The organism is Bradyrhizobium sp. AC87j1, from assembly GCF_002936975.1.
GTDB classification, from domain to species: Bacteria; Pseudomonadota; Alphaproteobacteria; order Rhizobiales; family Xanthobacteraceae; genus Bradyrhizobium; species Bradyrhizobium shewense.
This window is the reverse complement of sequence record NZ_PTFE01000055.1, coordinates 1-53998: the sequence shown is the minus strand read 5'-3', so window position 1 is coordinate 53998 and position 53998 is coordinate 1. Positions and strand designations below refer to the sequence as shown.

42 protein-coding genes, 1 tRNA gene and 1 pseudogene are annotated in these 53998 nt (G+C 62.2%); 20 read left to right on the top strand and 24 right to left on the bottom strand.

Annotated features, from left to right (window positions below; genetic code table 11):
- Positions 1 to 1262 (top strand): fumarylacetoacetase (gene fahA / locus CV770_RS25355; protein WP_201760031.1); only part of this gene is annotated, 1262 nt, incomplete at its 5' end.
- 163 nt (positions 1263 to 1425) lie between these two features.
- On the opposite strand, the gene CV770_RS25350 is transcribed toward fahA, so the two are convergent.
- Positions 1426 to 1737, bottom strand: coding sequence for a DUF1272 domain-containing protein (locus tag CV770_RS25350; RefSeq protein WP_104464296.1), 312 nt, complete (start codon positions 1735 to 1737; stop codon positions 1426 to 1428).
- 72 nt (positions 1738 to 1809) lie between these two features.
- Positions 1810 to 2289, bottom strand: coding sequence for an Lrp/AsnC family transcriptional regulator (locus tag CV770_RS25345; RefSeq protein WP_201760030.1), 480 nt, complete (start codon positions 2287 to 2289; stop codon positions 1810 to 1812).
- A 121-nt stretch (positions 2290 to 2410) separates the two neighbouring features.
- Here CV770_RS25345 and hppD point away from each other — a divergent pair, with 121 nt between their 5' ends.
- Positions 2411 to 3526, top strand: a complete 1116-nt coding sequence (hppD, locus tag CV770_RS25340) for a 4-hydroxyphenylpyruvate dioxygenase (protein ID WP_104464294.1) — start codon at positions 2411 to 2413, stop codon at positions 3524 to 3526.
- Positions 3527 to 3746: 220 nt separating this feature from the next.
- Here the strand turns inward: hppD and CV770_RS25335 are convergent, their stop codons facing one another.
- The 4 genes from CV770_RS25335 to CV770_RS25320 all read right to left on the bottom strand — a co-directional run bounded on the left by CV770_RS25335 (position 3747) and on the right by CV770_RS25320 (position 8781).
- The gene (locus tag CV770_RS25335; RefSeq protein WP_104464300.1) at positions 3747 to 4853 is read right to left on the bottom strand and encodes a CaiB/BaiF CoA transferase family protein; all 1107 of its coding nucleotides are present in this window, start codon (positions 4851 to 4853) and stop codon (positions 3747 to 3749) included.
- Positions 4854 to 5051: 198 nt separating this feature from the next.
- Positions 5052 to 5852, bottom strand: coding sequence for an FAD binding domain-containing protein (locus tag CV770_RS25330; RefSeq protein ID WP_104464293.1), 801 nt, complete (start codon positions 5850 to 5852; stop codon positions 5052 to 5054).
- A gap of 14 nt (positions 5853 to 5866) precedes the next feature.
- Positions 5867 to 8209 carry a xanthine dehydrogenase family protein molybdopterin-binding subunit gene (locus CV770_RS25325; protein WP_104464292.1) on the bottom strand — a complete coding sequence of 781 codons (2343 nt, stop codon included), beginning with the start codon at positions 8207 to 8209 and terminating at the stop codon, positions 5867 to 5869.
- Between the two features lie 86 nt (positions 8210 to 8295).
- Positions 8296 to 8781 carry a (2Fe-2S)-binding protein gene (locus CV770_RS25320; protein WP_018321562.1) on the bottom strand — a complete coding sequence of 162 codons (486 nt, stop codon included), beginning with the start codon at positions 8779 to 8781 and terminating at the stop codon, positions 8296 to 8298.
- A gap of 920 nt (positions 8782 to 9701) precedes the next feature.
- Between CV770_RS25320 and CV770_RS25315 the strand changes: the two genes are divergently transcribed.
- The 4 genes from CV770_RS25315 (at position 9702) to CV770_RS25300 (ending at position 14329) form a co-directional block, all read left to right on the top strand.
- Positions 9702 to 11417, top strand: a complete 1716-nt coding sequence (locus CV770_RS25315; RefSeq protein ID WP_091966452.1) for a PQQ-dependent methanol/ethanol family dehydrogenase — start codon at positions 9702 to 9704, stop codon at positions 11415 to 11417.
- A 130-nt stretch (positions 11418 to 11547) separates the two neighbouring features.
- The gene (locus CV770_RS25310; protein ID WP_245453859.1) at positions 11548 to 12729 is read left to right on the top strand and encodes a c-type cytochrome; all 1182 of its coding nucleotides are present in this window, start codon (positions 11548 to 11550) and stop codon (positions 12727 to 12729) included.
- Positions 12730 to 12837: 108 nt separating this feature from the next.
- On the top strand, positions 12838 to 13524 hold the full coding sequence (locus CV770_RS25305; RefSeq protein WP_091966513.1) for a response regulator: 687 nt from the start codon (positions 12838 to 12840) through the stop codon (positions 13522 to 13524).
- Positions 13525 to 13630: 106 nt separating this feature from the next.
- The gene (locus CV770_RS25300) at positions 13631 to 14329 is read left to right on the top strand and encodes a response regulator (protein WP_201760029.1); all 699 of its coding nucleotides are present in this window, start codon (positions 13631 to 13633) and stop codon (positions 14327 to 14329) included.
- A gap of 41 nt (positions 14330 to 14370) precedes the next feature.
- Here CV770_RS25300 and CV770_RS25295 read toward each other — a convergent pair whose 3' ends face one another.
- Both CV770_RS25295 and CV770_RS25290 read right to left on the bottom strand, forming a co-directional pair.
- A complete protein-coding gene (locus CV770_RS25295; protein ID WP_091966448.1) occupies positions 14371 to 15729 on the bottom strand; it encodes a hybrid sensor histidine kinase/response regulator in 1359 nt (452 codons plus the stop codon).
- 10 nt (positions 15730 to 15739) lie between these two features.
- Positions 15740 to 16906, bottom strand: coding sequence for an FIST N-terminal domain-containing protein (locus CV770_RS25290; protein WP_104464290.1), 1167 nt, complete (start codon positions 16904 to 16906; stop codon positions 15740 to 15742).
- Between the two features lie 268 nt (positions 16907 to 17174).
- On the opposite strand from CV770_RS25290, the gene CV770_RS25285 reads away from it, so the two are divergent.
- Both CV770_RS25285 and CV770_RS25280 read left to right on the top strand, forming a co-directional pair.
- A complete protein-coding gene (locus tag CV770_RS25285) occupies positions 17175 to 19214 on the top strand; it encodes a methyl-accepting chemotaxis protein (protein WP_104464289.1) in 2040 nt (679 codons plus the stop codon).
- 361 nt (positions 19215 to 19575) lie between these two features.
- Entirely contained in the window at positions 19576 to 21621 is a 2046-nt protein-coding gene (locus CV770_RS25280; RefSeq protein ID WP_201760028.1) for a methyl-accepting chemotaxis protein, read from the top strand.
- A gap of 180 nt (positions 21622 to 21801) precedes the next feature.
- On the opposite strand, the gene CV770_RS25275 is transcribed toward CV770_RS25280, so the two are convergent.
- Positions 21802 to 22173 (bottom strand): DUF3175 domain-containing protein, encoded by a 372-nt coding sequence (locus tag CV770_RS25275; RefSeq protein ID WP_104464288.1) that lies wholly within the window; start codon positions 22171 to 22173, stop codon positions 21802 to 21804.
- Positions 22174 to 22354: 181 nt separating this feature from the next.
- On the opposite strand from CV770_RS25275, the gene CV770_RS25270 reads away from it, so the two are divergent.
- The 3 genes from CV770_RS25270 to CV770_RS25260 all read left to right on the top strand — a co-directional run bounded on the left by CV770_RS25270 (position 22355) and on the right by CV770_RS25260 (position 26367).
- A complete protein-coding gene (locus CV770_RS25270) occupies positions 22355 to 23839 on the top strand; it encodes an MFS transporter (protein ID WP_201760032.1) in 1485 nt (494 codons plus the stop codon).
- 4 nt (positions 23840 to 23843) lie between these two features.
- Positions 23844 to 24662 carry a trehalose-phosphatase gene (gene otsB, locus CV770_RS25265; RefSeq protein ID WP_091966438.1) on the top strand — a complete coding sequence of 273 codons (819 nt, stop codon included), beginning with the start codon at positions 23844 to 23846 and terminating at the stop codon, positions 24660 to 24662.
- Between the two features lie 241 nt (positions 24663 to 24903).
- Complete coding sequence (locus CV770_RS25260; RefSeq protein WP_091966436.1) at positions 24904 to 26367, top strand: trehalose-6-phosphate synthase; 1464 nt, start codon at positions 24904 to 24906, stop codon at positions 26365 to 26367.
- Positions 26368 to 26553: 186 nt separating this feature from the next.
- Here CV770_RS25260 and CV770_RS25255 read toward each other — a convergent pair whose 3' ends face one another.
- A complete protein-coding gene (locus CV770_RS25255; protein ID WP_104464286.1) occupies positions 26554 to 26895 on the bottom strand; it encodes a hypothetical protein in 342 nt (113 codons plus the stop codon).
- A gap of 193 nt (positions 26896 to 27088) precedes the next feature.
- On the opposite strand from CV770_RS25255, the gene CV770_RS25250 reads away from it, so the two are divergent.
- From CV770_RS25250 to CV770_RS25240, 3 genes are all read left to right on the top strand, one after another.
- Positions 27089 to 27178: transfer RNA gene (locus CV770_RS25250), tRNA-Ser, on the top strand.
- A gap of 663 nt (positions 27179 to 27841) precedes the next feature.
- Entirely contained in the window at positions 27842 to 28858 is a 1017-nt protein-coding gene (locus CV770_RS25245; protein WP_161500027.1) for a hypothetical protein, read from the top strand.
- Entirely contained in the window at positions 28855 to 30303 is a 1449-nt protein-coding gene (locus tag CV770_RS25240; protein WP_104464284.1) for an SMODS domain-containing nucleotidyltransferase, read from the top strand. The genes CV770_RS25245 and CV770_RS25240 overlap by 4 nt, the downstream gene beginning before the upstream one ends.
- Positions 30304 to 30689: 386 nt before the next feature.
- Here the strand turns inward: CV770_RS25240 and CV770_RS25235 are convergent, their stop codons facing one another.
- The 10 genes from CV770_RS25235 to CV770_RS25195 form a co-directional block, all read right to left on the bottom strand.
- Complete coding sequence (locus CV770_RS25235; protein WP_104464283.1) at positions 30690 to 31043, bottom strand: P27 family phage terminase small subunit; 354 nt, start codon at positions 31041 to 31043, stop codon at positions 30690 to 30692.
- A gap of 227 nt (positions 31044 to 31270) precedes the next feature.
- Positions 31271 to 31486, bottom strand: a complete 216-nt coding sequence (locus CV770_RS25230) for a hypothetical protein (RefSeq protein ID WP_146101347.1) — start codon at positions 31484 to 31486, stop codon at positions 31271 to 31273.
- Entirely contained in the window at positions 31470 to 31829 is a 360-nt protein-coding gene (locus CV770_RS25225) for a hypothetical protein (protein WP_104464281.1), read from the bottom strand. Before CV770_RS25225 ends, CV770_RS25230 begins: the two co-directional genes overlap by 17 nt.
- Entirely contained in the window at positions 31826 to 32899 is a 1074-nt protein-coding gene (locus CV770_RS25220; protein WP_104464280.1) for a phage major capsid protein, read from the bottom strand. The genes CV770_RS25225 and CV770_RS25220 overlap by 4 nt, the downstream gene beginning before the upstream one ends.
- A gap of 447 nt (positions 32900 to 33346) precedes the next feature.
- Positions 33347 to 34756 carry a phage/plasmid primase, P4 family gene (locus CV770_RS25215; protein ID WP_104464279.1) on the bottom strand — a complete coding sequence of 470 codons (1410 nt, stop codon included), beginning with the start codon at positions 34754 to 34756 and terminating at the stop codon, positions 33347 to 33349.
- Positions 34746 to 35642, bottom strand: a complete 897-nt coding sequence (locus CV770_RS25210) for a DUF7146 domain-containing protein (protein WP_104464278.1) — start codon at positions 35640 to 35642, stop codon at positions 34746 to 34748. Before CV770_RS25210 ends, CV770_RS25215 begins: the two co-directional genes overlap by 11 nt.
- A 9-nt stretch (positions 35643 to 35651) precedes the next feature.
- Positions 35652 to 35930: a hypothetical protein gene (locus CV770_RS41740; protein ID WP_146101346.1), complete on the bottom strand. Its 279-nt coding sequence runs from the start codon at positions 35928 to 35930 to the stop codon at positions 35652 to 35654.
- Positions 35931 to 36011: 81 nt separating this feature from the next.
- On the bottom strand, positions 36012 to 36497 hold the full coding sequence (locus CV770_RS25205) for a hypothetical protein (RefSeq protein WP_146101345.1): 486 nt from the start codon (positions 36495 to 36497) through the stop codon (positions 36012 to 36014).
- The gene (locus tag CV770_RS25200) at positions 36494 to 37774 is read right to left on the bottom strand and encodes a tyrosine-type recombinase/integrase (protein WP_104464276.1); all 1281 of its coding nucleotides are present in this window, start codon (positions 37772 to 37774) and stop codon (positions 36494 to 36496) included. The genes CV770_RS25205 and CV770_RS25200 overlap by 4 nt, the downstream gene beginning before the upstream one ends.
- Positions 37775 to 38509: 735 nt before the next feature.
- Positions 38510 to 40288, bottom strand: coding sequence for a tetratricopeptide repeat protein (locus CV770_RS25195; protein ID WP_245453858.1), 1779 nt, complete (start codon positions 40286 to 40288; stop codon positions 38510 to 38512).
- A gap of 652 nt (positions 40289 to 40940) precedes the next feature.
- On the opposite strand from CV770_RS25195, the gene CV770_RS25185 reads away from it, so the two are divergent.
- The 4 genes from CV770_RS25185 to CV770_RS25170 all read left to right on the top strand — a co-directional run bounded on the left by CV770_RS25185 (position 40941) and on the right by CV770_RS25170 (position 46907).
- Positions 40941 to 41891 (top strand): formylglycine-generating enzyme family protein, encoded by a 951-nt coding sequence (locus tag CV770_RS25185; protein WP_283811364.1) that lies wholly within the window; start codon positions 40941 to 40943, stop codon positions 41889 to 41891.
- Positions 41884 to 43593, top strand: a complete 1710-nt coding sequence (locus CV770_RS25180; RefSeq protein WP_104464273.1) for an arylsulfatase — start codon at positions 41884 to 41886, stop codon at positions 43591 to 43593. Before CV770_RS25185 ends, CV770_RS25180 begins: the two co-directional genes overlap by 8 nt.
- Before the next feature lie 78 nt (positions 43594 to 43671).
- Positions 43672 to 44682, top strand: a complete 1011-nt coding sequence (locus CV770_RS25175) for an HAD family hydrolase (RefSeq protein ID WP_104464272.1) — start codon at positions 43672 to 43674, stop codon at positions 44680 to 44682.
- A 296-nt stretch (positions 44683 to 44978) separates the two neighbouring features.
- Complete coding sequence (locus CV770_RS25170; protein WP_161500026.1) at positions 44979 to 46907, top strand: adenylate/guanylate cyclase domain-containing protein; 1929 nt, start codon at positions 44979 to 44981, stop codon at positions 46905 to 46907.
- Between the two features lie 460 nt (positions 46908 to 47367).
- On the opposite strand, the pseudogene CV770_RS25165 reads toward CV770_RS25170, so the two are convergent.
- The 4 genes and pseudogenes from CV770_RS25165 to CV770_RS25150 all read right to left on the bottom strand — a co-directional run.
- Positions 47368 to 47628, bottom strand: a pseudogene (locus CV770_RS25165) (IS481 family transposase); the annotation flags it as partial.
- A gap of 199 nt (positions 47629 to 47827) precedes the next feature.
- On the bottom strand, positions 47828 to 48943 hold the full coding sequence (locus CV770_RS25160) for a L,D-transpeptidase family protein (RefSeq protein ID WP_245453857.1): 1116 nt from the start codon (positions 48941 to 48943) through the stop codon (positions 47828 to 47830).
- A gap of 33 nt (positions 48944 to 48976) precedes the next feature.
- Positions 48977 to 49654 carry a nitroreductase gene (locus CV770_RS25155; protein WP_104464269.1) on the bottom strand — a complete coding sequence of 226 codons (678 nt, stop codon included), beginning with the start codon at positions 49652 to 49654 and terminating at the stop codon, positions 48977 to 48979.
- Between the two features lie 156 nt (positions 49655 to 49810).
- A complete protein-coding gene (locus tag CV770_RS25150; RefSeq protein ID WP_104464268.1) occupies positions 49811 to 50764 on the bottom strand; it encodes a LysR family transcriptional regulator in 954 nt (317 codons plus the stop codon).
- Between the two features lie 99 nt (positions 50765 to 50863).
- On the opposite strand from CV770_RS25150, the gene CV770_RS25145 reads away from it, so the two are divergent.
- Together CV770_RS25145 and CV770_RS25140 are read left to right on the top strand one after the other, a co-directional pair.
- Entirely contained in the window at positions 50864 to 52045 is a 1182-nt protein-coding gene (locus tag CV770_RS25145) for an MFS transporter (protein ID WP_104464267.1), read from the top strand.
- 120 nt (positions 52046 to 52165) lie between these two features.
- A complete protein-coding gene (locus CV770_RS25140) occupies positions 52166 to 53785 on the top strand; it encodes an amidase family protein (RefSeq protein WP_104464266.1) in 1620 nt (539 codons plus the stop codon).
- The last annotated feature ends 213 nt before the right edge of the window (positions 53786 to 53998 follow it).

Genomic DNA, 53998 nt, shown 5'->3' with positions numbered 1-53998 from the left:
CCAACGACCCCAGCCTCCGCTCCTTCATCGAGATCGATCCTTCCTCCGACTTCCCGATCCAGAATCTGCCCTATGGCGTGTTCTCGACCGCGGCGAATCCGACGCCGCGCGTCGGTGTCGCGATCGGTGATTATGTGCTCGATCTCTGGGAGCTCGAGCAGGATTCCCGGCTCGATGTCGGTCCGCTCGGGGTGTTCTCCGGGCCCTCGCTCAATCCTTTCATGGCGCTTGGACCAAAGGTCTGGGCCAAGACGCGGGCGCGGATCAGCGAGCTCCTGCGGGCCGATCACCCGGAGCTGCGCGACAATGAGGAGCTGCGCAAGCAGGCGTTGGTGCCGATGCGCGATGCAAGACTGCATCTGCCGTTCGCGGTCTCCGGCTATACCGATTTCTATTCGTCGAAGGAGCACGCCACCAATGTCGGCGTGATGTTTCGCGGCAAGGACAATGCGTTGCAGCCGAACTGGCTGCATATGCCGATCGCTTACAACGGTCGCGCCTCCACCGTCGTCGTGTCAGGCACCAAGGTGAAGCGCCCGCGCGGGCAGCTGAAGCCGCCGAATGTCGAGGTGCCGAGCTTCGGCCCCTGCAAGCGGCTCGATTTCGAGCTGGAGATGGGCGTCGTGATCGGGCAGCCGTCGCCGATGGGCGGCATGCTGAGCGAGCAACAGGCCGAGGAGATGATCTTCGGTTTCGTGCTGCTCAACGACTGGAGCGCGCGCGACATCCAGCAATGGGAATATGTGCCGCTCGGCCCGTTCCTCGCAAAAGCCTTCGCGACCTCGATCAGCCCGTGGGTGGTGACGCGCGAGGCGCTGGAGCCGTTCCGCCTGAACGGACCGGAGCAGCAGCCGGTGCCCCTCGACTATCTCAGGCAGGGCAAGCCGCAGAATTACGATGTCGAGCTCGACGTCTCCTTGCGCGCCACCGGCGCCAACGCGTCCGCCAGCATCAGCCGCACCAATTTCAAATACATGTACTGGTCCTCGGTGCAGCAGCTGATGCACCATGCCTCCAGCGGCTGCGCGATGAATGTCGGCGATCTCCTGGGGAGCGGTACCATCTCCGGTCCGGCGAAGAACCAGCGCGGCAGCTTGCTCGAGATCAGCTGGAACGGCACCGAGCCGGTTGAATTGCCCGGCGGCGCCAAGCGCTCCTTCCTGGAGGACGGCGACAGTCTCGTCATGCGCGGTTGGTGCCAGGGCAATGGCTATCGCGTGGGGTTCGGCGAGGTCGAGGGGACGATTTTGGCGGCGGAGTGATTGCCGCACGCTCGGTCTCGTAGGGTGGGCAAAGCGACTTGTCCGCCATAGCTCGAAGAGCGACGGCGGAAGCGCGCCCACCATCGCTCGGCGTATCGAAAGATCGTGGGCACGGCGCAAGAGCGCCTTTGCCCACCCTACGGCATCAACGGTGTGGAAAGACCTAGCGCCTCTCCGGCGGCACGTCCCGTATCCGCGCGCAATGCGCCGCGACGTCCTCCACGCTGTATTTCAGATGCACCCGCTTGTCCGACGCCGCCTGTTTGCTCGTGCAGACGCCCGGCCGCCATTCCTGCGTCGGCCTGATCGGGCGCGGCGCGAAACCGCCGCCACAGTTCGGGCAGACGTTGGAGAGTTTCGTCTCGACGCAATCCGCACAGAACGTGCATTCGTAGGAGCAGATCCGCGCATCAATTGCATCGGGCGGCAGGTCGCGGTCGCAATATTCGCAGTTCGGTCGAAGCTGGAGGGCCATGGCTGAATCTCCGGATTGGCTGGGATCATCGCAGATCGCGCGGGAAGCGCGAATGACGTAGTTCCCTCGATTTCAGCCGGCCTTGATCTCCTTGAGTGGCAATCGCGAGCTTTCCTTCAGCCTGTCGAGCACGATGGAAGAGCGGACATGCGCCACGCTCTGATGCGGCATCAAGACGTCGTTGACGAGGTTGGAGAGACCCTTGAGATCGCGCAGCACCGCCTTCAGCACGTAGTCGGCGTCACCGGTGAGCGAATAGGCCTCCTGGATCTCGTCGATGCGGCCAACCAATGCGCGAAACCGCTTCGAATTATCCGGCGAGTGGGTCGCGAGCGTCACCTGGATGAAGGCGATCACGCCGAAGCCGAGCGCCTCGCTGGAGAGATCGGCATGATAGCCCGCGATCACCTTCTCCTCCTCCAGCCGCATCCGCCGGCGCGAGCATTGCGAGGCCGAAAGTCCCGCGAGGTCGGCGAGCTCCTGGTTGGTGAGGCGGCCGTCGTCCTGGAGCGCGCTGAGGATCTTGAGGTCGAAGGCGTCAACTGGAATCATGCGTCGTTTGTCCATTTCATGCACGGATCGTGCATATCATAGTCAAAACGCGTCCCGTTTGCACGCTCCTTGCGCGTCCTATGAAGGATAGTTCCTTCCAGCAACCTTTCGGGAGAACACCATGGGACCGTTTCCGCACGATGCACCGCCGGCCACTGTCAGTGCCGACAATCCGATGGGCACCGACGGGTTCGAATTCGTTGAATATGCGCATCCCAATCCGGAAGAGCTGCACGCGCTGTTCAAGCTGATGGGCTATGCGCCCGTCGCGCGCCACAAGACCAAGACAATCACAGTCTACCGCCAGGGCGACATCAACTATCTCGTCAACGAGGAGCCCGGCAGCCACGGTTACGAGTTCGTTGCCACGCACGGGCCCTGCGCCCCCTCGATGGCGTTCCGCGTCGTCGATGCGAAGGCGGCCTATGACCGCGCGATTTCGCTCGGTGCGGAGCCTGCCGATGTGTCATCGGCGCAGAAGACGCTCGACGTGCCCGCGATCAAGGGCATCGGCGGCAGTCTGCTCTATCTCGTCGATCGCTACGGCGCCAAGGGCTCGGCCTATGATGCCGAGTTCGAATGGCTCGGCGCGCGCGATCCGCGGCCTGCCGGCGCCGGCCTGTTCTATCTCGACCATCTCACCCACAACGTCCATCGCGGCCGCATGGATGTCTGGGCCGGCTTCTACGAGAAGCTGTTCAACTTCCGCCAGATCCGCTTCTTCGACATCGAGGGCCGCGCCTCCGGCCTGTTCTCGCGGGCGTTGACCAGCCCGGACGGCAAGATCCGGATTCCGATCAACGAGGATGCCGGCGATTCCGGCCAGATCGAAGAATATCTGAAGACCTATCGCGGCGAGGGCATCCAGCACATCGCCTGCGGCTGCCGCGACATCTACCGCACCATCGAAGACCTGCGCGACGCCGGCCTGCCCTTCATGCCGTCGCCGCCCGAGACCTATTTCGAGCGGATCGACGCGCGCCTGCCCAAGCATGGCGAGGACCTCGCGCGTCTCCGGAAGAACGGCATCCTGATCGACGGCGAAGGCGTGGTGGAGGGCGGCCAGACCAAGGTGCTGCTCCAGATCTTCTCGGCCAACGCGATCGGCCCGATCTTCTTCGAGTTCATCCAGCGCAAGGGCGACGACGGGTTCGGCGAGGGCAACTTCAAGGCCCTGTTCGAATCGATCGAGGAGGATCAGATCCGGCGCGGGGTGTTGAAGGTGGATGCGGCGTAAGCACCTGCGTTAGACGCGGGGTGCACCCTCAATGTCGGTGTCGTCCCCGCCGCAATCGCGCACGGGGGCGGGGACCCATAACCACAGGGAGTAGTTGCGGCGCGAGCAGATAACTCCGAGTCTTCGCCAAACCGCTTCCTGTGGTTATGGGTCCCGGATCTGCACTCGCTACGCTCGCTTGTCCGGGACGACGGGGGAATTTGAGGCGGCAGCGGAGAGTCTACCTCTTCCACGCCTGCATCACCGCCCCGATCTCCGCCGCCTCCGGCTCACGCACAGCCGACGGCGTCCGCGAGAACCGCGGCGCCGGCGCGGGCTGCTTCACGCCGTGGCGCTCGACGAACACGTTGCGGGCGACCATGTGCGGATGCTGGGTTGCTTCCGACATTGTCAGCACCGGCGCGAAGCAGATATCGGTGCCTTCCATGATCTTGCACCAGTCCTCGCGCGTCTTGCTCTTGAACACGGCCTTCAGCTTCTCCTTCAGCGCCGGCCAGGCCTTGGGATTCATCTGGGCGTCGAAGTCGGCATCTAGCAGACCCGCATGCTCGCGCAGCAGCGCGTAGAACTGCGGCTCGATCGAGCCGATCGAGACGAAATGGCCGCAGGCGCATTCATAGACGCCGTAGAAGTGCGCGCCGCCGTCGAGGAAGTTCTGGTTGCGCCCCTCGGTCCAGCGTCCCAGCGTCGTCATGTCGAAGAAGAACGACATCAGCGAGGCCGCCCCGTCGCACATCGCGGCGTCCACCACCTGGCCCTTGCCGGACCGCGAGGCCTCCAGCAGCGCTGCGAGCACGCCGACGACGAGATAGAGCGCGCCGCCGCCGAAATCGCCGACCAGATTGAGCGGCGGCACCGGTGCTTCCTTCGTGCCGATGGCGGCGAGCGCGCCGGTGATGGAGATGTAATTGATGTCGTGGCCCGCGGCATTGGCGAGCGGGCCTTCCTGGCCCCAGCCGGTCATGCGGCCATAGACCAGCTTGGGATTGCGTGCGAGCACGACGTCCGGCCCGAGCCCGAGCCGCTCCATCACGCCGGGACGAAAGCCCTCGACCAGCGCATCGGCGCTGGCAAGCAGGTCGAGCACCTCTGCGATCGCCGCCTTGTCCTTCAGGTCGAGCTCGATCACCTTGCGGCCGCGCCCCGCCACCGACTTCATGCTCTTCTTCGCGCCGATCCGGTCGAGGGTGACGACGTCGGCACCCATGTCGGCCAGCATCATGCAGGCGAACGGGCCGGGGCCGATGCCGGCGAATTCGACGATGCGGAAGCCCGAAAGCGGGCCGGAGGCGCGGACGGTCGAGGTGGGCGCTGATTTATCGAGCACGTTGTTGTTTCCTCGGGTCGCGGGCGGATGCCGATGGTTCGGCAATCGCCGCTGACATTCTTCTTTGGAGCGAGTTAATCGGCTGATTAACTTTTCTCGCCTTCATGCCAGCGAGGCAAGCGCTTTTGATGCCGCACCGCCAAAATAAAACGGCGCGCACCGAAGTGCGCGCCGCGGAAAATTTGTGTCGAGGCGCTATCAGCGCGCCGCGGCCACCGCGCGCTGCGCCATTACCTTGATGAGGTTGGCGCGGTACTCGGCAGTGCCGTGGATGTCGGCCAGCAATCCGTTCGCCGAAATCGTCACGCCGTCGATCGCCGCCGGCGACCAGTTCGCCTTCAGTGCGGCTTCAATCGCAGGAACCCGCATCACACCGGATTGCGAGGCACCAGTCGCGGCGACGCGGACCTCGCCCGATTTGGTCTGCGCGACGAACACGCCGGTCAGCGCAAAGCGCGAGGCCGGATGCCGCATCTTCTCGTAGCCTGCTTTCGCCGGAACCGGGAACGACACGGCGGTGATGATCTCGCCGTCTTCGAGCGCCGTGGTGAACAGGCCTTGGAAGAAGTCCTCGGCCGAGATCGTCCGCTTGTTGGTCTTCACGGTGGCGCCGAGTGCGAGCAGTGCGGCGGGAAAATCCGCCGCAGGATCGTTGTTGGCGATCGAGCCGCCGATCGTGCCGCGGTAACGCACGGCGGGATCGCCGAGCACCGAGGTGAGATAGGCGATCGCGGGAATCGCCTTCTTCACATCGGCATTGGTCATGATGTCGTAATAGATCGTGGCGGCTTTGATAATCAGCGTGTCGCCCGACAATTCGACGCCCTGCAGCTCCTTGATCTTGCCGAGGTCGATGACGTCGGATGGGCTGGCGAGGCGCTGCTTCATGACTGGAAGCAGCGTCTGGCCGCCGGCAAGGAACTTTGACTCGCTGCCCTTGGCGAACAGGCTGGCGGCCTCGTCGACCGAGGAAGCGCGATGATAGGTGGTCTGGTACATCTTCGTTCCTCCTCTTAAGCCGCGTGGATCGTGCGCCACACCCGGTCAGGGGTTGCGGGCATTTCCAGATTGTTCTTGCCTATCGCATCCGTGATCGCGTTGATCACGGCCGCAGAGGCGCCGATCGCGCCGGCCTCACCGCAACCCTTGATGCCCAGGGGATTGCCCGGGCACAGGGTCGTGGTGTGGGAGAGATTGAAGGAGGGCACATCGTCGGCCCGCGGCATGGCGTAGTCCATGAACGAGGCCGTGACCGGCTGGCCGTTGGCATCGTAGATCGCGTGCTCGAGCAGCGCCTGCCCGATGCCTTGAACAAGGCCGCCATGGACCTGGCCCTCGACGATCATCGGGTTGATCAGCCGCCCGAAATCGTCGGCCGCGACGAAGTCGACGAAGGAGGTCTTGCCGGTGCCGGGATCGACCTCGAGCTCGCAGATATAGGTGCCGGCCGGGAAGGTGAAGTTGGTCGGATCGTAGAAGGCGCTTTCCTTCAGACCCGGCTCCATCCCGTCAGGCAGATTGTGCGCGGTATAGGCTGCAAGGGCGACCATCGGCAGGGCAATCGCCTTATCGGTGCCGGTCACCTTGAACTCGCCGTTCTCGATGACGATGTCGGCCTCGGAAGCTTCCAGCGCATGCGCCGCAATCTTCTTGGCCTTGGATTCCATCTTCTCCATCGCCTTCAGGATCGCGGTGAGGCCGACGGCCGCCGAGCGCGAGCCGTAGGTGCCCATGCCGAACTGCACCTTGTCGGTGTCGCCATGGACGATCGAGACCTGGCTGATGGGAACGCCGAGGCGCTCCGCGACGAGCTGGCAGAACGTGGTCTCGTGACCCTGGCCGTGGCTGTGCGATCCCGTGAGGATCTCGATGGTGCCGACCGGGTTGACGCGCACCTCGGCCGATTCCCACAGGCCGACGCCGGCGCCCAGGCTACCGACCGCCTTCGACGGCGCGATGCCGCAGGCCTCGATGTAGCAGGAGACGCCGATGCCGCGCAGCTTGCCGTCGGCTTTCGCCTTGGCCTTGCGGGCGGGGAAGCCGGCATAGTCGATCGCCTTCATGGCGGCGTCGAGAGAGGCGTTAAAGTCCCCGGTGTCGTAGGCCATGATGACAGGCGTCTGATGCGGGAACTGGGTGATGAAGTTGGTCCGGCGCAGCTGGGCCGGATCGACCTTCAACTGCCGCGCCGCCGTTTCCATCAGCCGCTCGATCAGATAGCTCGCCTCGGGGCGGCCCGCGCCGCGATAGGCGTCGACCGGCGTGGTGTTGGTGTAGACCCCGACTACCTCGGCATGGATCGCCGGGATGTTGTACTGGCCCGACAGCAGCGTCGCGTAGAGATAGGTCGGCACCGAGGACGAGAACAGCGACATGTAGGCGCCGAAATTGGCGTAGGTCTTCACCTTGAGGCCGGTGATCTTGTTGTTGGCGTCGAACGCCATCTCGGCATGGGTCACATGGTCACGGCCATGCGCGTCGGTGAGGAAGGCCTCGGTGCGGTCGCCGGTCCATTTCACGGGACGGCCGATCTTCTTGGAGGCCCACAGCGCCACCATCTCTTCGGGATAGATGAAGATCTTGGAGCCGAAGCCGCCGCCGACGTCGGGCGCGATCACGCGCAGCTTGTGCTCGGGGGCGATGTTGTAGAACGCCGAGAGCACGAGGCGGGCGACATGCGGGTTCTGCGAGGTCATATAGAGCGTGAAATGCTCTTCCGCCGCGTCGTAATCGGCAATCGCCGCGCGCGGCTCCATCGCGTTCGGCGCGAGGCGGTTGTTGGTGACGTCGAGCTTGACCACATTGGCGGCCTTGGCGAAGGCTGCATCGGTGGCGCCCTCGTCGCCGATCACCCAGTCATAGACCTGGTTGCCGGGAGCCTCGGGATGAAGCTGCGGCGCGCCGGCCTTGATGGCGGCTTGCATGTCGGCGACGGCCGGGAGTTCTTCATAATTCACGACGACGGCCTCGGCCGCGTCGCGCGCCAGATTCTTGCTGTCCGCGATCACGACCGCGACGGCCTGACCGACGAAGCGCACCGTCTCCGGCGCCATCGCCGGCCAAGCGCCCATCTTCATCGGGCTGCCGTCCTTGGAGGTGATGGCCCAGCCGCAGATGAGGTTGCCGACCTTGTCGTCGACGATTTGTTGGCCCGTGAGCACCGCGACCACGCCCGGCATCTTCAGCGCGGCGGAGGAATCGATCCCCTTCACCTTCGCGTGTGCGTGCGGGCTGCGGATGAAATGGGCATGGGTCATGCCCAGCAATTTGATGTCGTCCACGTACCGGCCCTTGCCGGTAATGAAACGCTTGTCTTCCTTGCGAACGACTCGCGCGCCGATGCCTTCAACACCCATGTCTGGTCCTCCCGACCGGAAATTTTATGGCTGCGCCTTCCTTCGAGAGCGGCAGCGGTGATTTTGTTCGTTCGAGGCGTGCCGCTCTACTCGGCCGCCTGCGAGACCTTCATGCGTCCGGCTGCATCCAGCACGGCTTTGACGATGTTGTGGTAACCGGTGCAGCGGCAGATATTGCCTTCGAGCTCGGTGCGGACGGTCGCCTCGTCGAGCTGACCACCATGGCGGTGCACGATGTCGATCGCCGACATGATCATGCCCGGCGTGCAATAGCCGCATTGCAGGCCGTGATTGTCGCGGAAGGCGGCCTGCATCGGGTGCAGCTCGTCGCCCTTGGCGATGCCTTCGATGGTGGTGATGCTGGCGCCGTCGGCCTGGCCCGCCAGCATGGTGCAGGATTTCACCGCGCGACCGTCCATGTGCACGACACAGGCGCCGCACTGGCTGGTGTCGCAGCCGACATGGGTCCCCGTGAGATTGAGGTGATCGCGCAGCAGTTGGACCAGCAGCGTGCGGTCCTCGACGTCGACAGCAACGGCCTTGCCGTTCACTGTCAGTTTGACTGTAGACACGGTGTCGTCCTCCCAGAATGTTTGTAGTTATTCCAATTAGAAACAGCGCGATGAAACTTTGCAACTGGGATTTTGGGGCGCCGGGCGTCACGAAACGGTCGTCGAGGCGCCGCGATCAGACAGCAGCGATCCGTGCCGCAGCCAGTGCATGGCGCGACCTGTCCGAAACCTGCGGGCAGATGGTCTCTCGTCTTCCGCGGCGTCCTCCTCTGCCATCGCGCGAAGGCTGCTCGCCCGCGGATGTCGGTCCAGCGCCGCCGATTGTCTCTCCCTTGGGACCTCTGTCGTCGTTCCGCAAATAGGAGCACGGCCGAGCAACTTTGTAATCGCGATCTTGGTAGTAGGATTTTGCGCGATAAGCCATTGATATTATTGAAGCGTTGATCGATTCATGAGGGGCCGGGCCGGCTCGGCGGGGCTGCCGAGAGGCGGACTGCCCAAGTCCGCCTCTACTCCCTGGCGATCAGTGGATGCGAAGAGCCAACCGAACTCTCGAAATGGCTTCGCGAACCGAGTGCCACCGTCGTGCTGAAGGCCTGCCGGTCACAGCGGGCGACAACCACACGGCGACATTGACGGATATCGTAACGCCCAGCGGTCATCCGCCGCGGTTGAACCGCCGTCGTGATTTGCGGTCGTGGCTGACGCCGACTTTCGACGGAACGCGCGGATGGCTACACGATGTTGCCGCAATCCGATCGCCGGTTTCGAGCTGCCAACGAGCGACAAGAAGCGAGTGCCGACAACGAGATGAGTGGTCAAGCCTGACAGTGATTTGCACTACTACCTTCCGCCTATACTAAGCGCGAAAAGGCGATGCTGTAATTTCCGTGATGGTTCGCAGGTGAACTGCGTATCGAAATGCGCAAAGCGCATCGGCGCCCAACGTGGCGCGCAAAGCAACATCACGGAGGGAATAAATGACCTTTGGAACGAGGGGCTTCTTGGCCGGCATTTCGATGATCGCGATGCTGGGCACGGGCACGGTTGGCGTTCGCGCCAACGATTCACTGCTCAAAGCGCAATCCGATTCCAATCAATGGGCGGTCGCGGGCCACGACTACGCCAACACGCGATTCAGCCCGCTCAACCAGATCAACGCCGAGAACGCCGGCAAGCTGTCGCTTGCCTATTCGTTCTCGCTTGCATCGCTGCGCTCGAACGAATCCTCGCCGATCGTCATCGGCAACACGTTGTACGTCTCGACCTCATGGGGGCCGAAATACGTCTATGCGCTCGACGCTGCGACCGGCGCGCGCAAGTGGACCTACGAGCCGGAGATTCCAGACGACGTGCTGCAATACGCCTGCTGCGACGTGAACAATCGCGGCGTCTCCTATGCCGACGGCAAGATCTTCGTCGGCCGGCTCGACGGCAAGCTGACCGCGCTCGACGCGGCGACGGGCAAGGCGCTGTGGACGGCGAAGGTGGTCGATTACAAGCAGGGCTCGGTCATCACTTCACCGCCACTGGTCGTGCGCGACAAGGTCATCACCGGCTTCGGCGGTGGTGAGTACGGCGTGCGCGGCGCGCTTCAGGCCTTCGACATCAACACCGGCAAGCTCGCTTGGCAGACCTATACCGTTCCCACGCCGGAGGAGCCCGGCGGCGATACCTGGAAGGGCGATTCCGCGCAGCATGGCGGCGGCGCGGCATGGCTGGTCGGCTCTTACGATCCCAAGACCGATACCGTGTATTGGGGCACCAGCAATCCCGGGCCGTGGAACACTGCCGTGCGCTCGACCGGCAACGGCGATTTCGGCAAGCTGACCAACCTCTACACGGCCTCGACGCTCGCGCTCGACCCCAACACCGGCAAGATCAAGTGGCATATCCAGACCACACCCGCCGACGCCTGGGACTATGACGGCGTGAACGAGGCCGTGCTCGCCGACCTCAACATCGGCGGCAGCAACGTTCCGGCGCTGATGAAGGCCGATCGCAACGGGTTCTTCTTCGTCGCCAACCGCGAGACCGGCAAGGTTCTTTCGGCGGAGAAGTATGTCTTCTCGAACTGGGCGCAGAAATTCGATCTCGCCACCATGCGCGCGGTCGAGGATCCCGACAAGCGTCCGGGCCCCGGTCATCCCGCCAAGGACATCTGCCCCAATTTGATCGGCGGCAAGAACTGGCAGCCGATGTCGTTCAACCCGCAGACCGGCCTCGTCTACATTCCCTCCAACAATGTCTGCATGGATTGGTCGGTCAGTGACGTCGCCTACAAGCGCGGCGTGTTCTATCTCGGCGCCGAATTCCCGACCAAGGAAGGCCCCGGCGGCTTCCTCGGCGAACTCGTGGCCTGGGATCCCGTCAACCAGAAGAAAGTCTGGTCTATCAAGGAAGACCTGCCTTTCAATGGCGGTACGCTGACCACTGGCGGGGGCCTGGTGTTCGCCGGCAACATCCATGGCGATTTCCGCGCCATCGATGCGAAATCCGGCAAAATGCTCTGGAGCAAGAATCTCGGCTCCGGCATCGGTGCGGGTCCTGTGACCTACATGGTCGACGGCAAGCAATACGTCGCCATCGTCGTCGGCCGTACGGCAGCGCTGCCCGCGTTCCTGGGCGAGGTTGGCAAGAAGATGACGGCTGCAGCTCCCGAGGGCGGCTCGCTCTTCGTGTTCTCCGTCCAGTGACCACTGGCGCGTGTATCCCGAGGTGACGGGATACACGCGCTCTTTTCCCAAAGTGTGATCGCGTCGTTGCGGCCGAGGCCAGGCCTTGTCGCAACGTCACGCCAACGATGCCCAACCACGGGAGGTGAAGATGCGCCCAATTCGTTCTGGCCTTGGCCACAGCAGACGTCGCGCCATCGCAGCTTTACTTGCATGCATTGCCGGCTCCGCGCTCATCGTGCCGGCCGCCATAGGCCGAGCGGACGAAGTGCAGCCGTTCCGGCTCTGTGCCGATCCGACCAATCTTCCGTTCTCGAGCAACAGCCCCTCGCAACCCGGCTTCTATGTCGAGATCGGGCAGGCGTTGGCGCGGGCACTCGGCCGGCCGATCGCCTACGATTGGTACAAGTCGTATTTCGGCAAGCGCACCGTCCGCGTCACTCTGCTCGGCAAGCAGTGCGACGCCATGATCGGCCTGCCGCGCTCCGAGGATTTCATGGGGCCAGCCGTCATTTTCTCGAGCACGGTTGCGCGTGAAGGTTACGCCCTCGTGACCGCAAAGGACCGGACGATCTCGGGGGTCGACGATCTCCGGGGCAAGCGGGTCGCCGTGCAGTTCGCCAGCACACCGCAAAACCTCCTGGCGACGCGTGACGACATCCAGAAGGTGACGGTGCTGTCGCCAGAGGAAGGCATGCAGGTACTCGATCGGGGCAAGGCCGACGTCGCCTTTATCTGGGGGCCCGTGGCCGGCTGGCTGAACAAGTCCGTCTACCAGGATCGCTATCGCGTTCAGCTCACCGAAGGCGAAGGTTTGTCGTGGGACGCGGCGATCGGCTTCGCGAAGGCCTCGACAGAGCTGCGCGACCAGATCGATGCGGTTTTGCCGGACCTCGAGCGGACCATCGCCGACCTCAAGGTGAAGTATGGCCTGCCGACCGGTCAGCCTCTCCGCCTCAGCGCCGTGCAGACGCCGGCGGGAACCACGACCGGCGCCGGCACCGGCGTGGCGCAAGTGGCCAACGTCGTCGCGACCGAGACCAGGGGCGACGCGCTGGCATCAAATGCCGAAGCTGTCGGTCAGGGCAAGGAGATCTTCAACGGCACCTGTGCGCATTGCCATGGTCCCGACGCGATCCAGAGCGAGCGGAAGATCGATCTGAGGCTGCTGCGTCACCGCTACGGCGACGAGATGCGAGAGAAATTCTTGACCACGGTTCATGAGGGGCGTCCAGCCAAGGGCATGCCGTCCTGGAAAGAGGTCTTCACCGACGGCCAGTTCGACAGCATCTACGCCTTTCTGTTGACGGTTCAGACCGAATCGAACGACTGAATGGTCTTGACCGGACGGCATCGCGGAGATGTTCTAGGGGCCGTTTCGCATCCATCGGCACCAACGTCCGATGGATGCGCCCGCGCGATGGACCCCGGGGAAGGTGCCATGACCAGCTTCCTGATCATCGATGATCATCCGCTGTTTCGCGAGGCGCTCGGCAATGCCGTGCGGTTGGCGCTGCCGGAGGCCCGCATTCTGGAGGCGATGTCGATCGAGGACGCCTTGCGGGTTCTTTCGGTCGAGCGGGGGATCGACCTTGCGCTGCTCGATCTCTCGCTTCCCGACGCAACCGGTTTCTCCGGTTTTCTCAGGCTGCGCGAGACCTATCCGCGCCTGCCCGTCGCCATCGTCTCGAGCGAGGAGGATCAGCATGTGGTCCGCGAGGCGCTGGCGCTGGGTGCTGCCGGCTATCTGCCAAAATCCACGTCCAAGCGCGAGCTCGCGCAATCGATCGAAGGCGTCCTCGGCGGATCGGTGTCGGTGCCGAAGGATTTCGTGGCGCAGCCGCAGCGGAAGCGCGCCGACAGCAGCAAGGCACTGAGGGTCAAGCTTCGCGAACTGACGCCGCAGCAGCTTCGGGTGCTCGATCTGCTTCGCCGCGGCTATCCGAACCGGCAGATCGCGCAGGAGCTTCAACTCGCCGAATCGACCGTGAAGGCGCACATCACCGAGATCCTGCGCAAGCTCGGACTGTTCAGCCGCAACAAGGCGATCGTCGAGATCGGCAAGGTCGATTTGCCGGATCCGCGGCAGCGGCCCCATGCGAGGATCGATCGCGGGAGGCCGCAATGAGCTGCTGGCCCGACTTGATCTGGATCAAGCAGGATTGCTCCGGCAACGGCATGCTCGCCGCTCTGATCGCTGACTTCGGTGACGAGCTGGGAACGGCCCAAATCTGATGCGGTTTCTGATTGTCGAGGATCATCCGCTGTTTCGCGAGGCGCTCGAGGGGGCGCTGCAAATGGCGACGCCGGATGCCGATATGCTTCAGGCCGCCTCGATCGACGGTGCGCTCGAGCTGTTGGCGTCGAGACCCGATGTCGACCTCATTCTTCTCGACCTGTCGATACCCGGGACGACCGGACTGTCCGGTATCATCCGCATCCGCAAGGCGTTTCCGCGCATTCCCGTCGTCATCGTGTCGGGGCACCAGGACGCGCAGATCATCTCGGGCGCATTGTCGCTCGGCGTATCCGGCTACATCCTGAAATCCTCGTCCAAGCAGGAGCTGGCGCATTCGATCAGCGAAGTCGTCCGCGGCGCGGTATGTCTGCCGGCCGCTTTTCGCGCGCTGGCCCGCCCGCAGCGTTCGCCGATCGCGGCCCAGGAACTCCTGAAGCGCCTTCACGATCTGACGCCGCAGCAATTGCGCGTTCTTGAAATGCTCAAGCGCGGCCTGCAGAACAAGCAGATCGCCTTCGAGCTGAAGATCTCCGAGACCACCGTGAAGGTTCACGTCTCGGATATCCTGCGCAAGCTGAACGTGCTGAGCCGCACCAAGGCGATCGTCGAAATGTCGAAGATCGATTTCGCGACGCTGGCGGGCTCGGGAGCGGCCGCGAAGCGCGACCGCGCCCGGACCGATCCGCAAGCATGATGCAGCCCTCTTTCGCCGTCGATGCGGCGCGAGGGGATGAACTAGCTCAGCAGGAACGACAACAGTGCGCGCATTTCCGCCGGCCTGATCGGCTTCTTCAGCACTTCCAGCCCATAGCGGCTGGCTTCCGCCGCAGCCTTTTCGGAATAATCCGCGGTGATGATCATCGCCGGCACGTCCGAGTTCAACTGGCGCCGGATTCCCTCGACGGCCGACAATCCGCTTTCGCCGTGATCGAGATGGAGATCGGCGATGATGGCGTCCGGCGTGCCGCCTAGCTCACTCAAACGCTGGGCGGCGTCCGCGGCGGATCTTGTGGTCGCGACATCGCAGCCCCATCCTTCCAGCAAGGCGGCCAGCGCCTCCGCGCCCGAGGCGTCGTTCTCGATGAGCAGGATCTTGGCCCCTCCCAGAGCGCCATAGTGCAGATCGGCGGGCTTCATTTCCTGGAGATCGTCGCTGACATCAGCGCGATCGGCCTGCTCCAGGTCGAGTACGAAGGTCGATCCCCGGCCGAGATGCGAGGACAGCCGCACCTCGTGCCCGAGCGCCGTCGCGAAGCGGCGCACGATCGAAAGACCGAGACCGAAGCCGGCCTGGTCGGTCGCGCTCGCGTCGCCGCGCTGGAACTCCCGGAAGATCGCCTCCTGCTGCGCCTGCGCAATTCCGGGTCCGGTATCGGAGATCTGGATTGCGATGCGATCGCCACGACGTCTGCATCCCATGATGACGCCGCCGCTGCGAGTATAGCGGATCGCGTTCGCAAGCAGGTTTTGCAGGATCCTCCGGAGCATCATCGGGTCGGACAGGACCGCGAGCGGCGAGGTGCGGACGCGCAGGGACAGTCCCTGCCTCCAGGCGATAGGCTCGAACTCGTCGCGGAGCTGGTCGAGCAGCGGCCCAAGCGCAGTCGGCCGCACGTCGGGCCGGAGCGCGCCCGCATCGAGCTTCGCGATCTCCAGAAGCGAGCGCAGCAGGTCTTCCAGCGTGACCAGGGACCGGTCGACCTGGTCGATGAGCAGGCCCGCTTCCTGCGACTCCATCATCTCAGTGAGTGCCGACAGGGTCAGGCGCGCCGCGTTCAGCGGCTGGAGGAGATCGTGGGTGACCGAGATCAGCACGGACGATTTCAGCGAGCTTGCAGCTTCCGCCTGCTGCTTGGCGCGGTACAGGCCTTCATTGGCCCGTTCGACCGAACGCAGAGCATCCCGCAACTGATGCGTCCGGTCGCGAATCTGATGGTCGAGCGCAATTGCGGTTTCGAACAGCGAGAACGCATTGAGCTGCTGATCCATCGACCGCTCGACGCGGGACATCAGCGCCGCGTTGATCTTCTTCAGCTTGACGGACTCCCGCCGAAGCTGCTCGATCGTTTCGGCATCCTGCCAGGTCTCTGCCACGTCGGCTCCGTTACGTCGGCCGCCTGCCGATGGCGACGCCGGTGAAGGTCTGGTTCACGTGCATCGAGCCGAACTGTTCGCCGTAGGTATGGAATCCGACGACGCGGTTCTGCCGGTACAGCTCGGACATTTCGCGGGAAAGCTGATGCTGCTCGGCATCCAGCCGGCGTAGCAGGCATTCGAAGCCAATATAGAGAGAGACGTCACCGATCTGGTCACGGGTCTCCGCAAAGGCGTCGCGAGTGGCTCCGACCAGGCTGCACGAAGTTGCCGTCGTCAGAACCATGCCCTCATCGATCGCGCAGAAGAAGCGCAGCGAGCCGTCGGGATCGACGCGCTGGATCGACCGCGCATAATAGGAGCCGCCGACCCGGACCAGCACCGGATGAGATGCGAAAGAGAACGGGTCGAGCTTGGCGTCGATGATTCCGACTGCACGGGAATATTCCACGGCGGCAGGCTCCGCGTTCAATTCCTTGACGACGCGCTGCTCGATATCGGCCTCGGTGACCACCAACTTCTGTGCGGTCGGCTCGAAATTGTCGCATTTGAACACGCGGAACGGCAGCGACGTGTTGAGGAGAATGAGGAGAGCCGCGTCGGTGTGGGCCTTGCCGTCGAAGAACACCCAGGTCCTTTCGAAGCGCAGGCCGTCGCCGGCCGACCCGCCGACGATCGGGATATTGTCGAGCGAGGCATAGAGGGCGGACATCACAGCTTCTTCGCGGCGGCACATGCCGTCGATCAGCACCAGGCCGAACGGGTTGCGGCCGCCGACCTCCGAGGTCGTCCGCAACAGCTCGTGGCGAAGCTCGCTGCCGATCCGGCGGCCGTCCTCGACGTGGAAATTGGCGAGATTCAGGATCGGCCGGACCACGGCGTTGAAGTCGGCCTGGCTGAACGTCATCGCGACAACGCTGTTCTCGTCCCAGCCGTCCGGCGCCAGCTCGCCTGCCGTCGTGCAACCGCAGACCGGCGTGTCCGCAAAGTGTGTCGTGATCTCGGCGATGAACCGATGAGGATCGTAGCGGGGGGAGAGGAAGACCAGGACCAGGGCCAGCTCGTCCGACGGAAGCTGGGCGACCAGCTCGGCAACGGCCTCGTCGACGGTCGGAGCTTTCGATTTCGCGACCGCAACGCCGGACGAACCGCCAAACCGAAGATCGGCCTGCCCCACTTCGTTTCTCTCCTCAAGGACCGGCTTGGTCTGTCGCCAAGATCTGTCGCCAAGTGCCGAAAACAGTAGGGCTTTTTCAATCTAGCCGCAACAAGTCGCGCGGTGTCCGGTCCGGACTGGAAGTTGCCGGTCTGGCTCGCGCAGCCCGGGATTGCGGGCCGGAGGAGTTTACCGCCCCTTGACGATTCTGCCTTAGTTTTGCGCATGCGGTCGGGGAGGCGGGGCGCCTTCGGATCGCGGCTGTTTGGAATAAATAATGGGGGTGGGAATGTCCGGGCGTATCGCGTCGCCGTCAAAGCGCACAATATTTCCCACCCTGAGGTTCCGCGCCAAGATCATCCTGGGTTTCGCGGTCGTGCTGGCGATCTCCGCCGGCAGCATGGCCTTCTCCTATTTCGGCTTCGAGCGAGTCTCGGCCGGGGTCGGGTCCTACCGCAGCAGCGTGTCGGAGGCGGACCTCGCCCGCAACATCGACCGCGAGCTGCTCGGCTACCGTTCGGCCGTCAGATATTTCGTTGTGACCGGCAAGGAAGATGACGCCAAGGCGGCGCTCGAGGCCGAGGCCAGCCTGAAGAATGCCATCGACCAGGCCGTCAAGAGCGCCAAGACTCCGGCGCGGAAGGAGAGTCTCGACAAGCTCGCCAAGGAGTTCGCGAATTTCTCCGCAACCTTCGGCAAGGTTCTGCAGGCCAAGCGTGACAGCACGTTGCTGGTGCAGAACCAGTTGCAGCGCCAAGCCAATCTCCTGAAGTACAAGCTCGACGACGTCGGCAACAACGCGTCCGATTCCGAGGCGCAGGCGATCGAGTTCGGCACCAAGCAGGTCAACGCTCAGTTCCAAACCGCCAGTGCTGCAGCCACCAATTTCGTGCTGACGTCCGATCAGGCAATCGCGACCAGCGCGCTGGCGCGGCTGAAGTTCGTCGAGAACTCGCTCGGCGCGGTCTATTCCATGGACGACAAGATCGTCGCCGGCCTGAAGGAGGCCAAGACCATCCTCGGCGCCTATCGCGAGGCGCTGGAGAAACTGATCGCCAACGCCAAGTTGGTCGACGGGCTCGTCACCGAGATGGGCGGTTCGGCCGGTGCGATCCTGCAAGGCGCGACCGCCATGAAGGCGGACCTCGTCGCCGAACAGCAGCGGTTGGACACGGAGTCGGAAGCGACCATCGGGCAGACCGAGCAACTGGTTCTGATGCTCGCCATCGGCGGTACGCTGCTTGGTGCGTTCCTCGCCTTCCTGCTCGGCACCGGCATCTCGCGTCCGATGATCGCGATGTGCAAGGCGATGCGTGAGCTCGCCTCGGGCAATTTCGGCGTGGTGCTGCCGGGTCTCGGCCGCAAGGATGAGATCGGCGAGATGGCCGGTGCGGTCGAGGAGTTCAAGGTTCAAGCCGTGGCAAAAGCCGAGCGCGACGCCGCTGCCAGCGAAGCCCAGAACAGGGAGGCGAGCGCTGCCCGCCGCTCCGAGCTGATCCGCTTCGCCGATGATTTCGAAAGCGCGGTCGGCGCCATCGTCTCCAACGTTTCGGCCTCGGCCGTGCAGCTGGAATCGGCGGCCTCCACGCTGACCCGCACTGCCGAGACCACCCAGAGCCTGTCGAGCCAGGTCGCCGGCGTCTCCGAGCAGGCGTCCTCCAACATGCAGTCGGTCGCCACCGCGACGGAAGAGCTCTCCGCCTCCGTCGAGGAGATCGGCCGTCAGGTTCGCGACTCCAGCCGGATTGCAGAGGCCGCGGTCGTGCAGGCCAAGGAAACCGACGGTCGCATCGGCAAGCTGTCGCATGCCGCCCAGCAGATCGGTGAAGTTGTGAAGCTGATCACCGCGATTGCCGAGCAGACCAACCTTCTGGCGCTCAATGCCACCATCGAGGCGGCGCGCGCCGGTGAAGCCGGCCGCGGCTTTGCCGTGGTTGCCAGCGAAGTGAAGTCACTGGCGAGCCAGACCGCGAAGGCGACGGACGAGATTTCCTCGCACATCATGGGCATGCAGGGCGCCACCGCCGAATCGGTTGCCGCGATCAAGGAGATCGGCGCGACCATCGGCCAGATCTCGTCGATCTCGACCTCGATCGCGAGCGCGGTCGAGCAGCAGGGCGCCGCGACGCAGGAGATCGCGCGCAGCGTCCAGACCGTCGCGCAGGGCACCCAGACCGCGGCCACCGACATCGGCGAGGTCAACCGCGGCGCCGCCGAGACCGGCTCGGCTTCCGAGGAGGTGCTGCATTCGGCCAAGACGCTGTCATCCGAAAGCACCCGCCTGCGCGCCGAGCTCGATCGCTTCATGGGGAATATCAGGGCGGCGTAAGTTGCTTGGCTTCGTTGCGAGTCAGACGCTCAGCTATCACCCCACTCTCCGCTGTTGTCCCCGCGAAAGCGGGGACCCATAGCCACGGGGAGTGGTTATGGAGCGAGCAGGTAACTCCGAGTCTTCGCCAAATCACTCCCTGTGGCTATGGGCGGAGATTGGCGCCGGCACTCAATTTATGACGGCATTTGTAACGGCGCGAGAAAGCGCGCCTTAACGAATCCCCGCGTCACCTAACCGCGAGTTGCGGCGCCACAAATTTACCACAGCTTATCCTTTGCCGATTACCGTGCGGGCGAGTCAGGAAGCGGGCTGCTTCCGGGCTGCGCCTGGTTTTCCGCGAATGGAATGGGGTGGGGGAATGTCGGTCAAGTCCAAGTCCAAGTCGAAGTCGAACCAATCGAAGCTGCCAACCTTGCGTTTTCGCGCAAAAATCATCCTCGGCTTCGTGGCGGTGCTAGCCATCCTCGCCGTCAGCATGGCTTTCGCCTATTTTGGCTTCGAGCGGATCCAGGCCGCGGTGGCTTCCTACCGCGCCAGCGTGTCGGAAGCCGACCTCGCGCGGACGGTCGATCGCGACCTGATCGCCTATCAGGGACTGGCTCGGGCCTATACCCTGACGGGCGTGATGGATGACGAGACCGCAGCCAAGGCCGCCGAAGACAATCTGAAGAACGCGATCGCCAAGTCGATGTCCGCCACGACCGGCGCCGCCCGCCGTGAGCAGGTCGGCAAGCTGGAAGCCGAGTTTCAGCGCTTCACGAAGGTGTTCGGAGAGATCATCGTCCTGACGCGCGAGAACAACAAGATCGCGGCCGATGAGCTCAACAGCGTCGGCAACAAGATCCGCTTCAAGTTCGACGATCTCGCCGATACTGCGGCGCTGGCGGGGCTGGCATCGGTCCAGACCACGGCCAAGGACATCACCTCGCAATATCTGGCGGTCTCCACCTCGGTCAGCGCCTTCGTGGCCAAGCCGGAGCCGAAGACCGCCGATGGCGTGATCGCCCGCATCAAATTCCTCGAGACCCTGCTGGTCTCGATCTATGCCAGCGACCAGAAGATCACCGACCGCGTCACCGAGATCGGCAATCTGCTGAAGCAGTACCGCACCTCCTTCTCAAAGCTGACCGAGAATGTGAAGATCATCGTCAAGTCGAACGGTGAGATGACCAAGACGGCGGCAACCATCCTCAAGCTCTCGGCCGAGCTGCGTTCGGACCTGACTGCTGACCAGCAGCGCATAGAGGCGAGCGCCAACGCGACGATCGGAGAGACCGAGCAGCTGATGCTGATGATGGCGCTCGGCGGCCTTGCGATCGGTGCCGTGCTGGCCTTGTGGCTCGGCAACGGCATCTCGCGTCCGATGATCGCGATGTGCAAGGCGATGCGTGAGCTGGCCTCGGGCAATTTCGACGTGGTGCTGCCGGGTCTCGGCCGCAAGGACGAGATCGGCGAGATGGCCGGTGCGGTCGAGGAGTTCAAGGTTCAAGCCGTGGCAAAAGCCGAGCGCGACGCCGCTGCCAGCGAAGTCCAGAACAGGGAGGCGAGCGCTGCCCGCCGCTCCGAGCTGATCCGCTTTGCCGATGATTTCGAGAGCGCGGTCGGCGCCATCGTCTCCAACGTGTCGGCCTCGGCCGTGCAGCTGGAATCGGCCGCGTCCACGCTGACCCGCACTGCCGAGACCACCCAGAGCCTGTCGAGCCAGGTCGCAGGCGTCTCCGAGCAGGCGTCCTCCAACATGCAGTCGGTCGCCACCGCGACGGAGGAGCTCTCCGCCTCGGTCGAGGAGATCGGCCGCCAGGTTCGCGACTCCAGCCGGATCGCGGAAGCTGCCGTGGTCCAGGCCAAGGAAACTGACGGTCGCATCGGCAAGCTGTCGCATGCCGCCCAGCAGATCGGTGAAGTTGTGAAGCTGATCACGGCGATTGCCGAGCAGACCAACCTTCTCGCGCTCAATGCCACCATCGAGGCGGCACGGGCCGGTGAAGCCGGCCGCGGCTTTGCCGTGGTTGCCAGCGAAGTGAAGTCATTGGCGAGCCAGACCGCGAAGGCGACGGACGAAATCTCCTCGCACATCACGGGCATGCAGGGCGCCACCGCCGAATCGGTTGCCGCGATCAAGGAGATCGGCGCGACCATCGGCCAGATCTCGTCGATCTCGACCTCGATCGCCAGCGCGGTCGAGCAGCAGGGCGCGGCGACGCAGGAGATCGCGCGCAGCGTCCAGACCGTCGCCCAGGGCACCCAGACCGCGGCCACCGACATCGGCGAGGTCAACCGCGGCGCCGCCGAGACCGGCTCGGCCTCGGAGGAGGTGCTGCATTCGGCCAAGACGCTGTCATCCGAAAGCACCCGCCTGCGCGCCGAGCTCGATCGGTTCATGGGGAATATTCGGGCGGCGTAAGGCTGGCTGCCGCGTCATACTGCTCCGTCGTCCCTGCGAACGCAGGGACCCATAACCCCAGGGAGAAGTGTGGCGCCAAGCCGATAACTCCGAGTCTTCGCAACACATCTTCCTGTGGTTATGGGTCCCGGATCTTCGCTTCGCTCGTCCGGGACGACATCGGAGTGATTGGTACGAGGATCACTCCCTCCCGAACGCCCGCTTCAGCTCCAGCTTCGCCTTCTCCCGTCGCGTACGCTGCGTCTTCGGCAAGGTCTTGCCGGCGCGGTTGATGTAGAAGGTCAGCATCGACAGCGCCGAGCGATAGGCGCCGGTCTTGCGGCGTGAGCTGTGCTCGGCCGATCGCTTCAGCGATGTCGCGATTCTCTTTGGGCTGGTCAGCCTGAACACGCCGCGCTTCAGGTCCAGCGCGTCGCTCTGCTTCGTCACGCGCTGCGACCACCGCTTCGGCGCAGCGCGCTTCGCACTCTTCCGCTCGGTGCCGCGCTTGGCGCTCGTCGACCTGCGCGCAGCTGTTTTGCGGGATTGTGTCGTCTTTCTGACATGAGCCATGCGTCAACTCCTTGCGGCTCCATCGGAAACGGACGGACGAAGGGCCGTTCCCGTGGGAACCCGGCCTCGCCGCAGACGTTGTCGCAGGTGGCAGGCGGAATGCCGCACCCCGATGATCGGATCGGCCCCGTCCACATCATGTGAACCGGGGGCGCTTCCATTGATCAGACACAACAACCCGATGGAATTGCAGCAAAGCCCAGCGCCGAACTATGCTCCTGTGGTCGCGGCAGCCGCGGCCGATCGCATCGTCGAGACCAGTATCCCCGCGCGGCTCGACGCGCTGCCCTGGAGCGGCTTTCACACCCGCGTCGTGCTGGCGCTCGGCATCACCTGGATCCTCGACGGGCTCGAGGTGACGTTGGCCGGCGCGCTCTCCGGTGCGCTGAAGCAGAGCCCGTCGTTGCAATTCACCAATCTCGATCTCGGCATTGCCAATTCCGCCTATCTCGCCGGCGCCGTGCTCGGTGCGCTCGGCTTCGGCTGGCTGACCGACCGCATCGGCCGCAAGAAGCTGTTCTTCATCACGCTGGCGCTCTATCTCTCGGCGACGGCCGCGACCGCGCTGTCATGGGATGTCGGAAGCTACGCGCTGTTTCGTTTCCTCACCGGCGCCGGTATCGGCGGCGAATACACCGCGATCAACTCGACCATCCAGGAGCTGGTGCCGGCGCGCTATCGCGGCTGGACCGATCTGGTCATCAACGGCAGCTTCTGGATCGGGGCCGCAATGGGCGCGGTGGCGTCCATCGTGCTGCTGGATCCCGCTGTGATCAATCCCGATCTCGGCTGGCGCCTGGCTTACCTCATCGGCGCGACCGTCGGTCTTGTCGTGCTCCTGATGCGGATGTGGATTCCGGAGAGTCCGCGCTGGCTGATGATCCATGGCCGCCCCGATCAGGCCCACGCGATCGTCGACGAGATCGAACGCTCGGTGATCGGACATGACCAGGATAAGAGCGATGGGCGCTTCACGAAAATCCGGCTGAAGATGCGCGATCACACGCCGATCCGCGAGGTCGTGCACACGCTGTTCTCGGCATATCGCCAGCGCGCGCTGGTCGGCCTCGTGCTGATGAGCGCGCAGGCGTTCTTCTACAATGCCATCTTCTTCACCTTCGCGCTGGTGCTGACCGATTTCTACGGCATCAGCGCCGATCATGTCGGCTGGTACCTGCTCCCCTTCGCTGCCGGCAACTTCCTTGGTCCCCTGCTGCTCGGCCGGCTGTTCGATACGCTCGGACGCCGCATCATGATCATGTTCACCTATGGCGTATCGGGCCTGTTGCTGGCGATCTCGGGCTATCTTTTCTCCATCGGCGTGCTCACTGCGCAGGGGCAGACCATCGCCTGGATGGTGATCTTCTTCTTCGCCTCGCCGGCCGCGAGCGCGGCCTATCTCACCGTCAGCGAGACCTTTCCGCTCGAAGTCCGCGCGCTGGCGATCGCGGTGTTCTACGCGGTCGGCACCGGCATCGGCGGCGTGATCGGGCCGGCGCTGTTCGGCGTGCTGATCGACACGGGATCCCGCACCAGCGTGTTCGCCGGCTATCTGCTGGGGTCGGCCCTGATGATCGCGGCCGCGATCGTGGCTTGGCGCTATGCCGTCCCTGCGGAACGCAAATCGCTCGAACAAATCGCGCGGCCGCTCGCCTTTATGGAGTAGACTGATGAAATCGGAACTTGCAGAAATGGCGTTGGACCAGAAGCGCACCATGCCGGACGACGAAGCACCCGATGCGGTGCCGGTGCCGCATGCGCTGGTGCCGCATCTCAACGAGACCGCAATACTGCTCGACATCGACGGCACGCTGCTCGACCTGATGCCGACGCCGCGCGAAGTGTGGGTGCCGCCGGGCCTGTCGGACACGCTGAACCGGTTGACCGAGCGCACCTCCGGCGCGCTGGCGCTGGTCAGCGGCCGCTCGCTCAACGACATCGACCTGATCTTCGCGCCCGATGTGTTCCGTGCCGTCGCCGGCCACGGCGCGGAGATGCGGCTGTCGATCGACAATGAGGCCGATGACGTGCACGCGCCGCCGCTGGACAAGGAGCTGAAGCGGCGCCTGGCCGCGATCGCCAAGCTTTCGCCCGGCATTCTGCTCGAGGACAAGGGTTATTCACTCGCGCTGCATTACCGCCTCGCGCCGCACGCGGAGAAAGCGATCTACGAATCGGTCTCGGTGATCCGCGCCGACCTGCCCAATGCGCCGATCGAGGTGCTGCCCGGCAAGTTCGTCTGCGAGATCAAGCATTCCGGATTCACCAAGGCGACCGGCGTGCGCGAACTGATGAAGCGCGAGCCGTTCAAAGGACGGCGTCCGATCTTCATCGGTGATGACGTCACCGATGAAACCGTGTTCGCGATCATGCCCGACATGAATGGGCTTGCCTTCTCGGTCGGCCGCCGTGCCATGGGCGTGAATGGCCATTTCGACGCGCCGAGCGATGTGCGTGCGTTCCTTGCTCGCCTGCTCGATCCGAGGTGAAACAAAGGCAGCGCCATGTCGCGGACATGATGCTCTCGGAACAGCGCCGCCGCGCGCTACGATGCGTGCTGCGCAACATGGCCGCACAGGCTGTCTTTGCAACGAAATCTAGGGTTCCCGAAGCGAAACCAGTTCCAACGCGCGTGCCCGATTTTGGTTTCAATTGGTTGAAACGATGATCAGGAACCATATTGATGAACGGCAGTTAAACGGGGTGGAATGAAACAGGAGGGGACGACCTGTGAATTTAGTCGTCGTTTCGAATCGCGTCGCCCGCGGCAAGCCTAACGAGCCCATGACGGGCGGCCTCGCGGCGGCCTTGTTGCCGGTTGTGGAACATTCGGGCGCGATCTGGGTGGGTTCTTCGGGCCGTGTGCGTGACGGCCATCAGAAGGAACCGTTCGCGGAGATCGAAGCGCTCGGATCGGGCGCGATTGCGACGTTGGACCTGCCGGCGGCGCATTACGGCGGCTATTACGAAGGCTTTGCCAATTCGGCGCTGTGGCCCGCGCTGCATTCGCGCAGCGATTTGATCCGCGTCTCGCGCGAAGACTACGTCAGCTATCGCGAGGTCAACGCCTTCATGGCGCGCGCCTTGATGCGCTTCCGAAAAGCCAAGACCGCGTTCTGGGTGCAGGATTATCATTTCCTCGCGCTCGGCGCCGAACTGCGTGATCTCGGCGTCGACGATCCGATCGGCTTCTTCCTGCATACGCCGTGGCCGGTCGCCGCGGTGATGCAGGGCGTGCCCAATCATCGCGAGTTGATCACGGCAATGCTGGCCTACGATCTGCTCGGCTTCCAGACCGAGGAGGATTGCCAGAATTTTCTCGGCTATGTCGCGAGCGAGCTCGGCCTCGCCGTCGAGGACGGCGTTGCGATTTCGCAGCATGGCCGCACCCGCTGCGAGGTCTTCCCGATCGGGATCGATGCGGAGAAGTTCGCGCAATATGCGGCGAAATCGGCCTCGCATCCCGACGTGTCGCGGCTGCGGCGCAGCCTCAATGGCGAGCGCCTCGCGATCGGTGTCGACCGGCTCGACTATTCGAAGGGCCTCGTCAACCGCATCAGCGCGTTCGACCGGCTCTGGACCGAACAGCCGCAATTCTCGCGCAGCATCTCGCTGCTCCAGATCGCCAACCCCTCGCGCGGCGGCATCGAAGCGTATGGCAATCTGCAGAACGACGTCGCGCGCCTCGTCACCGACGTCAACGGCCGCCACGGCGAGGTCGACTGGACGCCGATCCGCTATTTGAACAAGGGCTTCAGCCAGGCGGTGCTCGCAGGGCTCTACCGGACCGCGCAGATCGGCGTGGTGACGCCGCTGCATGACGGCATGAACCTCGTCGCCAAGGAGTATGTCGCCGCGCAAAACCCGGCCGATCCCGGCGTGCTGGTGCTGTCGAAATTCGCAGGCGCGGCCAACGAGCTCGACGCCGCGCTGGTCGTCAATCCGCACGACATCGACGGCATGGCCCGCGCGATCGCGATCGCCGCCGCGATGCCGCTCACCGAGCGCAAGATGCGCTGGGACGCGATGATGAAGAAGCTGCGCGGCCACACCATCCAGCAATGGTCGGCCGATTTCGTCGCCGAGCTCGAGAAGTGCCGGACCGAGAAGGCCGCGGTCGCCCCGCTCGCCACGCAGCCGCCACAGGCACTGCGCTGGCTGAAGTCGGCGATATCAGGCGTAAGGCTGATTTAGCTATCGAGAGCTTGCTCGACGCTCTTCCCCTCTCCCCTTGTGGGAGAGGGTGGCTCGCCGCGTATGCGGCGAGACGGGTGAGGGGTTCCTATCCGCGAGCACATTCGCAAGAGAATCCCTTGCGGAAACAACCCCTCATCCGGCGCTTCGCGCTACCTTCTCCCGCAAGGGGAGAAGGAAAAGACCTCAATAGCAATACGACACCCCATCCAGAATCGCGCATTGCCGCTTGTTCGGCGCGTTCGGATCGTCCATCGGCACCATGCCCTTGCCCTGGCCGACGAACACGCCGGGCCCGACATGCACCGAGCTCTTGTTGCCGATGATCACGCTCGGATGTGGCGCCGAGCTCGAGCGTGTGCCGTCCGGCCAGATGATGGCATTGCCCGACAGCACCCCGCGCCGGCCGTCGTTGCAGCTCACATCGACGCCTTGCCGGGTGCAGACCTGGGCGGCGGCGGGCACGGCGAAGGCGGAGCCAAGGGCCGAAATCAGGCTAACGGCGACGATGGTGCTGCGGATGGTCATGGCGTCCCCGAGCGTGTTTGCTGTTCTCACGTGAATCGTCGCGCCAAACCCGTCGCCGGTTCAGCCGGCAGGCGGGTCAGGGCATCTGCCACGCCAGATATTACCCCGTAAATACAACATCTTACGGAAAATTCACCCGATTTACCCGCGATCTCTTGCAAAATCGTCGGCGCCCCTTCAAGAGAGGCGCTCCGGAGAGATGGCCGAGTGGCTTAAGGCGCACGCTTGGAAAGCGTGTGTGCGGGAAACCGTACCGTGGGTTCGAATCCCACTCTCTCCGCCATGATCATTGAAATCGCTGAATAATTTCAAGCTTTCGCCGATGATCCCCGGCAGAACCCCCGGCTTGGTTGCGTTGCCGCTAACCAGATGCCGGACACGATTTGTCCGTGGTGTGTTCTCTCGGGAACTGTCCGCATTCGACCCTCAGGCGCCGTTCTCTTGACGTAGCTCAAGCGGCGGCCCGTTTCCGCGGCAGACCGTCAAGCCATGCCCGAGCCTGACAAACAGACAGAGGGAAGGGAGGCCCAGCCATCGCGCTTGGAAGAGGCGCGCCGGATCATCGAGGAATACGCTGCTAATCTCCGCGAGATCATCAGAAAGCTACGTCAGAAGATGAACTAGCCGAAGCGATCCACAGACCATCGCAACGGCCATCGCAATTTCTGCGAAATACACTTTGCGTGTACAGCCGCAAATCACTTAGGGTGATTTCAGTAGGACTGAATGTCCTCAAAAACCAAAGGCCGCCCGGAGTGGACCCGAGCGGCCTGAGGCTCCAAACCGGTTATGGACGCCGGCCGGAAGTCAGAATTGCGGGCCGATTTGCTTCTCAGGGCCGAATCGGTCCCGCGCACTGACCTGTTCATTTGAAACTGAGTCCCCCCCTCGACGCAAGCATCGCGCGAGTCTCTTCCCCGGGAAAATAGCTAGCGCTCAGAGGCGGTTGAGCTCTGCCGACCATCGTCCGTGGGAGCCCGAGCGCGCCGTGCTCGAACAGCCGCTTGAAGATCGTCTGCGACCCGGTTGCATATTTGCTTGCTGCTACTTAAATGAAGTCATTGTCTTTTATTCATTGTTCAAATTTCGGAGCCAACCCCTGTCCCTCACATCGCAAAACTTTATCGGCTATCAGCGGGCCGAGTTTGAGAAGGCATCGCGCCTGCGCGTTGCGCTCTTTTTCGTTCAGCTCGCTGTTGCAATCCCTGCTGCGGTATCTGTTGTAATTCCCGACGACGCCAAGGTGACGCTGTACGTACTGGCGATCTTTGGCGCAGGATTGTTGGCGGTCTGGTGGGTCTTAAACCGCTGGTATGTCAACGCGAGGTCCGCCGCGCAGGCGGCGCGCCGTGCTGGGCTTCTGCTCGGCGGCTTGAATGAGCCTCTCTCGCCGAGTGAGGTTCAAAGCCTTCGTGACCGGTTCACGATTTCGGCAGAGCAAGCGGCGAAATACGAGCAAGCTGACTACTACGCAACGACAAAGCCGCCTGGAGCTTCACGCCTTGGCGAGATGCTAGAGGAGTCGTCGTTCTACAGCGAGCATCTCCAGCGAGTTAGCTCAAACGTTTTGCTGATGATTATTTTGCTCTTCGTGCTGGCCTTTGTCGTCATTGCACTCGCAACGACGCCCTTCGTTGAACGTGACACAACATTTACGGCGGTCCGCGTCTTCCTCGCAATGCTCGTGTTCGCCATGTCGGCAGACGTTATTGGAGGCTATCAGCAACACCGTGCCGCCGCAGAGGAAATCAAAGACGTTCGAACGCGACTCGCGATTGCGGACCGCAATGGCTATCCGCTCCCAGACGTTCTACTTGCGATGACCGATTACAATGCGGCCGTCGAAGGTGCCCCGGAGGTCGTGCCGTTCATCTACAATTTCTGCCGGACCAGCCTCGATCAAAGGTGGCGCGACTATCAAAACGATCGTGAGGAGGCGCGCCATAAGAGGACTGCGTCATGAGGGTAGATGAACTTTTCAAAGATTTTCTGAGGGATGTCGTCAATCTCAACGAGACCCGGGTGAAGGAGCTTGAGGGCGGCATCGGGGCTATTGAGAACTTTATTGAGAACTCCAATTGGGCGCCCCGTATTCGGGAATGGAAGCCCCAAGGTTCTTGGGCTCACAATACCATCATAAAGCCCGTCGACCTGGGTGAGTTCGATGCCGATCTCCTTGCACTGGTCGATCCAGTATCTGGATGGAACGCCGCAAGATATATCGAGGAGCTTTATACCGAGTTTCGAGCGAGTGGCACGTATCGAGATATGGTGCGGCGCTGGTCTCATTGCGTCACGATCACTTACGCCAACGATCGAAAAATAGATATTGCCCCGTGCGTTTATGGTCGAGGTGGAAACGCGCTCCTAGAGGTCTGCAACCGCAATACTGATGAATTCGAGCGATCTGAACCAATCAAGTATACTGATTGGCTTGTCGAACAAAATCGGTATTCCGGCAGCAACAGTTTTCGGAAGGTGACGCGGCTCATTAAGTACCTCCGCGACATCAAAGGAACCTTCCGCTGTACCTCCGTGCTCCTCACTACGATACTTGGCGCTCGCATCAGCAGTGCGGACAAGGACAGTGACGCGTTCGCAGACACTCCCACAGCCTTGAAGACGATCTTTGGTCGGTTGGATGATTGGTGTCAGCAAAATCCGAGCAAGCCGATTGTTAGCAATCCCTTCTTGGTATCTGAAAACTTTGCAGATGATTGGACAGATGAGAACTATGCGAATTTTCGCGAGATGGTGTCCAAGTATCGTGAGTGGATCGACGACGCCTATGACGAGGCGGATCGTAACGAGAGCATCTCAAAATGGCGCCGAGTGTTCGGTGAGGACTTCGCCAAGGAGGTCGTAACCGAGGACGCGAAGTCCATCAGCAAGACAGCAATTGCGCGGTTAAAGGAAAGCGTCAGCGAAACCGCATTGGTTGGATTGGATCTTGCGGCAGCAGTGATTCGGTTTGGTGCACGTGCGTTGCCGGATAGCTTCAATAAGCGTCCGTACATGCAAAGCCCAAAATGGAAGAAAGCAAAGAGCGGCACATTTCCGATACACATCAAAGCCACGCTATATAGATCAAAAGGCGTCGGGATGATACGAGCCGTAAATTCACTTGATCCAGTCCCTAAAGGCCAGTGGCTCGAATTTGCGGCGGTGACCAGCCAAGGATTTCCTCCGGGCAATGACTTCGACGTCTGGTGGCGCATCACAAACACCGACGAAGAGGCCTGCAATGCTAAGCAGCTTCGCGGCGACTTCTACAGGTCTGAAGGCGCGCAAACGAAGTTTGAAAGTCTAAATTATCGCGGAATTCATTTGGTCGAGGCCTTTGTTGTCCGTAAGCGCGATGACACTCTGGTCGCTCAGAGCGAGGCGTTCCGAGTATTGATCGAATAGGGGCGATTTCTCATCGGTGTCGATCAAGCGCGGCATATAGCGCCTTCGCATCGTTATCGCATTGCTCTGCGAAGGTGCCGGGGTCGCTGTCGGTCTTGACGTCTGGCCGAATGACCGCCGGCCACTCCCAGGGCTTTAGGCCTAACTCCTCGTGGAGTTCGCCGTGTAGCTCCCACCATTGCGGGCTTCCCTCTGGTTGGGATTGAAGGCTCTGGAATAATTCGCGCGCGCGAGGCGCGATGCGCTTACGTCTTAGGGCCACGGGCTCCACTCCGATTTGGGAAGCTTCTCAGGCCGCGAAGGCTGCGGTGGCTTAGTGCGGGCGGCGTCTCGATCAGGCGCGGTCTCCTTCCTTTCCTTCTGCTGGCAAGAACTATCGACCGCCATCATAGCTCCAACCCAAGCTTACGCAGGCAGAGAACGTATTGCTGTCTGGCCGCCCGCTCGTGCGCGATCAGGGGATGAGCCTTATCCTGATCATCGCGCCCTTTAGTTAGCAGTCCGTCCCGCTTGATCTGTTCGGCGCAAAGCCGAGCGCGCTCGTGCGCCTCCAGCGCGATAGTGAGGACGGTCAACCCCGCACGGGTGTCGATTGCGTTTTCCTCCAGTAGATCGCGCCAAAGCAGCTGCTCGATCTTGCCGAGATGGGTGGGCGGTGGTGGCGGCTCTTTGTCCGACGCGCGGTAGCCCGGGACGACGAGTTGAAGTTTGTTAAGGCTCTTTCGTCCGCGCTGGGTCATGAGATGGTTACATCAAGGTTGTCCGAGAGACGTGGGCTGATTTGATTTCATTTTCAGCCCGTTTAGCTTGGTTCGCCCTGCGGGCCGCACTGCGGTTGGCGTCGGGTCCTCCGAAAATGACCTCCCCCCAGTTCTTGAGAAGTGCGCGGCTCCAACCTCGCGGTGGACTTGCGATCGGTGCCGGAGGCTGGAGCCGCTGTGTCGGAGTTGCAGCTTGTGGGCAAGAGTCACTGCCGCAACTCAACGACATTCGGAACGCTATCGCGCAATTCCTTGGCGAGACCGGTCAGGATGCCTGCTAAGGCGAGCCGAGCGAATTGATGGTCGCCAACCACTTGAACCGACGTGAATGCAAGAACGGACGCGAGCTTGAGCGGCTGGTAATTGAGCGCATCGGTCCGCGCTTGCTCGACCATGGCGTCAAATTCAGCTTGTGTGGTCATCGCTGCGATCCTCCGTTGAGGTTGTTGCTGTGGCCTTTCCCTTGCGCCTGCGTCGTCGCTTCAGCGCCTGTACTTCCTCGCGTAGCGCGGCAAGCTCTTGGCCAAACTCACACCGAAGCAGGTAGATCACTTCCTTCATTACCCCTTCGAACAGCTCGAAGGACATCGAGCCTTCGTGGTCGGTCTCGCCTGCGGTTTCTTGTAGTGGCTTCGGGGTGTATTCCGGGATGAGTCCAAGCGCCTCGCGAGCGCGCCGCCGAGCAATCTGAGCATCGATATCCGCCAAGCGGCCCAACGTTGCGTGGGCGCGAGCGAGAGTGTCGCGGGTCCGTTCGTAGCTCACCAGCTAGCTCCAGTGGTGTATGCGATCGCTAACGGACTTCGGGAGCCCCAAGAAGCCTGAAGGACGACGCGCAAGGCGAGCGTATCGGTTTGGAAGAGAGAGCGCGCCGGTGCAGCCACGACATTCGGAGTGCCGACTGTGCTGAGTGGTCCAGCGGCGTCGTCCATGACGAGCGCGCCTTCACTTGCTATCTCGAACCGGGGCACGGGGTCGAGTGCCGATGCGAGACCGCTCGGCGCTATGGAAATGACGGTGCCGGGCGCGAGCGCGGCGGAGGCGAGAACTCGATACGTCTCCCGGGTTTGCCGTAGTCGCAGGGCCACTGACTGATCTGTGGCGGCGACAAGCACAACCTCGCCATTGCCTGCGACGGGCGCGACGGCCGAAACCAGCGCCTTGATATCCGCGAGCATCGCATCTTGCGGGTCGGTGGCGGTCGAATGCGCAAGTGGCGTGATCCCAAGAAGCAATCCCGGAGGACGAAGCGAACTGCCCGCCGTGTTACTGAACAGCGCCGCATCGGTCGCGAGGCCTAGGCTCTCCATCAGGACTGCGCGAACGATTGTCTCGATAGTCGGCGTGGACCGCTCAAAGAGTTCGCGGCTGAACGGAATGATTGTGGCAAACTTTCTTGGAGACAGGGTCGGACCATCTAGACTCAAGGCCTTAACTGGAATGGGCGCCGCCTCGCCAACGAAGCTGACGTTGTTCGGATCGGCCACCATGCCCGGCACGAGAATGCCGTTGTTGCCGTCGAAAGCGAATTCAAGCCCCTCAGCGAGGAGCGCCGCGGAAGCGCTCGCTCCGCCCATGACAGAGATGAAGTCCGCGACAGCGGTGCTGGCGAGCGAACCGGCCCAATTGCTTGAAGACGTCACGGCTGGCGAGGTTGCCGCCTTAAGCAGCATCGGCACATCGATGTCGCCAGGCCACTGTTGCTTTGCGACGTGACCCGGGAAGGAATTGTGGACGCTCGCCAGGAGCGTGGCGACCGCGGCGCGGACTAACGAGATGCTTGCGCGATGCCGGAAGCGGTCGGTAGGAAGGGGTGATCTGCGTGAAATGGTCATAGGCGCGAATATCGCCTGTCCGGCGGCCGATGAGCGCAACGGCCGTTGCGAAATTTTTAGCTCTTGTGATGGGCATCGTAAAAGCGCCGGAGCATGGGGTACTCGGCTTGGACCTCGGCAAGCCGCTCGCCGACCACTTTGCGGTCCCGAGCTTCTTCCGAGGAAAGTACGCCGCGGTCGATTAGGTACTCTAGAAAAGCGTGTTGGGTCAGAACCCAGTATTTCGATGCGTCGCCCCGTCGGGCACGCCGCGAGCGCTCCCGGCCCTGTATGCGGCGCAGGGCGAGAGCGGAGGAGGAGCTTAGGGGAGGTTTTCGGCTCACGGTCGCCGCCTCCCTGAACAGTCGGACGGATCGGACGGGAGAAGGGAACAGCGACGTACGCGTACGCGCGCGCGCGGGCGTCTTAAATAGGGCCTCCCGTCCGATCCGTCCGCGCCGAAGCTCCTCACCACGGCGGCTCCCAAATCTTCTGCAATGTGCTTGCTGCGCTCTTCGGGTCGGGCGGCTCCCGGTAGATCGTGATGCCCCTAAAGCCTCGTTGACCTTTTTCCTTCTCCAGCATGAAATTGTGGCTCTCCAATCTTTGCGAGAACCGCTTTTGGGTGCCTGAGAATTCCCCGGCGGCCTCAGTCCATCGCCTCCAGCACGCGAACAAAAGGCTGGTTTGGGTCCAGTATTGAGGCCCCGTCCGGCAGCACTCTTCCAACCACCTTTGCAAGCTATCCTCGGTTGCCAAATAGCTCTCGGTGGCCTCTACGACGGAGGATGGATGTTGTAGGCCAACGCGCCGCCATTCGGCGCATCCATCCACCATCCACTTCAAGATACCGGGCCACTCCGCTTTCAATTTCTCGGTCAGTTCGGCGTCGCGATCCTCCCGTGGGATCGTCACCGAGAAGGGTATCAAGTTCATGCGCCGCCTGATTGCTTCATCAACCGACCGCAATCCTGGTCGATGATTTCCTGCAATCATCAGCTTGAATTGCGGCGTGAAGTCGAAGAAGTCCTGACGCATAAAGCGGGCAGAGATCGTGTCACCACCGGTAAGCTGCTTCAATCGACTTTCCGCCCACTGTCGCCCTTCCTCTGTCTCGGTGGCAGTTACCAACCGAGCGCCCATTAACCCCGCTAGCTCAGTCGGATGTCTATCCGACATGCTCGCTGTGAAAGTCTCGATCGGCGTCACCCGGTGGTATTCGCCCATCACACCAGCAATTGTGGCGACGAATACGCTCTTGCCGTTGGCTCCAAGTCCATGAAGGAAGAAGATCGCATGCTCGCGAGTCATTCCAGTCAACGCGTAGCCACACACGCGCTGTAGATAGCTCTGTTGCTCAGCGTTGCCGCCGGTTACTTTCACCAAGAACTCAAGCCATTTAGGGCACTCGCCGTTCGGACCAACTGCTGTAGTTTTGGTCATGAAGTCGTCTGGTCGGGCAGGCCGCAGTATCCCATTTGCTAAGTCAAGAACGCCATCCGGGGTATTTAACAGCCAAAGATCAGCGTCCCACTGCTCGACCGTCGCCGCAATCCTAGGGTCGTCGGAAACGAGACTTACAACGGCCGCACGCGTCTTCGCGCTAGCAATTGTCTTCGCCAAATTCTCCTTGTTGATGCCCTGGGCAATTTCTCGGCAGATATCTCGTGCGAGCGAGTACACCCGGCGCTTGTCATCGAACCGCCATCGTCCGGCGTCCCAGATGAGCCATCGGTTCCATTTCGCCACATAGCGCACTTCGTGGCGGTGCCGGTTCACAAATTCCAGTGCCAGAGCTTCCTCGGAGAAAGGAGGAGCGAGGTCAGCAGCACTTATCTTTCGCGCGGCATCGACGATTTGAGCGATGCTATCGCCCATCGCGCGCCTCCATCAGCAGATCATTAAAATCTTTCCCGCGTGGCGCACGCGCAATTCTCACATCGCGGCCTTCTCCCGCCCAGCGCGCAGCAGCGCGACGTGCTGCCCGCTCTCCCGGTTCATCGCCATCTGCGGCAATGGTCACGCGGCGAACCTCGGACGGGAGCATCAGGAGTTCCATCGCCTTCGCTGAGCCGGCCGCCCACCCCGGACACCCCGTGTCTTGGATCACCGAAAGCGTTGTCTCAATCCCTTCGCCAATGATGAGCTCTTCGGCGGCAGGGGATAGTCTGATCGCGGTCCCCGCAGTAGGCCCAAGATCCATCCGTTGTGGCTCGACCGGAGCCTTTCTTGGGTTATCCCAGTCCAAGAAGGTTCGATGAATCGCTGTCAACGCGCCATAAACATCGCGTCGTTCTGCGATCATAGCCGGAAAGAAGCACCTGCTAGGCTTGTGGAATAAGCGCTTATGGAACAACAGGCACGTTGGCAGGGGCAATGTCAAAGCGCGACTACGCAGATATTGCTCGACAACCGTCCCAATAGCAGAGCCGCAGTCCACCGAAGAGAGAGTTGCGCCGATGATTTCGCTCTGATCTCGGCGAATAGGCTCGCGTAAGTTCAGTCGGGATCGCACAAAGGTATAGGCGGCTCCCTCGCTCCCTTCGCATTCATAGATGTAGAAGCTGTCCGGCGCGTAGAAGCGGGCAAAGCACGATCGATCATCGGGCGGACGGCCCGGCGAGGGACAACGGACGAAGTTACCGTCAACCTCCCCACCAAGGGCTGCTGCTATAGCGGCCAAGTCGGCGCCAATTTCGTCTTCGGGCATTCGCCATTCGTTGGCATTAGCCCGGCGTATTAGAAGTTCTTTGTAGTAGCCCATCGGCCCGGTTCACGCGCTTTGCTTCGCGGCCGCTTCTTCTCTCGACCTCTGCCAGGCTAGAATGGTGCGGCCGAACCAACCGCGCGCGCGTCCACTGTTGGACAGCGAGATTGGCCGCGGCACTTCGCCGGTCTCGATCTTCTCCGCCAAGACCGTTGGGCCATATCCAAAGAAGTGTGGGCCGTCTGCTAGTCGGTAGAAGTGATCAGGGCAAAGCACAGGCGGCACGGACCGCCGCTCCCTCTTTTCTTTCGCTTCGGGGGCTCTCGTCGCCTTCTGCTGGGTCATGAATCCGCTCCGTGTTGTGCCGGGTTGGTCCGGGCTAGAGCGGAGCTAAGCGCGCTTTTTAGAACGCCGGAAAAGAAAGTTTTAGCGTTCCGCGCTCTTCCTTTCTTTCTCTAGCTTCTTGAACTGGACGGCAAAGCGTTGCCTCCTGTCGCCATAAAGCGCCGCGGCCAACTTGTCCCATTGTCCCAGCCGTGTTGCGCTAACGCGAAAGCCAAAGTGTACGAGAAGCTTCCGCGCCTCTCTCGCGGCAACCAGCTTCATGTAATCGCCGCTTCGGTCCCGCTTCTCACGACGTATCCTGTTGCAGGCGGCCCTATATGGTTCGAAATCGGGTAGCCTCAGCTCTTGTCGGATTTCCATCGGCAATTTGGCGTGGGCCAGATGAACCCGATGCATCGCCGACGCAATCTTCGCGAGCGCCTTTCGAGTGTCCACCGCGCTACGTTGCAGGGACCGCTCCCACACTAACCGCTCATCGGCGATCGCCTTAAGCGCCCGCAGGACTTCATCGCGTCCGCTCCCGCCCAATTCTTTGATGGCAGCGCGCATTTGTTCATTGTGGGTCATCGCGCCGCCCTCATCGGTAGCACTTTCGCGCTCGCAACCGGAGGAGCGGAACAATAGCGCGCCCAATCGGCCATAAGCCGCCGCCTTTTATTGAAGAGATCGCCGCGCCGGTAAGCTGCTTCGACCTTATCAGCTACAATGTGCCATAGCGCAGCTTCGGAAACATGGTTGGGATAGTTCGTAGTCTCCGACACCCAATCCTTGAAGGTCGAGCGGAAGCCGTGCACAGTCGCGATCCGATCCGGCGTGGTGGAAGGCCAAACCATGTCCTTCAAAAGCTCGGCCATCGCCATGTTGCTCAGGCCCGAGCCGGCCTTGCCGCCGATAAAGAGAAACGGATTGTCGTCTTCAATCGGCAACTCCTTCAGGATTTCCATCGCGCGGTCGCTTAGCGGGACGCGGCGCGGCTGATCCCCGCTGATCTTCGTCTCCGCCCGGTCGGGAGGCACAATCCAAATCTTCTGGTCGAAGTCGACTTCGTCGCGCCGCGCTCCTATCACGGCCCCAGTTCGGGCGGCGGTGAGGATCAGAAACTCCAGCGCACGAGCCGCAATCCCTTCGCGTCCTCGCAACTCGGCCATGAAATCCGGAATCTGCGCATAAGCTAGGGCGGGGTGATGCTTCACCTTCCGGATACTCCCGCGCGCCGGAAGGACATTGTCGAGGTGCCCTTTCCAACGCGCCGGATTGTCGCCCTTGCGGTGTCCACGGACGGTCGCCCAGTCCAGCACCTGCTCGATGCGGCCGCGCAAGCGATTGGCCGTCTCGGGGATGGCGTCCCAAAGCCGCTGATCCGGGTAGTTCGCGTGCCGTTGCTCCAAGACCGCGATGAGCCGCGGGGTATCGACCTGGCTGACAGCGACACGCCCCATGACCGGGAAGGCGTATTGCTCCAACGTCGATAGGAATTGCGCCCGGTGTTTCGGATTGCGCCACTTCTGCTGGTGCTGGTCAAAGTATTGTCGAGCGGCCTCCTCAAACGAAAGCTTCGCGCTAGGCTCGGCCGCTCGCGCCGCCTTCTCCGCTTTGCGGTGCTCCATCGGGTCGATGCCGTTGAAGAGCAGTTTCCGAGCTTCGTGAGCCTTGTCGCGAGCTTCGGCGAGGGAGAGCAGAGAGAGTGGTCCAAGGCCTAGCCATCGCTCCCGTCCGCCGCGCTCGTACCTATAGACCCAACTCGCATTGGTAGGCGAATTGACCTGGAGCAAGAGCCCTCGCCCGTCTCGATAGCGGCCCGGCTTCTTCAGTGCCCGCTCTACGCCCTTCACCGTTAGCTTCATCGATCCCGCTCCGAATGACCCCCGGGGCGACCCCCGGATTGGCTCCGACTTCTAGCGGGTAATATCGGGGTTCGGCGGTGCGAAGAAAAGACCTAAGCCATTGTTATTTCATGAGTATTGCGAGTTTTAGCGAGCGTTGCCGGGGTTCTCCGGGAGAGCCGAAATCGGCCACTCTCTCCGCCATCTGCGCGATTTTGTGCGCCAGACTACGATTTGGACTAGGTTGCGCGGGATAGCACGCTGTTGCAACGCCCCCTTTTTGCCCGTCGCAAATCCGGCAAATATAGGAATCGTTATAGCGGGGGCCATTCGAAGGAGCCTAATGGCATGCGGCCTATGCTCGAGTTGCACTTGAGACATGGCGTTCGGGCCGCTGCTCCCCTGAGTACCAGGCGACTCACCTGAAATTGCTCGCACGATGCGCATCGTGGGCGGCGCTGTGCTCAGCCCGTCGAGGAGCGAACGCGCCGTGCGACTGCAAACGTCCTCCTGACGGATTATAAGCAGGCGACGCTAGCCGGACTGCTCGTCCAACGACTCGAAGGGAATTCGTGAGTGCGAATTGACGAAAAGTTGCATCACTCGCGACTGTAGACGGCGCGACGACCTACCCAAGTGGTAACACCGCCCTAGAAGTGGACTACCGGAGCCCGAGCGACGTGCATGGCGCTATCGGGGATGAAGAAAACGTGCAAAGTGCAACAGCGTGAGGTCTCAAAGTGACCCGCTGGCGCCTCACCCGGAGGTGAGCGATCGGGCCTTGCGCAAGCCGGCCATGAGGGCGTCAACGACCTGATCGGCCGCGCCATTGCGGCGAAGGAAGCCTGCCGGATCGCGAGCCAAGGGTTCATACCGCGACATTTTCTCCAGTGCGACCTCTGCGGCGCCGCGACGGCCCAACTCCGCGTTCGCAATTGCGATCAATAACTGACTGAATCCCGTATCGCTCAGCGCGGCCTGCTCAGCGACATGCAGCATTTGCTCATACTCGCCCTTCATATACAGATCGACCGCAATGAAATGAAAATACCAGGCTGGAGGACTCACCGAGCGTTCTATCGCTCGTTTGAGCATCGGCACACCTTCCGAAAAGTTTCCTCGGACGGCGAGCCGCCAGCCGAATTGGCCGAGCGCATCGGGATCGTTCGGATTGAGACGGACCACTTGCCGGCCGATGCGGTCACTTTCTTCATAGCGTCCCAAAAAATGATAGGTCGCGGCGAGGGCCTTTAGTGCGAGTGGATTGTTCGGCTGAAGCTTCACCGCACGTGAGGTTGCCTCCAGGGCTTTCGCGTATTCCTTTTGGATATTGTCCGCCCCCGTGTAGGCCATGCGGCCTGCGTGAACATGCAGCCATCCGAGCATCGCCCACGCATCGCTATATTCGGGATCCCGTTGAACGGTCTCCTCGAGACACCGCATGATGGGGTCGAAGAGCGCACCGGCGAAAGTGCGCTGATATCCGTAAGCTCGCAATACGCAGGTGTAGCTTGCCATGTTGTGGGGAGACGGATTGTTGCCGATGTCGTTCCGCAACACCCCAGAGGGCTGACCGATGATGGACGCGATTTCATTGGCAAGCTGCCTCTGAGTCTCCATGAGAGATTGGGGGTCGGTCGATCGCGTGTATGTTCGCGTCCAGATGACCTGCCCGCTGCTTGCACTTGAAACGGTGATTGTCACTCGCACTTCTTGGGCATTCGTCTGCACGCTGCCGTTGATGACATAAGCAAGGTCAGGCCGGTTGAGTTGTGCCGACGATTGGTTTGGTGGCTGACCAACGCCGGATGGGGAGGTGAAGAGCCGAAAGCCTTCAAACTGAAAAAGGTTGCTGGTCAATTCCTGACCGATGCCCATGGCAAGATAGCGCGAGCTCTCGCCGGGGCTTAGTGCCTCGAATGGCATGATGAGAACGGCAGGGTCGCGAGAGGGCACTGACGAGGGCGCTCTCGCGCCTATCCAGATCCACGACGCTGCGAGGCCAATGAACAACGTCACCGCGAAAACCGCGGCAATCAACGCGTTTCGGAAGCCGAGCTTGCTCTTGCTGCCGATGCCCCTGACGACATCCGATTGTGGAGGATCACCAGGGTCCGCTTCCGGCGCGGGGGGTGAGCGCGCTGTTCGGTATGCCGACCACTCGAAAGAGGGAACATTCGATCCCTTGGGAATGGCGATCCGCACCAGGTTGTTTTGTCCAGCGTCCACATAGTAGCTGTCGAGATCCCGCCGCAATCGGCGGGCTTCGAGGCGGACGACCGGATCGGCCTGAGGGTCGAACGACTCCTCACGGCCGAACACGGCTAACGCGATGGTATAGCCCTTCAGGCCGTCGCTGCGGCCTGCAAGCGTCTCCTCGACGATGAAGCGAAGGAAGGTGCGACGCCGCTCGCTCGCCTGGAAATGCTGGCTCGCGAGGACGCGTTCCAGCTCGACGAGGACCTGCGCCGGCGGCACCTCGGCGCCCTCGCGGATCGCGGCGTCAGCAGGACAGCTTGCCGGACCGGTAGACAAGGGCAACTCACGCATTGAACTGGCGAGCCCATGGGCAGCAGATGAAGGTTAGCTTCTTTGAACCGGCCTTTGCAACTCACAAGCGAGCGATACGCTCCTGCCTTCTGAGCAGGGCTCTTTGCGCCTTTCAAATCAATGGGTTCCTCTATGCGCTCGATCGTCGCAGAACACGGCTATCAAGGCAGCATCAGCGGCCCAGCACACCGTAGCCTCGCAGGGTGCGAACATGTTCGTACCTTGATCTGTGCGCGCGCTTCAAACGATGCTTGTCCGCGGCGTCAATCGGGACCGCCTCATGGAGGAAGTCCGTTCAATAGTGGCTCGCTTTCCGCAGCGCGAACTCGAAATTCGACGCCGCTACGCGCGTAATGCTCAATTTAGATCAGTTTGCGCGGATCACGAGGAGGCAACGAGAGCGCTTCGCCACTGGCAACAGGCGGCGAAGATAGGAGATTCGAAAGGACATCGGAAGGTCGCGGACTACGAACAGCTTGTCGCGGAATTGGAACAGGAGGTCTTGGCCTATCTGGACCAGAAATGACTTCAAGTGGTTCGGCCTCGGGACTCATGGCGGCTGGCAGGCGCATGAGATCACGAGAGCGAGTAACTGGAGGCAAAGTTCGTGAATATCGCCCAGAGACCGGTTGCGAACGTGGACGAAACCCTCACGTCGGACAGCATCTTCATTCCCGGCGGGACGTTTCGCATGGGATCGGATCGCCACTATCCCGAAGAAGCCCCATGCCACACGGTGAGCATCGACGGATTCTGGATTGATCGAACGCCGGTGACGAACCGGCAGTTCAAGGAGTTTGTGCGTGCCACCGGGCATGTGACGTTCGCCGAGGTGGCTCCGGATCTCGCGAACTATCCCGACGCGCTGCCGCATCTGATCTTCGCCGGCTCGCTCGTCTTCACGCCTCCGGATCACCCCGTCGATCTCCGCGACTACAGCCAATGGTGGACGCTTCTCAAGGGAGCGAATTGGCGCCATCCCTACGGCCCCAAGAGCAACATCAAGTCACTCGATGACCATCCGGTCGTACATATCACCCACGCTGACGCCTTGGCTTACGCCCGATGGGCCGGCAAGGACTTGCCGACGGAAGCGGAGTGGGAATTTGCTGCGCGCGGCGGCCTTGAGGGCGCCGAGTTCGCCTGGGGCGACGAGCTCGCTCCGGGCGGAGTACATCGCGCCAATACCTGGCAAGGCCGATTTCCGTTCGAGAACAACCGCGATGACGGCTTTGAGCGGGCCTCGCCGGTAACGTCCTATCCGCCCAACGGCTATGGCATCTACGACATGATCGGCAACGTCTGGGAATGGACCAGCGACTGGTACATGCCGAAGCATCAGGCCGATGCTGCAAAGGCGTGCTGCATTCCCAAAAATCCGCGCGGCGGCTCCGAGCACGACAGCTGCGACCCGTTGCTGCCTCTCAGCAGGATACCACGCAAGGTCATCAAGGGCGGTTCGCACCTTTGCGCGCCGAACTATTGCAGACGCTATCGACCGGCCGCGCGCCATGCCGAGCCGGTCGACACATCGACCAGTCACCTCGGATTCCGCTGTGTAACTCGCCCAGGAGAGAGACATGACTGAGAAGACCACCAGAGATACGCTCAATCGCCGTAACCTGTTGTTCGCGTCCACCTCGATTGCCGCTGTGTCTGCTCTCTCCTCGATGGCGTCCGTTCAGACTGCACAGGCGCAGCAGACACCGCAGCCTTCGACGGCGTCGGGTGCAGGGAAGCCGCATATCATCTTCATCGTGTCGGACGATTTTGGTTACGGGGATGCCGGCTGCTATCTCGGCGGCGAGAATCGCGGCATGCCGACGCCCAATATCGATAGGCTGGCGACCGAGGGCATGCAGTTCCTGTCCTTCTACGCGCAGCCGAGCTGCACGCCCGGCCGCGCGGCGATGCAGACCGGCCGCATTCCAAACCGCAGCGGCATGACCACCGTGGCATTCCAGGGCCAGGGTGGCGGTCTTCCGGCGGCGGAATGGACGCTCGCTTCGGTCCTGAAGAGGGGCGGGTACAAGACATTCTTCTCGGGTAAATGGCACCTCGGCGAAGCCGACTACGCATTGCCGAACGCTCAGGGCTACGACGAGATGAAATACGCCGGCCTGTATCATCTCAATGCTTACACCTACGCCGACCCGACGTGGTTTCCGGACATGGATCCCGAATTGAGGGCGATGTTCACGCGCGTGACCAAGGGTGCATTGTCCGGAAATGCCGGCCAACAAGCGAAGGAAGATTTCAAGATCAATGGGCAGTACGTGAACACGCCGGACAAGGGCGTGGTCGGCATTCCGTTCTTCGACGACTATGTCGAGAAAGCCTCGCTCGATTATCTGGAGCGCAACAAGTCATCGACGCAACCGTTCTTCATGAACGTCAACTTCATGAAGGTGCATCAGCCCAACATGCCGGCGCCGGAATTCCAGGGCAAATCGATGTCGAAGTCGAAATATGCCGACTCGGTCGTCGAGAATGACGCCCGCATCGGCAGGATCCTCGACAAGGTGCGCGAGCTCGGCCTCGACAAGAACACCTATGTGTTCTGGACGACTGACAACGGCGCCTGGCAGGACGTCTATCCGGACGCGGGATATACGCCGTTCCGTGGCACCAAGGGTACGGTCCGAGAGGGTGGCAACCGCGTTCCCTCGATCGCGTGGGGGCCGGGCATCAAGGCCGGCACGAAGAACGCCGACGTCGTCGGTGGCCTCGACTACATGGCGACATTCGCCAAGCTCGCCGGAGTGAAACTGCCCGAGAACGACCGCGAAGGTAAGCCTATCATCTTCGACAGCATCGACATGTCGCCGCTTCTGTTCGGAACGGGCAAGTCGGAGCGCAAGAACTGGTTCTACTTCACGGAATCCGAGCTCTCGCCGGGAGCCGCCCGTGTCGGCAACTACAAGGCCGTGTTCAACCTGCGCGGGGACGACGGCTCAAAGACCGGCGGCCTGGCGGTCGATAGCAATCTCGGCTGGAAGGGACCGGAATCCTACGTGGCGACCGTCCCGCAGGTGTTTGATCTCTGGCAGGATCCGCAGGAACGGTACGATGTCTTCATGAACAACTATACGGAGCACACATGGTCGCTGGTCACGATCAACGCGGCGATCAAGGACCTGATGCAGACCTACGTGAAGTATCCTCCGCGGAAGATTCAGAGCGAAACCTATGCGGGGCCGATCACGATCCAGCAGTATGAGAGATTCAGTTTCTTCAGGGATCAACTTGCCAAGGACGGCTTCCACATCGGCTTGCCCACGGGGAACTAGATCGCGCGCACCGGACGGCTCCGAAGTCTTCGGGGCCGTTCGGTTCTTTACTCTCGCAAGAGAATAGGGAAAGAATCCATGAGAGGAATTCGGGTCGATCGGCGCTCGATCCTGGCAGGGCTGCTCGTGTCGGCAGCTGCGACACCGTTGACCGGTGGAGCGCTGGCGCAGGGAAATCCCCTCCCGTCGTGGAATGAAGGCCTCTCGAAAAAGTCGATCCTGGATTTCGTTTCTGCCGTTACGAAAGAAGGGGCGCCGGACTTTGTGCCGGCGCCAGAACGCATTGCGACATTCGACAACGACGGCACGCTCTGGTGCGAGCAGCCGATGTATGTCCAGCTCGCATTTGCGTTGGATCGGGTGAAGGCGCTTTCCGGCAAGCATCCAGAATGGAGGCGCAAGCAGCCTTTCCAGGCCGTTCTCGACAACGATCTCGCGTCCCTTGCCAAGGCTGGCGAGAAGGGCCTGGTCGAGCTCGTCATGGCAACACATGCCGGCATGACGACGGCAGATTTCGAGAAAATCGCCGGCGATTGGATCGCGAGCGCGCGTCATCCGAAATTCGACAAGCCGTACACCGACCTAGTTTACCAGCCGATGCTGGAATTGCTTGCCTATCTGCGGAGCAACGGCTTCAAAACCTTCATCGTGTCTGGTGGTGGCATCGATTTCATGCGTCCCTGGAGTGAACGGGTTTACGGAATACCACCCGAGCAGGTCGTCGGATCGAGCATCAAGACCCAATTCAAGATCGATAACGGTGTGGCGCAATTGATCCGCCTGCCTGCCATCGATTTCGTCGACGACGGGCCTGGCAAGCCGGTCGGCATCAACTCACATATCGGCCGCCGGCCGATTGCTGCCTTCGGCAACTCCGATGGCGACTTCCAGATGCTGCAATGGGCGACGCTGTCACCGGGCAAGCGTTTCGGCCTGATCGTGCATCACACCGATGCTGCACGCGAGTATGCGTATGATCGGAAGTCGCCGTTCGGAAAACTCGATAAGGCGCTCGACGCGGCGGACTCCAATGGTTGGATCATGGTTAGCATGAAGGACGATTGGAAGCGCATTTTTGGCTTCCAGTAGCGCGCTGAGCGGCCTTTGTGCAGAACACAGACTGCAAGGAAGACAAGAGATTGTGATGGCAACGTCCCGCACGCAGGGCTTTTGGGACTATTGCCCGTAGCGGATGAGACGAAATTCGAACGGCGACGATCGGCTTCTTCAACTTCAGTCCGGTTGGCTTGAGGTGTGAGCAGCCGTACGCTCGGGATTTATTAATTGGCGACGAGCCGCTGAAGAAGATGGCAGACTCCAGGAGTCGGCTGGGTGGTCTGAGTGAGCCGCTGCAAAGACTAATAGTGGAAGCGCCTCGATACACCATGAGCTTTCGTCTCACCTTGACCGCTTGTGTTATGGCGATGATCGGCGCGCTGGCCGCACTGCTGCTTTTCGTACAAGTCAGGACGCTCGATTTAGTCACGGAGGATGCTGCGACCTCTACGATGGATGCAGCGAGCCGAAGTTCAGTGTCCTTCTTGCAGCTTCAGATCGAAATGCTCTCCCGCATGGCTCGAGCCCTGGCCTTCAGTCCGGCCTTGATGGAGTCGGCTACTCCGAGCGAGTCGAGTCCAGCCGCCGGTCTGATCAAGGGAAACCTCGCGCAATGGCCGGCGTTGGATAGCATTTATGTCGGTTACGACAATGGCCATTGGTTGCAGGTACAGCGTCTCGACGGACTCGCAGGCAGCCAGCGCGATCGCGTGGGAGGACCGCCCGAGGCGGCCTTTGCGATCACCACGACCCAATGGCTCGATGGCAAAGAATTGCCGACCCGCCGCGTGTTTCAGGACAAGTCCGGTAACCAGATCGGACAAGTGGAGATCCAGCCGCGTGGCTACGATGCGCGTCAACGCAGCTGGTACATCGATGCTCGCAGATCGGGTCAGCTGGTGACCTCTGCGCCGTACCTGTCGTTTAACCTCAACGTCCCTATGATAACATTCAGCACGCCGGTCGATGGCACAACGCAAGGAGTCGTCGGTATCGACCTCAAGCTCGACAGCTACAGCAGATCGGCGCCCACCATGAAGTTGGGCGAGAGCGGCTACCAGGTCATGTTTGACAGCCATAACGTCTTGATAGCCCACCCCAAATATGCGTCGCTGTTCGACCGGACTTCTGCGGATCCAGTGGCTCCTCGGCTTCCCAGTGTGTACGATTTGCAGGACACCCTGGAAGGAGAGATCATCGCCGGTTGGAATAAATCCAGTCCCTACTGGCGCAAACAGAGCTGGAAGGGCAGGGAGTATTTCGCCCGTATTGAGACGATCGCACTCAGCCCCTCGGTTACGGCAAATGTTCTCCTCGTGGCGCCCCAAGACCAATTCGCAAAGGAGATTCGTGCGCTTAATCGCAAGGCGCAGATATGGGCAATAATGGCTTGTCTCGTTTTCATTCCAGCAGCTTGGATATTTGGTACACGAATGTCGAAGACGATTGGAGCCATCACGGCTGAGGCGGATCGTTTGCAAGCGATGGCTCCTCCGCCGGCGGCGGCGATCGGTTCGTTCATCTCTGAGCTCGGTACCTTGGGCGAGACGATCCACAAGGCGCAACGCGCGATCTGGTCGTTTTCTCGGCTCGCGCCTCGCGAGATCGTGCGGGGCGTGCTCGACAATTCCATATCGACAGAACTCGGCGGTACACGGCGCGAGATCACGGCACTGTTCACCGACGTGCGAGGCTTCACCTCAATCGCGGAAAACGCGGATCCTGATGTCCTGATGCAGCAGACGTCACGCTATTTCACGGCGCTAACAGACGTCATCATGGCGCACGGCGGTACGGTCGACAAGTTCATTGGAGACGCCGTGATGGCATTCTGGAATGCGCCCAATCCGCAAAGTGACCATTGCGAGCGCGCATGCCGCGCCGCGTTGCGGGCGAAGGCGGCTAATGAAGAGATCAATCTCCTGTTTGAGGCAGAGGGCTTGCCCCCATTCTACACGCGTTTTGGCATCCATGTCGGCGAAGCCGTGATCGGCAATCTGGGTTCATCGGAGCGCATGAACTACACGGCGCTGGGAAACGTCGTAAATCTTGCTGCTCGATTGGAGGGGCTGAATAAGCAGTATGACACCCAAATTCTCATCAGCGAGGCGGTCTACGCGCGTATCAAACGTCGTTTTGATTGCCGATTCGTGGACACGGTTACCGCGAAAGGGATGACGGTCGCAACCCGTGTCTATGAGGTGATAAGTGAGTCCCGTGACGGTACAACCGGATCTGGTGGTCCGGTTGCGAGTTGAGCAGGTGCCCGCTGTGCCGTCGCGCCTCGGGCAGCTGCGGCAGGATTGCATGGAGATCGCCTGGGGCACCGCTCGCAATTTGCCCAAGCGTCGCTACTCGGATGTCTTCTCTCAAGGGGCGAGCGGACGGGGCAGGGCGGGCTGCACGTCGGCTCGTGACCACCCACAACGGCCAGCGCGGCTCCTGCTCCGCGTTTCGCGAAAAGACTGGTCGGCGTCCAGGCAGAGCGGTACCGGGGCGATCTACCTCTCGCCAGTCGCTTGATGGCATTCTTGTCGATGACGGGCTATTCGCGGAACAGGCTTTGTCGGTAGGCGAAAACCCGTGTTCCGCCGGTAGCTCAAATGGTGGGTCCTGGTCCAGGAAGGTCGAAAATGCATTATCTTTCAATAGGGATTGACTGACACTCTCTCCGCCAGCCTTCACAATTGTCCAGCCCAGATGGGTAACGCATCGTACCTAAGAGATGGGTGACAACCTCGTGCCGAACGGGTTGTCGAGGGGCTGCAGGGTCTTCTGCTCCAGGTCGAAATATCCAAGATCATAGTGCATGAAGCTGACGAGCCAAATGCCCTCGTCGACCTCCTTGATGCCGAGCTTCTGGCCGGCCAACACCAGGGAGATATTGATTCTCTTGCGGTGGAGGCAGAGGCGCCCGCAGGAGGTGACGACGACGTCGCGATCGTGAAAGGGATAGGCCAGTTTCGGCAAATCCTCGTAGTGGAGGGCCGAACGAAGTTCGCGCAAGGCTGTCGCGCCGAAGCCCGCGGGGCGGAGGCGGACTCGTTGCCGTTTGCTTTGGTTCAGCAAGCCGGGACGAACTTTTTTTCAAGGTCTACGCTCCGACGCCGCCAGCATTCCCTGGACGGAATGCCGATGCCATCCTCTGCCGATGATCCATCGGACGCCGCACGAGCGTTCAGCACCGACCTGACGGGAAGCCGACACGCGTCGGATTACACTCCGGCGGCTTGTCCAACGAGCTGCCAAACCATCTACTCGTCAACGAGCCGTCATTGTCGATCCAGGGGATCGGTGGCAATTGCGGCAGGTAGGATGCATACGGCATGACCTTCGCGAGCGTCACTCTGCCCGGAAATTGTGTGAGGAATGCCTTGTTCATTCCGCCGTCCAGTCCGCTGTATATCGGGGCAGCCGGCAAATTGTCTTCAAGCAATCGCGCGTATTCGAGCTCGTCGGAGCGCCTCTTCTCCAGCGCTCGCCGCGCGATTTCCGGGTTGACGACGAAGGGGGGACATTTTTCGGTAGGGTTGAACACTGGAGGCGACGGCGAATTCGGGGGAGGTTGCGCATCGAACACATAGCGGCGGTCGCACACATCCACCCTTGGTTCGAGTCGCGTCGTCTCGAAATGATCGTTGCCGATCTTGAGCATTTTCCAGAAGGCCAGGTTGGGACTATTTCGATGCCGCGCCAGGTTTGCCGGCGTCAGGCGGAACGGATAGGCCTGGACCTGGAACGACGGCCGGCCGCCGAGGAATGAGTCGCGTGCCAGCGAATAGATTTCGCTTATTTGTTCGTCGGTCATGGCATAGCAACCGCTCGACCAGCAGTCGCCGTGGATCATGAGGAAGCTGCCGTTGCGCTTGTTCGCCTTGTCGAACGTGTTGGGGAAGCCGAGGTTGATCGAAAGATGAAAGTTGGAGTTGGGATTCATCAGCTCAGGTGTAATCGTATAGAACCCTTCCGGAGCCTGTCGGTCGCCCTCGTACAATTTCGGCCCGAGATCGCCCGACCACCGACAGATCGGATAGGTCTTGAAGCTCTGGAAACGGCCGGTCGCGTCCTGCTTCCAGACCTCGAGCTCGGCCTCCTCCTTGAACAGGCGCACGACGATCGGTGAATATTTCGGCATCTTCTTCTGTTCGAGCAGCGAGAGCAGCTCAGCGGGTAGTTCCCTCGCTGCCTTGGCTGGCAACGGCTTGCTGCTTTCGCCAAGACAAATGACCGGCGTCAAGGCAGTGGCAAAAGCCGCCGCCAGCACAAATACACGTCGGACGATGGCGCGGATCACTGCTGTGCCTCCAGCCCTTCCGACCGCACGCCGCTACGTCTCGAACCCGACGAACACCGTCGCTTCCTCGACGGACTTCCGATCCGACACCACCGCATTCGCCGGAAAAGTTTCATCCGGCCATCCCAGCGCGATGCTTTTCATGATGACTTGATCGTCGGCTATGCCCGCGTGCTCGCGCACCACGGGGGATTGCATGATGCCCTGGCTGTTGATCACGGCGCCGAGCCCGCGGGACCATGCGGCATTGACCAGGGCGGTCGCCACGGCGCCGCAGTCGAAGGGCGTATCGTCGCTACCGTCAAGCACGCGATCATAGGTGATGATCACGCAGACGGGCGCGTCGAACTGGCGGAAGCCGCGCAGCACCCAGTCCTGGCGTTTTTCCGTGTTGTCGCGCTCGATTCCCATTGCGGAGAATAATTGCTTGGCGACGCCGACCTGCCTGTCACGGTGCTTGCCTGCAAAGGCCTGGCCCGTGCGGAACTCGCGCGACTGCGGGATGCCCGCCACCATCCGTTCGGTGTTGCCGGCGCGGATCCGATCCAGCGGTTCGCCGCTGATGACATAGAAATTCCAGGGCTGGGTGTTCATCGACGACGGAGCGCGCATCGCCAAACCAATGATTTCCGCAATCAGCTCCTTGGGTACCGGATCGGGTTTGTAGCCGCGGATACTCCGGCGACCGAGGATGACGTCATCGAACTGCATTTGTGTGGAATTCCCCTGACAAGTTCTGAAACAGTTAGGACTTTCGCGGTTTCGGCACCCTCGCGCAAGCGCCGGCGGCGTGTCGTCAACGGTCCAGCCACGCGGAACACGATCGCACCAATCAGGATTGACTGACGCTCTCTCCGCCATCACGCCTCACCCCACCACCTTCCACCTCCCGTCCCCCGCGCGCTTCAGCGCGGGATCGCTCACCCGCACGTGCTCGGCGAGGAAATCGATGAACGCACGGACGCGCGCGGGCAGGGGGGCGGTGTGGCCGACATAGACGGCGTGGATGTCTTCGCGGTCGCCGGGATTGTAGTTTTGCAGCACCGGCACGAGGCGGCCGGATTCGATGTCGGGGCCGATGTGAAAGACGGCGAGGCGGGCGAGGCCGACGCCGCCCAGCGCCAACCGGCGGGCGACTTCGCCGTCGCTGGCGCGCGCGACCGAGGGCGGCACGGCTTCCTCGGTGCGATCGCCGCGCCGGAATGGCCATCCGCCGCGGATGCGCGGAAAGGTCCAGCCGATGCCGCGGTGATCGGCGAGATCCGCCGGCGTCTTCGGCGTGCCGCAACGGGCGAGATAGTCGGGCGTGCCGACCACGACCATGCGGCTGGTGCCGAGCTTTCGTGCGATGAGTCGCGATGCGCGCAACGGGCCGACCCGGATCGCGACGTCGGCGCGCTCCTGCATCAGGTCGATCGTCGTGTCCGTCAGCACGAGATCGAGCGTGACGTCGGGATGCTCTTTCAGGAAGCGCGGGATCAGCGGCATCAGATGCAGCATTCCGAACGGGATGTTGCTGTTCACCGTGAGGCGGCCGCGCGGCGCCGCGCCGGAGGCTGCCTCGCGTTCGGCCTCCTCCATCTCCGCGAGGATCCGCACGGCGCGCTGGTAGAAAGCCTGGCCTTCTTCGGTCAGGGTCAGCTTGCGCGTGGTGCGGTTGACGAGGCGCGAGCTGAGTCGCGCTTCCAGCCGCGACATCAGCTTGCTCACGCCAGACGGCGTCAGGCGCAGCTTTCGCGCGGCCTGCGTGAATCCGCCGAGATCGACGACGCGGACGAAGACCTCCATCTCGGCGGAGCGGTTGGTGTCGAAGCGGGCCATGTTGAATTCACGTCACAAATGATTGGATTGCGGACATTCTAATGGTTTTGCACGGGCACGGCTATCTGCGTGGCTCGTCTCATTCATCGGAGCCCACGCATGCCTCCCGCCGTCCTCGCGCTCACCGCCGGTGCCTTCGGCATCGGCACCACCGAATTCATCATCATGGGCCTCTTGCTGCAGGTCGCCGCCGACATGCATGTCTCGGTGCCGGTCGCGGGCCTGCTCATCTCCGGTTATGCGCTCGGCGTGTTCGTCGGTGCGCCGGTCCTGACGCTGGCGACGCGGCGGATGCCGCGCAAAACCGTGCTGCTCGCGCTGATGGCGCTCTTCACGCTCGGCAATGCGGCCTGTGCGCTGGCGCCGAACTACGAATTGCTGATGGCGGCGCGCGTGCTGACCTCGCTTGCCCACGGTACTTTCTTCGGCGTCGGGTCGGTGGTGGCGACGAGCCTCGTCGCAGAGGACAAGCGGGCCTCCGCGATTTCCACCATGTTCATCGGCCTCACGGTCGCGACGCTGCTGGGCGTGCCCTTCGGCGCCTGGTTCGGCCTGATGCTCGGCTGGCGCGCGGCGTTCTGGGCCGTGACGGTTATCGGCGTGATCGCCTTTGCCGTGGTCGCAGCCCTCGTGCCCGGCCATGTCGGCAACGGCGACAAGCCGGTCTCGCTTGCCGAGGAAGTATCGGTGCTCGGCCGCCCGCAAGTGTTGCTCGGCCTTGCCATGACCGTGTTCGGCTTTGCCGGCCTGTTCGTCGTCTTCACTTACATCCAACCGATCCTGACGCGCTTCACCGGCTTTTCGGAAGCAGCGGTGTCGCCGATCCTGCTGGTGTTCGGCGTCGGGCTCGCGATCGGCAACGTTGCCGGCGGCAAGCTCGCCGACCGGGGCCTCGCCGGCGCGTTGATCGGAACGCTCGCCGCGCTCGCCATCGTGCTGCTTGGCCTTGCCGCCGTGCTGTCGGTCAAGATCCCCGCGATCGCGCTGATCCTGCTGCTGGGTATCGCGGCCTTTGCGACCGTCGCCCCGCTCCAGCTTCGCGTGCTGGAAGCGGCCGGCCCCAGCGGCCGGACGCTCGCCTCCAGCCTCAACATCGCCGCGTTCAATCTCGGTAACGCGCTCGGCGCCTGGGCCGGCGGCGTCGCCATCGACCGCGGGCTCGGCCTCTCGGCGCTGCCTCTGGTCGCAGCCGGCATCACCGCTGTCGGTCTGGTGCTGGCGCTGTGGAGCCTGCGGCTCGACCGCGCGCCGGCGACCGTCGCGGCCTGCCCCGCGGAATAGCGCAAGCGGCGCGATCGCGGACAATTCGCCGCGTCGCGCCGTTGGCCCATGCAGAAAACGCACCTGTACACATCCATTCGCCATCCGTAACTTCCTCGGCGCAATTTCAGGAGATGCGACGTGGCGAAGACGACGGCCAAGAAGACTGCCAAGAAGACTGCCAAGAAGACTGCCAAGAAGACTGCCAAGAAGACTGCCAAGAAGAAGACTGCTTCGAAGAAGCCGGCGAAAACCTCGAGCAAGACCAGCGCAAGCCGCAAGGCCGTCGTTGCGAAGAAGGCGAAGAAGGCTGCGCAGCTCAAGCCGGCTTCATCGCGCCGCCCCAAGGGACCGGCCTGGCAATGGTCCGCGGTGGAGACCGCGGCTGCAATCCGCTCCGGCGCGATCTCCGCCGTCGAGACCGTCGAAGCGCATCTCGAACGGATGCGCGCCGTCAATCCGAAGCTGAACGCCGTCGTCGTCGATCTCTCGGAGGAGGCGTTGAAGGCCGCGCATGCCGCGGACAAGCAGCGCGCCAAGGGCGGCGAGCTCGGCCTTCTGCACGGCGTGCCTGTGACCATCAAGGAAAACGTCGACTACGAGGGCCGGTCGAATTTCAACGGCGTGCCAGCCAACAAGGACCTGGTCGCGCCGTCGGATGCGCCCGTGGTGCGCAACCTGAAGAAGGCCGGTGCGATCGTCATCGGGCTCACCAACACGCCGGAATTCTCTTTCCGTGGTTTTACCGACAATCCCCTGCACGGTCTGACGCTCAATCCCTGGGATCCAGATATCACCTGCGGCGGCTCGTCGGGCGGTGCGGGTTCGGCGGTCGCCGCCGGCATCGGCACCATCGCCCATGGCAATGACATCGGCGGCTCGCTGCGCTGGCCCGCGCATTGCAACGGTGTCGCCACCATCAAGTCGACGCAGGGACGTATCCCCGCGTTCAACGCAAGCGCAACGGCCGAGCGACCGATGCTGGCGCATCTGATGTCGGCGCAGGGGCCGCTCGCGCGCCATGTCGCGGACGTTCGCCTTGCGCTCGAGGTGATGAGCCGGCGTGATCCGCGCGATCCCTGGTGGGTGCCGGCGCCGCTGGTCGGCGAGAGGCCGAAGGGGCCGATCAAGGTGGCGCTGGCCAAGATCCCCGAGGACATGGAGGTCGACCCCTCCGTACGCGCGGCGCTGCGCCAGGCCGCCGATCATCTCGAACGTTCCGGCTACCGCGTCAGCGAGGTCGAGGTGCCCGACATCAACGGCGTCTGGCAGACCTGGTGCGACATCATCACCAACGAGACCGTGGTGATGCAGGAGGCGGGCATGTTGAAGGTCACCTCCGAGGATTTCCACAAGGCCTGGGGCGGCATGAAGGCCAAGGCCAATGTGCTCGACCTCAAGGCCTGGATGCAGGCGACCGCCGCCCGCAACGGCCACATCCGCGCCTGGCAATTGTTCTTCGAGGAATATCCGGTCGTGCTGGCGCCGACCACGGTGAAGCCGACGCCGGGCCCGCGCGAGGATACCGTCAGCCCCGAGCGCGTGCGCGAGATCTTCTGGGGCGAGATCCGCTTCATCTCCGCGATCAACGTGCCGGGCCTGCCCGGCGCCGTGGTGCCGGTGGCCGTGCACGATGGTAAGCCGATCGGCGTGCAGCTCATTGCCGGGCGCTATCGCGAGGACCTCGCGCTCGACGCAGCCGCCGCGATCGAGAAGCGCGCCGGCGTGCTCGCGCATCGGCTGTGGGAGAGCATGGCCTAGTCCAAGCCAGCTGTCGTCGCATTGACAGTCTCACCCTCTCCCCTTGTGGGCCTGTTGCGTAATCCGCCAGTTGTGATTCCCTAGGGCAAAGCCTTGGAGGTATCGATGGCGGTGAAGCGGACAGGACAGCCGAGCTTTGTGGAAGCGCTGATGCCGAAGGGCGCCGGCGCCAATGCGGCGCTGGATCGGTTGGCTGGCCTGGTCAAGTGGTAC

What these genes read in the sequence shown, in the direction of transcription:
- CV770_RS25300 (WP_201760029.1), top strand. Translation starts at nt 13,631, where the DNA reads ATGCGGTTTCTGATTGTCGAGGATCATCCGCTGTTTCGCGAGGCGCTC.
- CV770_RS25280 (WP_201760028.1), top strand. Translation starts at nt 19,576, where the DNA reads ATGTCGGTCAAGTCCAAGTCCAAGTCGAAGTCGAACCAATCGAAGCTG.
- CV770_RS25230 (WP_146101347.1), bottom strand. Translation starts at nt 31,486, where the DNA reads ATGACCACACAAGCTGAATTTGACGCCATGGTCGAGCAAGCGCGGACC.
- CV770_RS25275 (WP_104464288.1), bottom strand. Translation starts at nt 22,173, where the DNA reads ATGGCTCATGTCAGAAAGACGACACAATCCCGCAAAACAGCTGCGCGC.
- CV770_RS25205 (WP_146101345.1), bottom strand. Translation starts at nt 36,497, where the DNA reads ATGACCCACAATGAACAAATGCGCGCTGCCATCAAAGAATTGGGCGGG.
- CV770_RS25200 (WP_104464276.1), bottom strand. Translation starts at nt 37,774, where the DNA reads ATGAAGCTAACGGTGAAGGGCGTAGAGCGGGCACTGAAGAAGCCGGGC.
- CV770_RS25170 (WP_161500026.1), top strand. Translation starts at nt 44,979, where the DNA reads ATGAGCTTTCGTCTCACCTTGACCGCTTGTGTTATGGCGATGATCGGC.
- CV770_RS25255 (WP_104464286.1), bottom strand. Translation starts at nt 26,895, where the DNA reads ATGACCATCCGCAGCACCATCGTCGCCGTTAGCCTGATTTCGGCCCTT.
- CV770_RS25270 (WP_201760032.1), top strand. Translation starts at nt 22,355, where the DNA reads ATGGAATTGCAGCAAAGCCCAGCGCCGAACTATGCTCCTGTGGTCGCG.
- CV770_RS25310 (WP_245453859.1), top strand. Translation starts at nt 11,548, where the DNA reads ATGCGCCCAATTCGTTCTGGCCTTGGCCACAGCAGACGTCGCGCCATC.
- CV770_RS25350 (WP_104464296.1), bottom strand. Translation starts at nt 1,737, where the DNA reads ATGGCCCTCCAGCTTCGACCGAACTGCGAATATTGCGACCGCGACCTG.
- CV770_RS25240 (WP_104464284.1), top strand. Translation starts at nt 28,855, where the DNA reads ATGAGGGTAGATGAACTTTTCAAAGATTTTCTGAGGGATGTCGTCAAT.
- CV770_RS25175 (WP_104464272.1), top strand. Translation starts at nt 43,672, where the DNA reads ATGAGAGGAATTCGGGTCGATCGGCGCTCGATCCTGGCAGGGCTGCTC.
- CV770_RS25210 (WP_104464278.1), bottom strand. Translation starts at nt 35,642, where the DNA reads ATGGGCTACTACAAAGAACTTCTAATACGCCGGGCTAATGCCAACGAA.
- CV770_RS25325 (WP_104464292.1), bottom strand. Translation starts at nt 8,209, where the DNA reads ATGGGTGTTGAAGGCATCGGCGCGCGAGTCGTTCGCAAGGAAGACAAG.
- CV770_RS25150 (WP_104464268.1), bottom strand. Translation starts at nt 50,764, where the DNA reads ATGGCCCGCTTCGACACCAACCGCTCCGCCGAGATGGAGGTCTTCGTC.
- CV770_RS41740 (WP_146101346.1), bottom strand. Translation starts at nt 35,930, where the DNA reads ATGACCCAGCAGAAGGCGACGAGAGCCCCCGAAGCGAAAGAAAAGAGG.
- otsB (WP_091966438.1), top strand. Translation starts at nt 23,844, where the DNA reads ATGAAATCGGAACTTGCAGAAATGGCGTTGGACCAGAAGCGCACCATG.
- CV770_RS25315 (WP_091966452.1), top strand. Translation starts at nt 9,702, where the DNA reads ATGACCTTTGGAACGAGGGGCTTCTTGGCCGGCATTTCGATGATCGCG.
- CV770_RS25330 (WP_104464293.1), bottom strand. Translation starts at nt 5,852, where the DNA reads ATGTACCAGACCACCTATCATCGCGCTTCCTCGGTCGACGAGGCCGCC.
- CV770_RS25155 (WP_104464269.1), bottom strand. Translation starts at nt 49,654, where the DNA reads ATGCAGTTCGATGACGTCATCCTCGGTCGCCGGAGTATCCGCGGCTAC.
- CV770_RS25235 (WP_104464283.1), bottom strand. Translation starts at nt 31,043, where the DNA reads ATGACCCAGCGCGGACGAAAGAGCCTTAACAAACTTCAACTCGTCGTC.
- CV770_RS25145 (WP_104464267.1), top strand. Translation starts at nt 50,864, where the DNA reads ATGCCTCCCGCCGTCCTCGCGCTCACCGCCGGTGCCTTCGGCATCGGC.
- CV770_RS25215 (WP_104464279.1), bottom strand. Translation starts at nt 34,756, where the DNA reads ATGGGCGATAGCATCGCTCAAATCGTCGATGCCGCGCGAAAGATAAGT.
- CV770_RS25345 (WP_201760030.1), bottom strand. Translation starts at nt 2,289, where the DNA reads ATGATTCCAGTTGACGCCTTCGACCTCAAGATCCTCAGCGCGCTCCAG.
- CV770_RS25305 (WP_091966513.1), top strand. Translation starts at nt 12,838, where the DNA reads ATGACCAGCTTCCTGATCATCGATGATCATCCGCTGTTTCGCGAGGCG.
- CV770_RS25220 (WP_104464280.1), bottom strand. Translation starts at nt 32,899, where the DNA reads ATGACCATTTCACGCAGATCACCCCTTCCTACCGACCGCTTCCGGCAT.
- CV770_RS25180 (WP_104464273.1), top strand. Translation starts at nt 41,884, where the DNA reads ATGACTGAGAAGACCACCAGAGATACGCTCAATCGCCGTAACCTGTTG.
- CV770_RS25285 (WP_104464289.1), top strand. Translation starts at nt 17,175, where the DNA reads ATGTCCGGGCGTATCGCGTCGCCGTCAAAGCGCACAATATTTCCCACC.
- hppD (WP_104464294.1), top strand. Translation starts at nt 2,411, where the DNA reads ATGGGACCGTTTCCGCACGATGCACCGCCGGCCACTGTCAGTGCCGAC.